The organism is Providencia sp. PROV255 (assembly GCF_028478065.1).
Classification (GTDB): domain Bacteria; phylum Pseudomonadota; class Gammaproteobacteria; order Enterobacterales; family Enterobacteriaceae; genus Providencia; species Providencia rettgeri.
Genome location: NZ_JAMPMI010000009.1, coordinates 115,343 through 173,013, shown reverse-complemented (window position 1 = coordinate 173,013; position 57,671 = coordinate 115,343). Strand labels below are relative to the sequence as shown.

The 57,671-nt window shown below is 41.4% G+C and carries 53 protein-coding genes and 1 other RNA gene (2 of these 54 running past the window's edge); 40 read left to right on the top strand and 14 right to left on the bottom strand.

Going from position 1 to position 57,671, the window contains the following annotated elements:
• From mraZ to lpxC, 16 genes are all read left to right on the top strand, one after another.
• Positions 1-169: the 3' portion of a division/cell wall cluster transcriptional repressor MraZ gene (mraZ, locus tag PR725_RS10085; RefSeq protein ID WP_004262043.1), read on the top strand. 290 nt of this gene lie to the left of the window's left edge; 169 of the gene's 459 nt are visible here — the last part of the coding sequence; its start codon lies beyond the left edge, outside the window; it ends in the stop codon at positions 167-169.
• Positions 170-171: 2 nt separating this feature from the next.
• Entirely contained in the window at positions 172-1,125 is a 954-nt protein-coding gene (gene rsmH / locus PR725_RS10080; protein WP_004913197.1) for a 16S rRNA (cytosine(1402)-N(4))-methyltransferase RsmH, read from the top strand.
• Complete coding sequence (gene ftsL / locus PR725_RS10075) at positions 1,125-1,445, top strand: cell division protein FtsL (protein ID WP_004913196.1); 321 nt, start codon at positions 1,125-1,127, stop codon at positions 1,443-1,445. Before rsmH ends, ftsL begins: the two co-directional genes overlap by 1 nt.
• An 11-nt stretch (positions 1,446-1,456) precedes the next feature.
• The gene (gene ftsI, locus PR725_RS10070; RefSeq protein ID WP_004913194.1) at positions 1,457-3,223 is read left to right on the top strand and encodes a peptidoglycan glycosyltransferase FtsI; all 1,767 of its coding nucleotides are present in this window, start codon (positions 1,457-1,459) and stop codon (positions 3,221-3,223) included.
• The gene (gene murE / locus PR725_RS10065; protein WP_004913192.1) at positions 3,210-4,697 is read left to right on the top strand and encodes a UDP-N-acetylmuramoyl-L-alanyl-D-glutamate--2,6-diaminopimelate ligase; all 1,488 of its coding nucleotides are present in this window, start codon (positions 3,210-3,212) and stop codon (positions 4,695-4,697) included. Before ftsI ends, murE begins: the two co-directional genes overlap by 14 nt.
• Complete coding sequence (gene murF, locus PR725_RS10060; protein ID WP_272568818.1) at positions 4,694-6,058, top strand: UDP-N-acetylmuramoyl-tripeptide--D-alanyl-D-alanine ligase; 1,365 nt, start codon at positions 4,694-4,696, stop codon at positions 6,056-6,058. Before murE ends, murF begins: the two co-directional genes overlap by 4 nt.
• Positions 6,052-7,134 carry a phospho-N-acetylmuramoyl-pentapeptide-transferase gene (mraY, locus tag PR725_RS10055; protein WP_004262035.1) on the top strand — a complete coding sequence of 361 codons (1,083 nt, stop codon included), beginning with the start codon at positions 6,052-6,054 and terminating at the stop codon, positions 7,132-7,134. The genes murF and mraY overlap by 7 nt, the downstream gene beginning before the upstream one ends.
• 1 nt (position 7,135) lies before the next feature.
• Positions 7,136-8,446 (top strand): UDP-N-acetylmuramoyl-L-alanine--D-glutamate ligase, encoded by a 1,311-nt coding sequence (gene murD, locus PR725_RS10050; RefSeq protein WP_004913186.1) that lies wholly within the window; start codon positions 7,136-7,138, stop codon positions 8,444-8,446.
• Positions 8,446-9,639, top strand: a complete 1,194-nt coding sequence (gene ftsW, locus PR725_RS10045) for a cell division protein FtsW (RefSeq protein ID WP_109912942.1) — start codon at positions 8,446-8,448, stop codon at positions 9,637-9,639. Before murD ends, ftsW begins: the two co-directional genes overlap by 1 nt.
• A complete protein-coding gene (gene murG / locus PR725_RS10040; RefSeq protein ID WP_272568814.1) occupies positions 9,636-10,709 on the top strand; it encodes an undecaprenyldiphospho-muramoylpentapeptide beta-N-acetylglucosaminyltransferase in 1,074 nt (357 codons plus the stop codon). The genes ftsW and murG overlap by 4 nt, the downstream gene beginning before the upstream one ends.
• Before the next feature lie 46 nt (positions 10,710-10,755).
• A complete protein-coding gene (murC, locus tag PR725_RS10035; RefSeq protein ID WP_004913175.1) occupies positions 10,756-12,219 on the top strand; it encodes a UDP-N-acetylmuramate--L-alanine ligase in 1,464 nt (487 codons plus the stop codon).
• Between the two features lie 2 nt (positions 12,220-12,221).
• Positions 12,222-13,142 carry a D-alanine--D-alanine ligase gene (locus PR725_RS10030; RefSeq protein WP_004913172.1) on the top strand — a complete coding sequence of 307 codons (921 nt, stop codon included), beginning with the start codon at positions 12,222-12,224 and terminating at the stop codon, positions 13,140-13,142.
• Between the two features lies 1 nt (position 13,143).
• Positions 13,144-13,950 (top strand): cell division protein FtsQ, encoded by an 807-nt coding sequence (gene ftsQ / locus PR725_RS10025; protein WP_004913170.1) that lies wholly within the window; start codon positions 13,144-13,146, stop codon positions 13,948-13,950.
• 35 nt (positions 13,951-13,985) lie between these two features.
• Positions 13,986-15,242 carry a cell division protein FtsA gene (gene ftsA, locus PR725_RS10020; protein WP_004262024.1) on the top strand — a complete coding sequence of 419 codons (1,257 nt, stop codon included), beginning with the start codon at positions 13,986-13,988 and terminating at the stop codon, positions 15,240-15,242.
• A 60-nt stretch (positions 15,243-15,302) separates the two neighbouring features.
• Positions 15,303-16,460 carry a cell division protein FtsZ gene (gene ftsZ, locus PR725_RS10015; protein ID WP_004262022.1) on the top strand — a complete coding sequence of 386 codons (1,158 nt, stop codon included), beginning with the start codon at positions 15,303-15,305 and terminating at the stop codon, positions 16,458-16,460.
• 99 nt (positions 16,461-16,559) lie between these two features.
• On the top strand, positions 16,560-17,477 hold the full coding sequence (gene lpxC / locus PR725_RS10010) for a UDP-3-O-acyl-N-acetylglucosamine deacetylase (RefSeq protein WP_004913165.1): 918 nt from the start codon (positions 16,560-16,562) through the stop codon (positions 17,475-17,477).
• Positions 17,478-17,515: 38 nt separating this feature from the next.
• Here the strand turns inward: lpxC and PR725_RS10005 are convergent, their stop codons facing one another.
• On the bottom strand, positions 17,516-18,037 hold the full coding sequence (locus tag PR725_RS10005; RefSeq protein WP_109912939.1) for a DUF721 domain-containing protein: 522 nt from the start codon (positions 18,035-18,037) through the stop codon (positions 17,516-17,518).
• A gap of 75 nt (positions 18,038-18,112) precedes the next feature.
• On the opposite strand from PR725_RS10005, the gene secM reads away from it, so the two are divergent.
• The 3 genes from secM (at position 18,113) to mutT (ending at position 21,910) form a co-directional block, all read left to right on the top strand.
• On the top strand, positions 18,113-18,643 hold the full coding sequence (gene secM, locus PR725_RS10000) for a secA translation cis-regulator SecM (protein ID WP_004913160.1): 531 nt from the start codon (positions 18,113-18,115) through the stop codon (positions 18,641-18,643).
• A gap of 86 nt (positions 18,644-18,729) precedes the next feature.
• Positions 18,730-21,441 (top strand): preprotein translocase subunit SecA, encoded by a 2,712-nt coding sequence (secA, locus tag PR725_RS09995; protein WP_109912938.1) that lies wholly within the window; start codon positions 18,730-18,732, stop codon positions 21,439-21,441.
• Positions 21,442-21,502: 61 nt separating this feature from the next.
• Positions 21,503-21,910 carry an 8-oxo-dGTP diphosphatase MutT gene (gene mutT, locus PR725_RS09990; protein ID WP_109912937.1) on the top strand — a complete coding sequence of 136 codons (408 nt, stop codon included), beginning with the start codon at positions 21,503-21,505 and terminating at the stop codon, positions 21,908-21,910.
• 77 nt (positions 21,911-21,987) lie between these two features.
• Here the strand turns inward: mutT and yacG are convergent, their stop codons facing one another.
• The 7 genes from yacG to ampD form a co-directional block, all read right to left on the bottom strand.
• Positions 21,988-22,185: a DNA gyrase inhibitor YacG gene (yacG, locus tag PR725_RS09985; RefSeq protein ID WP_004262008.1), complete on the bottom strand. Its 198-nt coding sequence runs from the start codon at positions 22,183-22,185 to the stop codon at positions 21,988-21,990.
• 16 nt (positions 22,186-22,201) lie between these two features.
• A complete protein-coding gene (zapD, locus tag PR725_RS09980) occupies positions 22,202-22,960 on the bottom strand; it encodes a cell division protein ZapD (RefSeq protein WP_109912936.1) in 759 nt (252 codons plus the stop codon).
• A gap of 8 nt (positions 22,961-22,968) precedes the next feature.
• Positions 22,969-23,574 carry a dephospho-CoA kinase gene (gene coaE / locus PR725_RS09975; RefSeq protein ID WP_004913145.1) on the bottom strand — a complete coding sequence of 202 codons (606 nt, stop codon included), beginning with the start codon at positions 23,572-23,574 and terminating at the stop codon, positions 22,969-22,971.
• A gap of 155 nt (positions 23,575-23,729) precedes the next feature.
• Positions 23,730-24,917, bottom strand: a complete 1,188-nt coding sequence (locus PR725_RS09970; RefSeq protein WP_110732101.1) for a type II secretion system F family protein — start codon at positions 24,915-24,917, stop codon at positions 23,730-23,732.
• A gap of 1 nt (position 24,918) precedes the next feature.
• A complete protein-coding gene (locus tag PR725_RS09965) occupies positions 24,919-26,319 on the bottom strand; it encodes an ATPase, T2SS/T4P/T4SS family (protein WP_109912935.1) in 1,401 nt (466 codons plus the stop codon).
• 12 nt (positions 26,320-26,331) lie between these two features.
• Positions 26,332-26,757: a prepilin peptidase-dependent pilin gene (gene ppdD, locus PR725_RS09960; RefSeq protein ID WP_109912934.1), complete on the bottom strand. Its 426-nt coding sequence runs from the start codon at positions 26,755-26,757 to the stop codon at positions 26,332-26,334.
• 260 nt (positions 26,758-27,017) lie between these two features.
• Positions 27,018-27,563 (bottom strand): 1,6-anhydro-N-acetylmuramyl-L-alanine amidase AmpD, encoded by a 546-nt coding sequence (gene ampD, locus PR725_RS09955; RefSeq protein ID WP_272568801.1) that lies wholly within the window; start codon positions 27,561-27,563, stop codon positions 27,018-27,020.
• A gap of 106 nt (positions 27,564-27,669) precedes the next feature.
• On the opposite strand from ampD, the gene nadC reads away from it, so the two are divergent.
• The 8 genes from nadC (at position 27,670) to acnB (ending at position 41,018) form a co-directional block, all read left to right on the top strand.
• Positions 27,670-28,572, top strand: a complete 903-nt coding sequence (nadC, locus tag PR725_RS09950) for a carboxylating nicotinate-nucleotide diphosphorylase (protein WP_109912933.1) — start codon at positions 27,670-27,672, stop codon at positions 28,570-28,572.
• Between the two features lie 725 nt (positions 28,573-29,297).
• Complete coding sequence (gene pdhR, locus PR725_RS09945; RefSeq protein WP_211889127.1) at positions 29,298-30,068, top strand: pyruvate dehydrogenase complex transcriptional repressor PdhR; 771 nt, start codon at positions 29,298-29,300, stop codon at positions 30,066-30,068.
• Between the two features lie 170 nt (positions 30,069-30,238).
• A complete protein-coding gene (gene aceE / locus PR725_RS09940; RefSeq protein ID WP_004913119.1) occupies positions 30,239-32,905 on the top strand; it encodes a pyruvate dehydrogenase (acetyl-transferring), homodimeric type in 2,667 nt (888 codons plus the stop codon).
• A gap of 13 nt (positions 32,906-32,918) precedes the next feature.
• Positions 32,919-34,784 (top strand): pyruvate dehydrogenase complex dihydrolipoyllysine-residue acetyltransferase, encoded by a 1,866-nt coding sequence (aceF, locus tag PR725_RS09935; RefSeq protein ID WP_123382315.1) that lies wholly within the window; start codon positions 32,919-32,921, stop codon positions 34,782-34,784.
• A gap of 204 nt (positions 34,785-34,988) precedes the next feature.
• On the top strand, positions 34,989-36,416 hold the full coding sequence (gene lpdA, locus PR725_RS09930; protein WP_004913111.1) for a dihydrolipoyl dehydrogenase: 1,428 nt from the start codon (positions 34,989-34,991) through the stop codon (positions 36,414-36,416).
• A 492-nt stretch (positions 36,417-36,908) separates the two neighbouring features.
• A complete protein-coding gene (locus PR725_RS09925; protein WP_042851637.1) occupies positions 36,909-37,232 on the top strand; it encodes a hypothetical protein in 324 nt (107 codons plus the stop codon).
• Between the two features lie 390 nt (positions 37,233-37,622).
• Positions 37,623-37,979 carry a VOC family protein gene (locus PR725_RS09920; RefSeq protein ID WP_226537878.1) on the top strand — a complete coding sequence of 119 codons (357 nt, stop codon included), beginning with the start codon at positions 37,623-37,625 and terminating at the stop codon, positions 37,977-37,979.
• Positions 37,980-38,420: 441 nt separating this feature from the next.
• Positions 38,421-41,018 carry a bifunctional aconitate hydratase 2/2-methylisocitrate dehydratase gene (gene acnB, locus PR725_RS09915; RefSeq protein ID WP_272568794.1) on the top strand — a complete coding sequence of 866 codons (2,598 nt, stop codon included), beginning with the start codon at positions 38,421-38,423 and terminating at the stop codon, positions 41,016-41,018.
• Between the two features lie 66 nt (positions 41,019-41,084).
• Here acnB and PR725_RS09910 read toward each other — a convergent pair whose 3' ends face one another.
• Positions 41,085-41,462, bottom strand: a complete 378-nt coding sequence (locus PR725_RS09910) for a VOC family protein (RefSeq protein WP_109912927.1) — start codon at positions 41,460-41,462, stop codon at positions 41,085-41,087.
• A gap of 188 nt (positions 41,463-41,650) precedes the next feature.
• On the opposite strand from PR725_RS09910, the gene PR725_RS09905 reads away from it, so the two are divergent.
• The 4 genes from PR725_RS09905 (at position 41,651) to PR725_RS09890 (ending at position 44,747) form a co-directional block, all read left to right on the top strand.
• Positions 41,651-42,016, top strand: coding sequence for a YacL family protein (locus PR725_RS09905; RefSeq protein WP_004913091.1), 366 nt, complete (start codon positions 41,651-41,653; stop codon positions 42,014-42,016).
• 140 nt (positions 42,017-42,156) lie between these two features.
• Positions 42,157-43,029 (top strand): small-conductance mechanosensitive channel MscS, encoded by an 873-nt coding sequence (gene mscS / locus PR725_RS09900; protein ID WP_004913087.1) that lies wholly within the window; start codon positions 42,157-42,159, stop codon positions 43,027-43,029.
• Between the two features lie 195 nt (positions 43,030-43,224).
• Positions 43,225-43,860 carry an arginine exporter ArgO gene (argO, locus tag PR725_RS09895; RefSeq protein WP_109912925.1) on the top strand — a complete coding sequence of 212 codons (636 nt, stop codon included), beginning with the start codon at positions 43,225-43,227 and terminating at the stop codon, positions 43,858-43,860.
• A gap of 152 nt (positions 43,861-44,012) precedes the next feature.
• Positions 44,013-44,747, top strand: coding sequence for an oxidative stress defense protein (locus PR725_RS09890; RefSeq protein ID WP_004913082.1), 735 nt, complete (start codon positions 44,013-44,015; stop codon positions 44,745-44,747).
• Here the strand turns inward: PR725_RS09890 and PR725_RS09885 are convergent.
• Entirely contained in the window at positions 44,744-45,658 is a 915-nt protein-coding gene (locus tag PR725_RS09885; RefSeq protein WP_004913077.1) for a LysR family transcriptional regulator ArgP, read from the bottom strand. The genes PR725_RS09890 and PR725_RS09885 overlap by 4 nt on opposite strands.
• A 203-nt stretch (positions 45,659-45,861) precedes the next feature.
• Here PR725_RS09885 and rpiA point away from each other — a divergent pair, with 203 nt between their 5' ends.
• Together rpiA and serA are read left to right on the top strand one after the other, a co-directional pair.
• Complete coding sequence (gene rpiA / locus PR725_RS09880; protein WP_102137421.1) at positions 45,862-46,524, top strand: ribose-5-phosphate isomerase RpiA; 663 nt, start codon at positions 45,862-45,864, stop codon at positions 46,522-46,524.
• A gap of 444 nt (positions 46,525-46,968) precedes the next feature.
• A complete protein-coding gene (serA, locus tag PR725_RS09875) occupies positions 46,969-48,219 on the top strand; it encodes a phosphoglycerate dehydrogenase (RefSeq protein ID WP_004913072.1) in 1,251 nt (416 codons plus the stop codon).
• Positions 48,220-48,257: 38 nt separating this feature from the next.
• On the opposite strand, the gene PR725_RS09870 is transcribed toward serA, so the two are convergent.
• The 3 genes from PR725_RS09870 to zapA all read right to left on the bottom strand — a co-directional run bounded on the left by PR725_RS09870 (position 48,258) and on the right by zapA (position 49,593).
• Complete coding sequence (locus PR725_RS09870) at positions 48,258-48,851, bottom strand: 5-formyltetrahydrofolate cyclo-ligase (protein WP_272568784.1); 594 nt, start codon at positions 48,849-48,851, stop codon at positions 48,258-48,260.
• Between the two features lie 119 nt (positions 48,852-48,970).
• Positions 48,971-49,152, bottom strand: a non-coding RNA gene (gene ssrS, locus PR725_RS09865) — 6S RNA.
• 111 nt (positions 49,153-49,263) lie between these two features.
• Positions 49,264-49,593 carry a cell division protein ZapA gene (zapA, locus tag PR725_RS09860; protein WP_004913067.1) on the bottom strand — a complete coding sequence of 110 codons (330 nt, stop codon included), beginning with the start codon at positions 49,591-49,593 and terminating at the stop codon, positions 49,264-49,266.
• A 139-nt stretch (positions 49,594-49,732) separates the two neighbouring features.
• On the opposite strand from zapA, the gene PR725_RS09855 reads away from it, so the two are divergent.
• From PR725_RS09855 to ubiI, 4 genes are all read left to right on the top strand, one after another.
• Entirely contained in the window at positions 49,733-50,311 is a 579-nt protein-coding gene (locus PR725_RS09855) for a YecA/YgfB family protein (protein WP_109912924.1), read from the top strand.
• A 191-nt stretch (positions 50,312-50,502) separates the two neighbouring features.
• Positions 50,503-51,825 (top strand): Xaa-Pro aminopeptidase, encoded by a 1,323-nt coding sequence (gene pepP / locus PR725_RS09850; protein WP_109912923.1) that lies wholly within the window; start codon positions 50,503-50,505, stop codon positions 51,823-51,825.
• 34 nt (positions 51,826-51,859) lie between these two features.
• Complete coding sequence (gene ubiH, locus PR725_RS09845; protein WP_211889130.1) at positions 51,860-53,038, top strand: 2-octaprenyl-6-methoxyphenyl hydroxylase; 1,179 nt, start codon at positions 51,860-51,862, stop codon at positions 53,036-53,038.
• A 26-nt stretch (positions 53,039-53,064) separates the two neighbouring features.
• Positions 53,065-54,297, top strand: a complete 1,233-nt coding sequence (gene ubiI, locus PR725_RS09840) for an FAD-dependent 2-octaprenylphenol hydroxylase (protein WP_109912921.1) — start codon at positions 53,065-53,067, stop codon at positions 54,295-54,297.
• 98 nt (positions 54,298-54,395) lie between these two features.
• Here the strand turns inward: ubiI and PR725_RS09835 are convergent, their stop codons facing one another.
• Positions 54,396-54,911 (bottom strand): NleF caspase inhibitor, encoded by a 516-nt coding sequence (locus PR725_RS09835; protein ID WP_272568776.1) that lies wholly within the window; start codon positions 54,909-54,911, stop codon positions 54,396-54,398.
• 601 nt (positions 54,912-55,512) lie between these two features.
• Here PR725_RS09835 and gcvT point away from each other — a divergent pair.
• From gcvT to gcvP, 3 genes are all read left to right on the top strand, one after another.
• On the top strand, positions 55,513-56,607 hold the full coding sequence (gene gcvT, locus PR725_RS09830) for a glycine cleavage system aminomethyltransferase GcvT (RefSeq protein ID WP_004913055.1): 1,095 nt from the start codon (positions 55,513-55,515) through the stop codon (positions 56,605-56,607).
• A gap of 45 nt (positions 56,608-56,652) precedes the next feature.
• Complete coding sequence (gene gcvH, locus PR725_RS09825; protein WP_123382449.1) at positions 56,653-57,045, top strand: glycine cleavage system protein GcvH; 393 nt, start codon at positions 56,653-56,655, stop codon at positions 57,043-57,045.
• A gap of 429 nt (positions 57,046-57,474) precedes the next feature.
• A protein-coding gene (gene gcvP, locus PR725_RS09820; RefSeq protein ID WP_004913047.1) for an aminomethyl-transferring glycine dehydrogenase crosses the window boundary here: on the top strand, positions 57,475-57,671 show its 5' end (the start). 2,680 nt of this gene lie beyond the right edge of the window; only the first 197 of its 2,877 coding nucleotides appear in the window; the start codon lies at positions 57,475-57,477; its stop codon lies beyond the right edge, outside the window.

The following is a 57,671-nucleotide window of genomic DNA, read 5'->3' as shown; positions in this document are numbered from 1 at the left end:
ATTGCGTCAACACGCAGGGCTAACCAAAGAGGTCATGTTGGTTGGCCAGATTAATAAATTTGAACTTTGGGATGAACAGACTTGGTATCAGCAAGTGGAAGATGATATTGCCGCTGAGCGCCTTACCAATGAACCACTTTCAGCCCGCTTACAGGATTTGTCACTTTAATAATGACGCAACAGCAATTTAAACACGTAACAGTATTACTGGATGAAGCCGTGAACGGTTTAAACATTAAACCTAACGGTATCTATATCGATGGCACCTTTGGTCGTGGTGGCCATTCAAGGTTGATATTAAGCCAGCTTGGCGCACAAGGAAGGTTAATCGCCATTGACCGTGATCCAGAAGCCATAAAAGCGGCACAGGCTATCGATGACCCGCGTTTTATGATTAAGCATGGCCCATTTTCTGCGATTGCAGAGTATGTGGAAGAAGAAGGGTTAACAGGGAAAATTGATGGCGTATTACTTGACTTAGGGGTTTCTTCACCGCAGTTAGATGACCCAGAGCGTGGTTTTTCCTTTATGCGTGACGGGCCGTTAGATATGCGAATGGACCCAACCAAAGGGCAATCCGCACAGCAATGGTTGATGGACGCAGAAGCGGATGACATTGCTTGGGTATTGAAAACCTTTGGAGAAGAGCGTTTTGCGAAACGAATTGCGAGAGCGATTGTTGAACGTAACCATAACCCAGAGGAAGAGCCATTAACACGTACACGGCATCTTGCAGAGTTAATTGCCAAAGTCAGTCCGATGAAAGACCGACATAAACACCCTGCAACACGTAGCTTCCAAGCGATTCGTATTTATATTAATAGCGAATTGGAAGAGATTGAAAAAGCGTTAGAAGGCGCTATGAACGTTTTAGCACCACAAGGGCGCTTATCGGTTATCAGCTTCCATTCTTTGGAAGATAGATTAGTAAAACGGTTTATTCGCAAAAATAGTAAAGGACCATCAGTGCCAGCCGGTATTCCACTGACTGAAGCGCAGATTAAAGAGTTAGGCGCAGCGCAGTTACGTGACCTAGGTAAGATGAAACCTTCGGAAAACGAAATTGACGAAAATCCTCGCGCACGGAGTTCTGTGTTGCGGTTTGCTGAAAAGGCGGCGGAATAATGGTTCCAGAAAGGCACAGCCTAGCTCGCGTCATTGGGCGTGATTTATTTCGTTATGGTATCGTTCCTTTGATTTTATTGGCTGCAATTATAATCAGTGCCGTTTTTGTTGTGACTACCGCACATGAAACGCGTTTGTTAACGGCAGCTAAAGATAAATTGTATGAAGAAAAAGACTTATTAGATATCGAATGGCGCAATTTGATCCTTGAAGAAAACGCCCTTGCGAGCCATAGCCGAATAGAACGTTTGTCGGTTGAAAAATTACAGATGGTACAAGTTGAACCATCACAAGAAAAAATTATTGTTTCTAAGCAATAAAAAGGTTCCTAATGAAAGCACCAAAAACAGCGAAAAATAAGAAACAAGAAGAAAGTACCAGCTTTGTCCGCTGGCGCTTTATTTTGCTGTGCGGATGCATTGTCTTGGCGTTAGCAGGGTTGCTGACGCGGGTGGCTTATCTGCAAATTATCGCACCAGAGAAACTGGTGAAAGAAGGCGATATGCGCTCTTTACGAGTGCAAGAAGTCGCAACTTCCCGAGGCATGATCAGCGACCGAGAAGGGCGGCAACTGGCGGTGAGTGTGCCAGTTAATGCAATTTGGGCTGACCCCAAAGAAGTGTTCGAAAAAGGGGGGATCAGCAATGACGAGCACTGGAAAGCATTAGCGGATGCCCTTGAGATCCCATTAGAACAAATTACCAGCAAAATATCGGCCAATCCAAGAGGCCGTTTTGTGTATTTAGCGCGTCAAGTTAACCCATCTATTGGCGATTACGTTAAAAAACTAAAAATACCTGGTATTTACTTACGCAAAGAGTCTCGTCGTTATTATCCATCAGGCCCAGTTACCGCTCACTTATTGGGGGTAACAAATATTGATGGCGAAGGCATTGAAGGTGTCGAGAAAAGCTTTGACCGTTGGTTAAAAGGTGCACCAGGTGAACGTACAGTTCGCAAAGACCGTAATGGGCGAGTGATTGAAACGATTTCCTCTGTTGACAGCCAAGCTGCGCATAATCTGACATTAAGTATTGATGAACGCATTCAATCCATTGTTTACCGTGAATTAACACGTGGTGTACAGGAAAATAAAGCTGAATCGGGCGTAGCAATTTTAGTGGATGTTCATACCGGTGAAATTTTAGCAATGGCAAATAGTCCATCCTATAACCCAAATAATTTAACGGGTACATCAATGGATGCGATGCGTAACCGTGCTATCACCGATATTTTCGAGCCGGGCTCAACAGTGAAACCCATGGTGGTAATGAGTGCGCTACACAACAAAATTATTAAAGAAAACTCAGTAATTAATACTTATCCATATCGTATTAGTGGTCATGAGATCAAAGACGTAGCACGGTATGCTGAACTAACAATTACTGGGATTTTACAGAAGTCGAGTAACGTAGGTGTTTCAAAACTTGCGTTAGCGATGCCTGCCACTGAGCTGGTGGATGTGTATAGCCGCTTTGGGTTTGGCAAGCCGACTAATCTGGGGTTAGTCGGGGAAAGTAGTGGCATCTTTCCAAGTAAAAAAACACGGTGGTCTGATTTAGAAAGGGCCACCTTTTCTTTTGGCTACGGGCAAATGGTAACACCGTTACAGTTAGCGCGAGCCTACGCAACTATCGGTAGTTTTGGTATTTATCGGCCATTATCTATCACGAAGGTTGACCCTCCTGTATCAGGAACACGTGTTTTTCCTGAGCCGATCATGCGAACAGTGGTTCATATGATGGAAAGTGTGGCTTTACCCGGAGGCGGGGGAGCACGAGCAGCAATTAAAGGCTATCGCATTGCTATTAAAACAGGGACTGCGAAGAAAGTGGGTCCTGAAGGGCGTTACGTTGAAAAATATTTAGCTTACGCCGCGGGTGTGGCTCCTGCGAGTAACCCACGCTATGCGTTAGTAGTGCTCATCAATGAGCCTAGTGCAGGTAAATACTACGGTGGTGCGGTATCTGCACCGATATTTGGTTCAATCATGGGAGGGGTTCTACGGTTGATGAACGTTGAACCCGATGCATTGCAACCAAATGAACAAAATGAAATTGTAAATAGTCAAAAAGAGGTTAAAAGTGGCAGATCGTAATCTTTGTGATCTACTCTCACCCTTTGGTGTGAGCACAACTCCAATCTCACTGCGTGAGATGACGCTAGACAGTCGAAAGGCTGCCGCGGGCGATCTGTTTATTGCAATAAAAGGCCATCAATCAGATGGGCGACACTATATTCCTCAAGCAATTGCTCAAGGGGTTTCTGCTGTGATAGCGGAAGCGGAAGGTGAAGCTGTTGAAGGTGAAATTCGTTTCGTTCATGGCGTCCCTGTCATTTATTTAAATGACCTGAATAATCGTTTATCAGCCCTTGCGGGGGAGTTTTATCAGCAGCCATCAGCTAATATGAAACTCGTTGGTGTGACGGGTACAAACGGTAAAACAACGACGACACAATTAATTGCTCAGTGGGCTCAAGGGCTAGGGGAAACTAGCGCTGTAATGGGAACAGTGGGTAATGGCCTATTAGGCCATGTGTCGCCAAGCGAAAATACTACCGGCTCTGCGGTAGATATCCAACTTGAATTGACCCAATTATTGAACCAAAAAGCGACATTAACAGCGATGGAAGTGTCTTCCCATGGCTTAGTGCAAGGCCGAGTTGCTGCCTTACAGTTTGATGCCGCGGTGTTTACCAATTTAAGTCGTGATCACCTTGATTATCATGGCGATATGGAAAGCTATGAAGCCGCAAAATGGCTGTTGTTTTCCACGCATAATACAAAATCGCAAATCATTAATGCGGATGATGCTATTGGCTTGAAATGGCTACAACGTTTACCACAGGCGTGCGCAGTGACCATGGAAAACCGCATTCCAAATGACTGGCAAGGCCCATGGCTAAAAGCCACTGAGGTTGAATATCACGATAAAGGTGCCAGCATCCATTTTGATTCCTCATGGGGAAATGGGCGCTTTGAAAGCCCATTAATGGGTGCATTTAATGTCAGCAATTTATTAGTGGCAATGGCAACTTTACTAATGATGGATTATCCGTTAGATAAACTGCTGGCTACTACCTCTTCATTATCACCAGTATGTGGGCGTATGGAAGTATTCAGTGCACCGAATAAACCGACAGTCGTCGTTGATTATGCGCATACTCCTGATGCCTTAGAAAAAGCTTTAGCGGCAGCACGCTTACATTGCAAAGGTCAATTATGGTGTGTATTTGGTTGCGGTGGTGACCGTGACAAAGGCAAGCGTCCACTAATGGGGGCTGCTGCAGAAGAGTATGCAGATAAAATCGTGATCACAGACGACAACCCGCGCAGTGAAGACCCTATCGATATTATTAATGATATTATGGCGGGCTTATTAGATTCCAGCCGTGCTTTGGCCATACCGGGTCGTCCAGAAGCCGTGACAAACACTATTTTGCAGGCATCTCCTGATGATGTGATTGTGATTGCAGGTAAGGGGCACGAAGATTATCAAATTATTGGTCAGCGCAAGTTAGATTACTCAGACCGTCTAACGGTAGCTCGTTTGTTGGGGGTAATCGCATGATCCCTTTAACACTCGCTCAATTGGCACAAATTACCCAAGGGCAGATTGAATCAGCTCCAGACACCAATGCAATGGTTAGCGCGGTTAGTACTGATAGCCGTAAAATTGCTGAAAATTGCCTATTCATTGCGTTAAAAGGTGAACGCTTCGACGCCCATAATTTTGCGCAGCAAGTCGTTATGGCGGGCGCTAAGGCGTTACTCGTTGAGCGCAAACTAGAAGTGAATTGCCCACAAATTATCGTGAAAGACACGCGTATCGCGATGGGCCAACTGGCTGCATGGGTTCGTCAGCAGAGTAGAGCCCGGGTCGTTGGCTTAACGGGGTCTTCAGGCAAAACATCGGTCAAAGAAATGACTGCGTCCATTTTATCTGAGCGCGGTAAAACCTTATATACTGCTGGTAATTTAAACAACGATATAGGTGTACCTTTGACCCTATTTCGTTTAACCCATGATGATGATTTCGCAGTGATAGAAATGGGCGCTAATCATCCAAATGAAATTGCCTACACAACCAATATTGTCAAACCAGAAGCCGCATTAGTTAACAATTTATTTGCTGCACACTTAGCGGGTTTTGGTTCACCGGAAGGGGTTGCTAAAGCGAAAGGTGAAATTTATCAAGGTATTCCAGAAGAAGGAACTGCAATTGTTAACCTTGATAGCTACAGTGAAAAGTGGCAGTTTCAGCCACGTCAAACCGTTTGGTATTACTCACTAACGCCACAAGCAAAAGTGGATTTCTATCCTTCTGATATCCAAGTGAACCAGCTGACAACGGATTTTGTGTTACACACTCCCGCTGGTAGTGTTGATATCACCTTGCCATTACCAGGGCTGCATAACATCGCTAATGTGTTAGCGGCGAGTGCATTAGCCATTTCAGTCGGTGCTAGCCTCGACAATATTAAAAATGGCTTAGCGAAAACGAAGTCGGTACCGGGGCGGTTATACCCTGTGCGCTTAGCGGAGCACAAGGTGGTTTTAGACGACACTTATAACGCAAATGATGGTTCGATGATCGCAGCAATCCATGTTCTCGAAAAAATGCCAGGTTACCGCATCTTAGTGGTGGGGGACATGGGTGAACTGGGCGATTATGCAGAAGATTGCCATCAGCGTGTTGGTGTCGCCGCTAAACAAGCAGGCTTAGACAAAGTATTCAGTGTTGGTCAATTAAGTGAGTTGATCAGCCAATTTAGTGAATGTGGTGAGCATTTCACAGTGAAATCCGATTTATTAACTCGACTAATTCCGCTAGCACAGCAGAAGGACGTTGTTTCTATTTTAGTTAAAGGTTCACGCAGTTCCGCGATGGAAGATGTTGTGAATGCATTGAAGGAGTGCTTCGAATGTTAGTCTGGCTTGCCGAAATGTTGGTCCACAAGTTTTCTGTTCTGAACGTCTTTTCTTATTTGACGTTCAGGGCCATTGTCGGTTTGCTGACGGCACTTGCCATTGCTTTGTGGATGGGGCCGCATTTAATTGCTTATTTACAAAAAATGCAAATAGGCCAAGTCGTTCGTAATGAAGGCCCTGAGTCTCACTTTAGTAAGCGCGGAACCCCAACTATGGGCGGGTTATTGATTTTATTTTCAATCACCGTTTCAACTTTGTTATGGGCTCGCTTAGACAACCCTTATGTTTGGTGTGTATTACTTGTGTTAGTTGGCTATGGCATTGTCGGTTTTGTTGATGACTACCGTAAAGTGGTACGTAAAGACACTCGTGGTCTAATCGCACGTTGGAAATATTTTTGGCAATCCGTGATTGCGTTAATTGTTGCCTTTTCCATGTACGCGATTGGTAAAGACACCCCAGCAACGCAGCTAGTGGTGCCATTTTTTAAAGATGTGATGCCACAACTGGGCATGCTGTATATTTTGCTGACTTACTTTGTGATTGTAGGAACCAGTAACGCAGTAAACCTAACAGATGGTTTGGATGGCTTGGCTATCATGCCAACGGTATTTGTCGCTGCAGGTTTTGCATTAGTGGCATGGGCAACAGGTAATGTTAATTTTGCCAGTTACTTACATATTCCATTTTTACCACATGCAGGTGAATTAGTGATTGTCTGTACTGCCATTGTGGGGGCAGGGTTAGGCTTCTTATGGTTTAACACATATCCAGCCCAAGTATTTATGGGTGATGTTGGCTCATTGGCTCTTGGTGGTGCACTAGGAACTATCGCTGTATTACTGCGCCAAGAGTTTTTATTAGTGATTATGGGTGGTGTGTTTGTGGTTGAGACATTATCCGTTATTTTACAAGTCGGTTCATTTAAATTGCGCGGGCAACGTATTTTCCGCATGGCACCAATTCATCACCATTATGAATTGAAGGGTTGGCCAGAACCTCGCGTTATCGTGCGCTTCTGGATTATCTCATTAATGTTAGTCCTCATTGGGCTGGCAACCTTGAAGGTGCGTTAAGATGGTCGATTATCAGGGTAAGAACGTCGTTATTATTGGGCTGGGGATCACTGGCCTATCTTGCGTTCATTTTTTCCTTGCGCGCGGCGTTGTGCCTCGTGTTATGGATACCCGTGCAGTGCCTCCGGGGGTAGATAAACTCCCTGCGAATGTGGAATGCCATAGTGGCAGCTTGAATAATAGCTGGTTACAGGCAGCCGATTTAATTGTCGCGAGTCCAGGGATTGCGTTGGCAACACCTCAGTTGCAGGAAGCGGCAGAAAACGGCATCGAAATTGTGGGTGATATCGAATTGTTTTGTCGTGAAGCCGATGCACCGATTGTCGCCATTACAGGTTCAAATGGTAAAAGTACCGTCACGTCATTGGTTGGTGAAATGGCTAAAGCTGCGGGTATTTCAGTTGGTGTTGGTGGCAATATTGGTACGCCAGCGCTTTCATTACTCAATGCAGGGCATCGTCTATACGTTTTAGAACTTTCCAGCTTCCAATTAGAAACCACTTCAAGTTTAGAAGCGACCGCCGCGACAGTCTTAAATATTAGTGAAGATCATATGGATAGATACCCATTAGGTCTAGCGCAGTATCGTGAAGCTAAATTAAAAATTTATAACGATGCTAAAAACTGCATTGTTAACGTACAAGATGCACTGACCTTACCTGTCAATCATACCTTGGAAGAATGTATTAGCTTTGGCTTAAATAGTGGTGATTATTTCTTTGATACCCAAAAACGGGTGTTAGTGGCTCAAGGAAAAGAGCTGCTCGCTGTCAATGAGATGCACTTAACTGGCCAACACAATTACCTCAATGCGTTGGCCGCGCTAGCACTGGCAGATGCGGTGAGTATTCCTCGCCCAGCTTGCCTTCAAGTATTGAAAGACTATGCGGGGTTAGCGCATCGTTTCGAATTAGTGTTATTCAATAACGGTGTTCGCTGGATTAATGACTCGAAAGCCACCAATGTTGGAAGTACTGAAGCGGCGTTAAATGGGTTACATGTGGACGGCAATATCTACTTATTATTAGGTGGTGATGGCAAGTCAGCTGATTTTTCACCATTAAAACAATATATTGCTGCGGATAACTACCGTTTATATTGCTTTGGCCGTGATGGCAAAGAGTTAGCGGATATGGCACCTGAAAAATCAGTTTTGACTGAGACGATGGAACAAAGCTTACGCCAAATTGCGCCTCAACTAAAAGCGGGGGACATGGTGCTGTTATCCCCAGCGTGCGCCAGTTTGGATCAGTTTAAAAGTTTTGAGCAGCGTGGAACTGTCTTTGCTCAATTAGCCCAGGAGCTAGGTTAATGACGATACCGGGTGCGATGCGTTTAAAAAATTGGGTCATTGGTGAAAAAAATGGCGTGATTTCAGGCTCAACGCTTTACGACCGTACATTGGTGTGGTTGGCATTCGGTTTAGCCGCGGTTGGCTTTATTATGGTCACCTCTGCGTCCATGCCAGTTGGCCAGCGCTTAACCGAAGACCCGTTTTATTTTGCTAAGCGTGATGTGGTGTATATCGTTATCGCATTTATTTTAGCTCTAGGTGTTATGCGTATTCCGATGGCGGTTTGGGAGAAGTACAACTTCATATTGTTGATGGCTTCTCTTGGCATGCTAGTCGTGGTGTTGGTTGCAGGAAGTTCCGTTAACGGGGCATCACGCTGGATAGACATCGGTTTGGTAAAAATTCAGCCGGCAGAAATTTCGAAATTTACGTTGTTTTGCTACGTATCCAGTTATTTAGTGCGTAAATCTGATGAAGTCAGAACCCGTTTTCTTGGCTTTATCAAACCGATGTGTATTTTGATTGTTATGGCGTCTTTGCTTTTATTACAGCCTGACTTAGGGACAGTTATCGTCTTAGTGGTTACCACTCTCGGGTTGTTGTTTTTAGCAGGAGCAAGGTTAGCCCCCTTTATTATCGGTATTGCCGCTTGTGCGGTGGGGGTATTGGCTTTGATTTGGTTCGAGCCGTACCGCTTACGTAGAGTCACGTCATTTTTGAATCCATGGGATGACCCGTTTGGAAGTGGTTATCAGCTAACTCAATCTTTAATGGCCTTTGGTCGTGGTGAAGTATTTGGGCAAGGGCTTGGAAATTCAGTACAAAAATTAGAATATTTGCCAGAAGCACACACAGACTTTATTTTCTCGGTTTTAGCTGAGGAGCTCGGGTACTTTGGCGTTGTATTGGTTCTGCTGATGGTCTTTATGTTGGCATTTAGAGCAATGATGATCGGCCGTCGTGCATTGATGTCAAACCAATTATTCGGTGGTTATTTGGCTTGTTCTATTGGTATTTGGTTTACCTTCCAAGCGTTAGTTAACGTTGGCGCCGCATCAGGTATGTTACCGACAAAAGGTTTAACACTACCGCTAATTAGTTATGGTGGTTCGAGTTTACTGGTGATGGCTGCTGCCATTGCGATATTACTGAGAATTGATTTTGAAACACGCCTTGAAAAAGCGCAGGCGTTTGTAAGGAGCACTAAATGAGTCAGGCAAAGAAATTACTCGTCATGGCAGGTGGAACCGGAGGGCATGTTTTTCCGGGGTTAGCCGTGGCTCATTATTTGCAGGCTCAAGGCTGGGAGATCCGTTGGTTAGGTACGGCTGACCGAATGGAAGCTACATTAGTGCCGAAACATGGTATCGATATTGAATTCATTCAAATTTCGGGTCTCAGGGGCAAAGGTATCGCAGCGCAACTGGGGTCGCCATGGCGTATTTATAAAGCGATTCGCCAAGCCAAAACAATTATTAAGCGTTATCAACCCGATGCTGTATTAGGTATGGGGGGCTATGTTTCGGGGCCCGGCGGTATTGCAGCATGGCAATGCGGTGTTCCTGTTGTACTTCATGAGCAAAATGGTATCGCGGGTTTAACGAACAAATGGTTATCTCGAATCGCAAAAAGAGTATTACAAGCCTTTCCGGGGGCATTTCCTAACGCACCAGTTGTCGGTAATCCAGTACGTGAAGATGTTTTAGCACTACCTGCGCCACAGGTTCGTTTAGCTGGTCGTGAAGGTGCTATACGTGTATTAGTTGTTGGTGGCAGCCAAGGGGCTCGAATTCTAAATCAAGTGATGCCGCGAGTTGCTGAAAAAGTAGGCAAACAGTTAAATATCTGGCATCAAGCGGGAAAAGCCAGTAAGGAATCGACAGAAGCATTGTATAATGAACATATGCAAGTTTCAGTCAATTCCGAGTATAAAGTTACTGAATTTATTGATGATATGGCGCAAGCTTACGCATGGGCAGATATTGTTGTCTGTCGGTCAGGTGCATTAACAGTGAGTGAAATTGCAGCCGCAGGTTTACCGGCTATTTTTGTGCCTTTTCAACATAAAGATCGTCAACAATATTGGAATGCATTACCGCTAGAAAAAGCGGGAGCGGCTAAAATTTTAGAACAATCACAATTTACCGCAGATGCTGTGGCGAGCTTATTAGAACAATGGGATAGAAACGAATTACTCTCAATGGCCGAAAAAGCGCATAGCTGTGCAATTACAGACGCAACTGAGCGAGTTGCTACCGTGATTTGCGAAGTGGCTAAATAATATTAGCCATAATTGATATCGAATTAATTAGAAGCGAAGAAATATAGTGAATACACAACAATTAGCGAAATTAAGAACATCAGTGCCAGAAATGAGAAGAGTTAGGCACATCCATTTTGTCGGCATCGGCGGTGCTGGCATGGGTGGTATCGCTGAAGTGTTGGCAAATGAAGGCTATGAAATTAGTGGTTCAGATTTAGCACCGAATGCAGTGACTCAACAATTAACCGCATTAGGGGCAACGATTTACTTTAATCACCGCCCAGAGAACGTTGAAGACGCGAGTGTTGTTGTCGTATCAACGGCTATCTCGAGTGAGAACCCTGAAATTCAAGCCGCCAAAGAATTGCGTATTCCTGTTATTCGTCGTGCGGAAATGTTGGCTGAATTAATGCGTTACCGTCATGGTATTGCCGTTGCAGGTACCCACGGGAAAACGACCACTACAGCAATGATTTCTGGGATTTATGCACAAGCAGGTCTTGACCCCACATTTGTGAATGGGGGGTTAGTTAAATCAGCAGGAACACACGCACGTTTAGGTAGTAGCCGTTACTTGATTGCAGAAGCCGATGAAAGCGATGCATCGTTTTTACATTTGCAACCGTTAGTTGCGGTCGTGACAAATATCGAAGCTGACCATATGGATACTTACCAAGGCGACTTCGATAATTTAACGAATACATTTATTAATTTCTTGCATAATCTGCCGTTCTACGGGCGTGCAGTAATGTGTATTGATGATCCTGTCATTCGTTCGTTGCTACCTAAAATTGGTCGCTACATTACTACTTATGGTTTTAGTGAAGATGCTGATGTGCGTATTACGCAATATGAGCAAAAAGGAAATCAAGGCTTTTTCACCATTGCTCGTGAAAATATGCCAGAGCTGACTGTGGTTCTAAATGCACCGGGACGTCACAATGCGCTCAATGCGACAGCCGCAGTAGCTGTTGCCACAGAAGAAGGTATTGACGATTTACATATTTTATCTGCACTAGTTGAGTTTCAAGGTACGGGGCGCCGCTTTGATTTCTTAGGGAATTTCCCTCTGCGTAATGTGAATGGCAAAGAGGGTGAAGTGATGCTAGTCGATGACTATGGCCACCACCCAACAGAAGTGGATGCAACGATTAAAGCCGCGAGAGCGGGTTGGCCAGATAAACGCATTGTTATGGTATTCCAACCACATCGTTATACCCGTACTCGTGACTTATACGATGATTTTGTGAATGTTTTAGGGCAGGTAGATGTACTGCTAATGCTAGATGTCTATTCAGCGGGTGAAAAGCATGTACCGGGTGCAGATAGCCGCTCATTGTGCAGAACAATTCGTGGTCGTGGTCAGATTGATCCTATTTATGTTGCCGATACTGAACAAATTCCGCATATATTAGCTCAAACTCTTGATGAAAATGATTTAATTTTAGTTCAAGGCGCAGGAAATATTGGTAAAATAGCTAAAAACCTAGCTGAAGCAAAATTACAGCCACCGATGGTTGAGGAATAAAAATGACAGAGAAAGTTGCGGTTCTATTAGGAGGCTCATCTGCTGAACGTGAAGTTTCACTTCAGTCAGGAAATGCTGTGCTGGCGGGGTTACGCCAAGCAGGTGTTGATGCTCATCCTATTGACCCCCAAGATTTCCCTGTAGAAACCTTGAAAGATGCAGGTTTTAATAAAGTTTTTATTGCGTTACATGGCCGAGGTGGTGAAGACGGTACATTACAAGGGTTGTTAGAAACACTAAACCTCCCTTATACCGGTAGTGGTGTTATGGCTTCAGCGCTGAGTATGGATAAGCTGAGAACAAAACAATTATGGCAAGGTGCAGGATTAAGTGTATCGCCATATGTTTACTTAACACAGCAGCAGTATAAGCAGGCATCTCATGAGCAAATTGTCGCTAAAGTGCAATTGTTAGGGCTACCTCTGATTGTGAAACCTAGTCTAGAAGGTTCTAGTGTTGGCATGAGTAAAGTTGATAGCCTAGAGTCATTGCCGGCTGCTTTGGACCTCGCGTTTCAATTTGATGAAACGTTGTTAATTGAAAAATGGCTGAGTGGCCCAGAGTTCACGGTTGCTGTGTTGGGAGATAACACGTTACCGTCAATTCGTATTCAACCACCGGGTATTTTTTATGACTACGAAGCAAAATATTTATCTGATGAAACTCAATATTTTTGCCCAAGTGGTTTAGGTGAACAGCTCGAATCTGAGCTCGCAGAATTAGCACTGAAAGCTTACCAAGCCGTTGGCTGCGAAGGCTGGGGACGAGTTGATGTAATGCAAGATAATGATGGTCAATTTTATCTGCTGGAAGTTAATACATCACCGGGTATGACAAGCCATAGTCTAGTACCGATGGCAGCTCGACAGGCTGGTATGAGTTTTTCACAGTTAGTTGTACAAATTTTAAAATTGGCTCGTTGATATGTCACAAGCAGCACTAAACGTTAGGCATCATAATCAAAATAATGACGAGGATCCACGTTCAGGACCGAGTAATGGTGCATTTTTAGGTGGGTTATTTTTCTTCCTATTTGTGCTTGGCACTATCCTCTGGAGTGGTTGGATGGTGATGACTTGGATGAAAGATGCTGACAGGTTGCCGATGTCTAAATTGGTGTTAACGGGGGAGCGCCATTACACCACAAATGATGATGTCAGAAAGGCCATTTTAGCTTTAGGGCAGCCGGGGACATTTATGACCGTTGATGTCAACGCTATCCAGAACCAAATAAGCATGATGCCATGGGTACGCCAAGTGACGGTGCGTAAACAATGGCCAGATGAATTGAAAATTCACATTGTTGAATACCGCCCATTCGCTAGGTGGAATGATCAAAACATGGTAGATGAACAAGGCAGAGTATTTAACTTGCCAGTTAGCGAAAATGGTAAAGGGGATTATGTGTTGCTGTATGGGCCACAAGGTAGCCAAAAAGATGTCCTTAAGGAATTTGCAGTTTTTAAGAACACGTTAGCAGCACATAACCTAAAGCTAAAATCATTATCGATGACAGCCAGAAATGCCTGGCAAATTATTTTAGACAACGATGTTAGAATCGAATTAGGTAAGAAAGATGTGTCAGAGCGGTTAAATCGGTTCCTTGAACTGTATCCGCTTTTGCAGCAAACAACGGATAAACGCGTTGACTATGTTGACTTACGTTATTCCAGTGGTGCTGCGGTGGGCTGGGCGCCACTATTGGTCGATGCTCCACCGGAGTTACAATAAAGACGATGACTAATAACAAAAATTAGGCAGAAAAAATGATTAAAGCAACGGACAGAAAATTAGTGGTAGGCCTTGAAATTGGAACTTCCAAGGTATCAGCCCTTGTTGGCGAAATTCTGCCCGATGGTATGGTTAATATTATTGGGGTGGGAAGTTGTCCATCTCGTGGAATGGACAAAGGTGGCGTAAACGACCTTGAATCAGTGGTAAAATGTGTACAAAGAGCCATTGATCAGGCCGAATTAATGGCTGACTGCCAAATTTCATCGGTTTACCTTGCACTATCGGGTAAGCACGTCAGTTGTCAAAATGAGATTGGTATGGTGCCAGTTTCAGAAGAAGAAGTGACGCAAGAAGATGTTGACAGTGTTGTGCATACAGCAAAATCGGTACGTGTACGTGATGAACACAGAATTTTGCACGTAATACCACAGGAATTTGCAATAGATTACCAAGAAGGGATTAAAAACCCAGTTGGTCTATCGGGTGTACGTATGCAAGCAAAAGTTCATTTGATCACCTGCCATAACGATATGGCGAAGAATATCGTCAAAGCCGTTGAACGTTGTGGGTTAAAAGTTGATCAGCTTATTTTTGCCGGTCTCGCTGCAAGTTATAGCGTTTTAACGGAAGATGAGCGTGAATTAGGTGTATGTGTCGTCGATATCGGTGGCGGCACAATGGACATGGCGGTTTATACTGGTGGGGCTTTACGCCATACGAAAGTGATTCCATATGCAGGCAATGTGGTGACAAGTGACATCGCATATGCGTTTGGAACGCCACCCAGTGATGCAGAAGCCATTAAAGTGCGCCATGGTTGTGCAGTCGGTTCTATCGTCAGTAAAGATGAAACCGTTGAAGTACCAAGTGTTGGTGGGCGACCACCAAGAAGTTTACAGCGTCAAACCTTAGCAGAAGTGATCGAGCCAAGGTATACTGAGCTGTTAAATTTAGTAAATGAAGAAATTTTAAATTTACAGGAACAGTTACGTCAACAAGGTGTCAAACACCATTTGGCAGCTGGTATCGTGTTGACTGGTGGAGCTGCGCAAATCGACGGTTTGGTCGAGTGCGCTCAAAAAGTGTTCCATACGCAAGTGCGTATTGGTACACCGCTCAACATCACAGGATTAACGGATTACGCGCAGGAGCCATATTATTCAACAGCGGTAGGGCTTCTGCATTACGGTAAAGAAAGCCATTTAGGTGATGATACCGAAGTAGAAAAACGTGCATCAGTTAGCGGGTGGTTTAGTAAAATAACCAGTTGGCTGAGAAAAGAATTTTAATTTTGATAAAGAAGCATATTATTAGCTTCAAAAGTAGTAAGCACAAAACGGAGAGACATTATGTTTGAACCAATGGAGCTAACCAACGATGCGGTGATTAAAGTCATCGGCGTTGGCGGCGGCGGCGGCAACGCCGTTGAACACATGGTGCGTGAACGTATTGAAGGCGTTGAGTTCTTCGCTGTCAATACAGACGCACAGGCGCTGCGTAAAACCGCAGTTGGACAAACTATCCAGATCGGTACAGGTATTACCAAAGGTCTGGGTGCGGGTGCAAACCCTGAAGTCGGCCGTAATGCCGCTGAAGAAGACCGTGAGGCGCTGCGTAATGCTTTAGATGGCGCAGATATGGTCTTTATCGCAGCGGGTATGGGCGGCGGTACAGGGACTGGTGCAGCTCCGGTTGTTGCCGAAGTTGCCAAAGAATTGGGTATTCTGACAGTTGCTGTTGTGACTAAGCCTTTCAATTTCGAAGGTAAAAAGCGCATGGCATTCGCAGAAGCGGGTATCACTGAGTTGTCAAAACATGTTGACTCATTGATCACTATCCCAAATGATAAATTATTAAAAGTACTTGGTCGTGGTATCTCATTACTGGATGCTTTCGGTGCGGCAAATGACGTACTAAAAGGTGCAGTACAAGGTATCGCTGAACTGATTACTCGCCCAGGTTTAATGAACGTAGACTTTGCTGACGTGCGTACTGTGATGTCAGAAATGGGCTACGCGATGATGGGGTCAGGTGTAGCTCGCGGTGAAGACCGTGCAGAAGAAGCCGCTGAAATGGCCATTTCTAGCCCATTATTGGAAGATATTGACCTGTCTGGCGCTCGTGGTGTGTTGGTTAACATTACAGCTGGTTTCGACCTGCGCTTGGATGAGTTTGAAACGGTGGGTAACACTATCCGTGCCTTCGCATCTGATAATGCAACTGTGGTAATCGGTACATCTCTTGACCCAGAAATGCACGAAGAACTGCGTGTCACTGTTGTTGCTACAGGTATTGGTATGGACAAACGTCCAGAAATTACTCTAGTTAGCAACAAGATGTCTCAGCAGGCGTCAATGGAACAGCGCTATCAGCAAATGCAAAATAGCATGTCTTCATTAACAGAAGAGAAGCCAGCGGCTAAAGCGGTCAATGACCAAAATACGCAAACAAATAAAGAACCAGATTATCTTGATATTCCTGCGTTCTTGCGTAAGCAGGCCGATTAATTTTATTTATATTGGTTTCTCCGCTTTTTGTGCTAAAATTTCCTACTGATTATCTTGTATGATGATCAGTAGGACTTATAACATTGCGAGAAAAATACGATGATCAAACAACGGACACTAAAACGTATTATTACAGCGACTGGTGTTGGTTTACATACCGGCAAGAAAGTTACGCTTACATTACGTCCAGCGCCGGCCAATACCGGGGTCATCTACCGTCGTACTGACCTTAATCCACCGGTTGATTTTCCGGCAGATGCGAAATCAGTTCGTGACACCATGTTATGTACTTGCTTAGTTAATGAAGATAACGTGCGTATTTCGACTGTTGAGCATTTGAATGCTGCCTTAGCAGGGTTAGGTATCGATAACATTGTTATTGAAGTCAATGCGCCTGAAATCCCTATTATGGATGGCAGTGCCGCACCATTTGTATTCTTACTGCTTGATGGCGGTATTGAAGAATTAAATTGTGCTAAGAAATTTTTACGTATAAAAGAAACAGTACGTGTTGAAGATGGTGATAAATGGGCTGAAATGCGACCTTATAATGGGTTTAGCCTTGATTTCACAATTGATTTTCAGCACCCAGCGATTGATAGTAGCACACAACGCTACTCACTTGATTTCTCAGCGGAATCATTTGTAAATCAAATTAGCCGTGCGCGTACTTTTGGCTTTATGCGTGATATTGAATATCTGCAATCAAAAGGCTTGTGCTTAGGCGGTAGTTTTGACTGCGCCATCGTTGTTGATGACTATAAAGTTCTTAACGAAGATGGTTTACGTTTTGAAGATGAATTCGTTCGTCACAAAATGTTGGATGCAATTGGTGATTTATTCATGTGTGGACATAACATTATTGGCGCTTTCACCGCGTTTAAATCAGGCCACGCACTGAATAACAAGCTGTTACAAGCAGTTTTAGCGAAAGAATCAGCTTGGGATCTCGTCACATTTGAAGACGAAGCTCAATTGCCTGTCGCATTCAAAGCACCTTCAGCGGTGTTTGCATAAGACGTGATTATGCAGCTATCTTCGAAAGCTAATCGAAGTTAGCCCTTTCTGTTGGTTGCACTAGTACTCTCTCCGGCTAGTGCAGCCAGCCGCTCAAATCTTTCTTTTAATCCCTTCGGGCTATTCTCTGCTAATTTCAAAAGTGCTTGTGCGGTTTGTGTGCTTATCTGGCGTTCGTTCATTTTTTGACTCATTGAGGCCGTTTGCTTAGTTACTGAGCTATTTTGCCTCGATTTTCGCATAAGATCGGGATTGATTCTGATGTCGATAGAAGATAAAGATGGTAGAATGGACGTTCTTAATGCAGAAAGAAGATTGAGTTTTTCGTAATTAAGTCGGGTCATCCAACTGGCATTTGCCACTTCAATGACCATAATACTATTACGGTAGTTTGCAACACGGCACATGGGTTTGATTTCAGCCGGCAGTAACCCTTTTACAGCACGATTCAGTTTGATAATCGCTTTTGCATTACGTTGAATAGTTTGTAAAGTGTTCGATGATGTTGCCAATGATCCTTCAAGAACATCAAAAAGTGCTTGTGGATGACTATCTCTCATTTTTAGCTCCGGCTGAGAATGAAACAACGAATTACAAATAATAATTTTGTCACTTATTCATTATATAAGAGTTTGATGGGCATTTTAAATTTTTGGCGACAACTCGGAAGAAAATACTTTTGGTCCCACCTACTATTAGGTGTGGTTGCCACAGGTGTCGGCTTGCCTACAATTTTAAATGCGTTATCAGAATCTCAACACACACAGGTTAACTCTTCCCCCGTTAATCGCCAGAGCCAAGCTGTTAATGCCTTTGACAATTTATTTTCTCAACAGAATTCTCAGCGCTCTTCATCATCATCGTCATCCTATTCAGTTAATTACTGGCAGCAACATGCGGTAAGGAATGTCATTCGGCAGCTTACTTTTGCTTTTTCGGCAACGGAAGACGATGATGTAAACACGGCAGCAGAAGAGACTGAAAAGCTTATTGTCCCACAGTTGATGCTAGATACGCTGTATGCCATGTTAGCACAGCGTTCACTTCAGTGGGATGAAAGTGTTATCCAATTTAGTCATTATAACTATCCCCATATTATTGCCTACCAACCTGCAATTTGGATTGCTCAAGTCCACGGCATTCGTGCCGGCCCGTTAACAGCTTAATCTTTACCCATAGCAAGCCAGCTTAGTGCTGTGCTGTCTTGCGCCATAAAATTTAAAACAATTAATTGATTATTAGAGATTAAAATATGTTAACAAAGATTTTGACCAAAGTTTTTGGTAGTCGTAATGACCGTACCTTGCGCCGTTTACGTAAAGAAGTTGAAAAAATTAATCGTCTTGAACCCGATTTCGAAAAGTTATCTGATGATGAATTAAAAGCAAAAACGGTAGAGTTTCGTGAGCGTTTAACGAAGGGCGAAAGTTTAGAAAGCATCATCCCTGAGGCATTTGCAACTGTTCGCGAAGCAAGTAAACGTGTATTTGGTATGCGTCACTTTGATGTACAGCTTATCGGTGGAATGGTACTGAATGAACGCTGTATCGCAGAAATGCGTACGGGGGAAGGTAAAACATTAACGGCAACACTACCAGCTTATATCAACGCATTAAGTGGCAAAGGGGTTCACGTAGTTACGGTGAATGACTACTTAGCCAAGCGTGATGCTGAAAATAACCGTCCATTATTTGAATTCTTAGGTTTAACTGTGGGTATCAACCTGCCAGGTATGGCTCCACCTGCAAAACGTGAAGCGTATGCGGCAGATATTACTTATGGTACTAACAATGAATTTGGTTTTGACTACTTACGTGACAACATGGCATTTAGCCCTGAAGAGCGTGTTCAGCGTAAATTGCATTATGCTTTGGTGGATGAGGTCGACTCAATTCTTATCGATGAAGCACGTACACCGCTGATTATCTCAGGTCCTGCGGAAGACAGCTCTGAACTGTACCAAAAAGTAGATAAACTTATTCCATATTTGCAACGTCAAGAGAAAGAAGATTCAGATACTTTCCAAGGGGAAGGCCATTTTTCGGTTGATGAAAAATCGCGTCAAGTAACCATAACAGAACGTGGGCTAGTATTAATCGAAGAACTTCTAGCAAAAGAAGGCTTAATGGATGAAGGAGAATCTTTATATTCACCTTCTAACATCATGTTAATGCACCATGTAATGGCAGGCTTACGTGCTCACGCATTGTTTACCTTAGACGTTGATTATATTGTAAAAGACGGCCAAATTGTCATTGTTGACGAACATACGGGCCGTACAATGGAAGGGCGCCGTTGGTCTGATGGCTTACACCAAGCGGTTGAAGCAAAAGAAGGGGTTGAAATTCAAAATGAAAACCAAACCTTGGCTTCAATTACTTTCCAGAACTATTTCCGTTTATATGAAAAACTTGCAGGTATGACGGGGACTGCGGATACCGAAGCATTTGAGTTTAGCTCAATTTATAAACTTGATACAATTGTTATCCCAACTAACCGTCCAATGGTTCGTAAAGATTTACCTGACCTCGTTTATATGAACGAAGCGGATAAGTTTGCGGCAATTATTGAAGATATTCGTGAGAGAACCGCCAATGGGCAACCTGTTCTTGTTGGTACGATTTCTATCGAAAAATCTGAATTAATTTCTAATGCATTGAAAAAAGCTAAAATTGCTCACAACGTACTGAATGCAAAATTCCATGCAATGGAAGCGGATATCATCGCAAATGCAGGTCAAGCAGGTGCAGTAACGATCGCAACTAACATGGCCGGTCGTGGTACTGACATTATGTTAGGCGGCAGCTGGCAAACTGAAGTTGCTGCATTAGAAGAACCAACTCAAGAGCAAATTGACGAAATCAAAGCAAACTGGAAAGTTCGCCATGATGCTGTTTTAGCCTCAGGTGGTTTACATATTATTGGTACTGAGCGTCATGAGTCACGTCGTATCGATAACCAGTTACGTGGTCGTGCAGGGCGTCAAGGGGATGCGGGTTCATCTCGTTTTTACCTATCAATGGAAGATGCGCTGATGCGTATTTTTGCCTCAGACCGCGTTACAGGAATGATGAAAAAGTTAGGTATGAAGCCAGGTGAAGCTATTGAGCACCCATGGGTGACCAAAGCTATTGCTAATGCACAACGTAAAGTTGAAAGCCGTAACTTTGATATCCGTAAACAACTACTTGAATATGATGATGTTGCAAGTGACCAACGTCGTGCAATTTATACTCAACGTAATGAATTACTGGATGGCGGCGACATTAAAGAAACGGTTGATAGCATCCGCCAAGACGTATTAACCACTACGATGGATGCCTATATTCCACCTCAATCACTTGAAGAAATGTGGGATATCGAAGGGTTACACCAACGTTTAGTCAATGATTTTGACCTCGACTTACCAATCAAAGAGTGGTTAGATAAAGAGCCAGAGTTACACGAAGAAACATTACGTGAACGTATTATGGCAAAAGCGATTGAAGTTTATGATCGTAAAGAAGAAATTGTTGGCGCAGAAGCGATGCGTAATTTCGAAAAAGGTGTCATGTTGCAAACATTAGACACATTATGGAAAGAGCACTTAGCGTCAATGGATTACTTACGCCAAGGCATTCATTTGCGTGGCTATGCGCAAAAAGATCCTAAACAAGAGTACAAGCGCGAATCTTTCAGTATGTTTGCTAACATGCTTGAAGCATTGAAATATGAAGTGATTAGCACCTTATCTAAGGTACAAGTTCGTTTACCTGAAGAGGTTGAAGCATTAGAGCAACAGCGTCGTGAAGAAGCTGAGCGTTTAGCGAAAAGGCAACAATTAAGCCATGAAGCGGGTGCTGAATCTTTAATGACTGAAACCGAGGCTAAAATAGCAACTCAAGGTCACAAAATTGGTCGTAATGATCCTTGTCCTTGCGGCTCAGGTAAAAAATATAAGCAATGTCACGGTCGCTTAAATTAATTTATTATTAACTCATTAATATAAAAAAGGCGGGGTAACCCGCCTTTTTGACGAAAAAATTATGGAAAAAAAACATTTGCATATCGCGGCTGGAATTATTCGTAATTCCCAGCAACAAATTTTTATTACTAAACGGCCTGAAGGCACGCATATGGCTGGCTTTTGGGAATTTCCAGGTGGAAAACTTGAGATTAATGAATCACCTGAAGCGGCATTAATTCGTGAGCTTGAAGAAGAAGTCGGAATTGTAGTGACTAAGAGCGAGTTATTTCATCGCGTTGATCATGAGTTTGATGACCGTTTCATTACGCTTTATTTTTTTATCGTTACTGCGTGGGAAAATGAACCGTACGGTAAAGAAGGGCAAGATTCGCGTTGGGTTTGTCAACATGACCTTATTGCTGATGAGTTCCCACCGGCAAACCGTATTATTGTCGATTTATTAACGCAGAGAAGTGAATCAGCTTAATAACTGATATTGATATTAAGTGGAAAATACACAATGATATATTTTCCACTTAATTTACTGTGTCGCGACTTAACGTCTTATTTATCTGGCTGTTCACTCCAGTCATCGCTGTCAGAGATATCCCCTTGACTCGCAATTCTTTTTTCCTCACTAGCCCACTCACCAAGGTCAATAAGTTGACAACGCTTACTGCAAAATGGCCGGAAAGGGCTATTTTCATTCCAAACAACTATCTTTTTGCATGTTGGGCAGTTTACTTCAATGATTTCGCTCATAAATATATATCTCTAGCTAGCAACAGGATAACTCAAAACTAATTACATCTGGAAGTATACCATTCTCACTGTCGATATGTAGAAAGCGCAATGCAAATCTTGTTTTATGGCCTGAAATTTGTGGGTAAATAAGGTGCTCAATTGATAATTTGATACGTAGTAACTCTTTACCCTCGACATTATCTTGATAAAAACCATTATGAGATTCTTTTGTTTCGAAATTACCACTTTGACGAATTAATGTAAGGACTAGTTTTAATGCATTATTAAGTGGGTCAAGGCTTTGCAGCCATCCATTGATGGTTTTATTTCTTTCAATTTGCGGGATATTTAACCAAAGCTGTAAAGTGGGGAGATCAAAGCTACAGCAGCCTCCTGGGATGCTTAGTCGTTGGCGTACCATACTGATAATTTTATCTGTTCGTAAATGGTGGCCAAAACGTGAGGCTGACATCAATTTGGCGGTTGTATCAGATAATTGTTCAAGTAATGTAGAAATTAATTGGTTATCGGCATTAGGGGCTTCAGCCCAACTAGCTAGCTGAATTCGTTGTTTTTCGAGCTCTTTCATGAGCTCAGAACGTACTTCGCCTCTATCAAGAATTTCAATTAATTCTGAAACAGAACGAAAAAAGGCAATACCAGTAGAGTAGGAAGTAATATTACTTAGCTCATAAATTTGAGATAAAAGTGTTTCAAGGCGCAACCACGAACGAATTTTTTCATTCATTGGGTATTCATAAGTAATAAAATTTGTTGCAATTAACTCGCCCATTTTAATTCCTATTTTTTTATTTTTGCTAGTGTTAAGTACTGGTTATGTAACGCGGCTACCTTGGTTGAGAGATCCCTATCATGAGAATGGTTTGTTATTATATCATTGGCATAATCAAGTCGTTTTTCACGGCTAACTTGTGCATTAAGTATATTAGTAACTTGTTCTAAACTGGTCTTATCTCTTTTTAGAGTACGTTGAATTTGCTCTTCAACAGTAACATCAACAACTAATACCCTATCTGCCAAATGATGAATATTATTTTCAATCAATAAAGGGACTACCCATAATAGATAAGGGTAATTTATTTGTTGAAATTGTTTTTGTGTTTCTTGTTGGATCAATGGATGAAGTAGAGCATTCAGCCATTTTTTTTCATCAGGTTTGGAAAAAATAATTTCTCTTAAGCGCTGCCTATTTAGAGCTCCGTTAGGAAGAATGACATCCTTACCGAAGTGGCGAGTAATGCTTTTTAGAGCTGGGCTGTTAGGCTCAACAACTTGTCGTGCAATCACATCCGCATCAACTAGGGGAACTCCAAGTTTTGCAAACTCGTTTGCAACAGTTGTTTTACCACTTCCAATACCACCTGTTAAAGCAACTATATAAGGCATATGATTATTCATTTACTCGTTGAAAAAAAACAGATTACACTGAAATAAATCATTTGTCTTCATCCAAAGTAATATTACTGTGAATAGATTAAAAAATAAATCGATATATTATATATTAAAGGGGAAACATAATATCTATATCTATCTGAAATTATTTATAACTCAGTTATAACATTACCTAAATTAAATATAGGTAGATACATTGCTAGCATGACGATACCCACGAGTATAGCAATTAAAACGAGTAAAATAGGTTCAAGATTTTTTAGGTTTTTTTCGGTAATGAAAATATATTGCTCTGAATAATATTTGAATAAATAATTGGAAAAATAGTGTATTTTCCCAGATTCTTCAGCAATAGACATTAGCTGTACAGCTAAATCAGGAAAAAACTTAGTTTGCCTCATAGCATAGGAGAGTAATTCTCCTTTATGTACCGACATATGTACGTGTTTGCAGTCTTTTTTATATTGATTATTATTAATGGTTTGAATAGTACACTTTAAACATTCAGATAATGATAACCCTACATTAATAGTTGAATGCATCGTTAAAAAATATAAACTTAAATTATGAAGTTGTAATGATTTTTTTAATATGGGTAAATGCATTATTGTTTTTTTTATTAAGTTCAGTGCCTTTTCCTTAAATTTAAATATGAAAGGTAATAAAAATAGAATAAGACTAAGTAAGTAGGGTAAATATTCCCTTAGGAAACTTGATATGAAAGTTATAGTTTTTGTAATGAGTGGTAGTTCGTGTCTAACATTTTGATAGATACTTTCAAATTGAGGAACAACATAGATCATCATAATGGCTAATAAAACTATAGAAAAAGATGATAGAATTATTGGGTATCGTGTCGATTTACTGATGAGTAAAGATACTTTATTGTTATGCTCTAAAATTGAATTGATTGTACTAAAGCTTTCCTCGTACTGCCCTGTTTTCTCGGCAACGGTAATAATACTGATTACTGTGTCATTAAAAATGGTGGGATGTTTTTTTAAATATTGTGAAAATTTCTCTCCTTTTTCAATATGGATTATTGAATTTTCGATAATATCAGTCCAAAATGGAAAGGGACAGTTGGTATGCAATATTTTTAAACATTGTATGAGGTTAATACCTGATGATGATAATAAAGATAATTGATGAAAAAAATGAATTCGATAATTAATGTTTTTTTTATCTAATGTAAATAGTGTTTTTAATTTTATTTGTATAGGAATTAAATTTCTTTCAGTTATGTTAATAAAAGCATGTTTTTTACTTTTTGCTATTAGTGTACTGTGTTTTAATTGGTTTTTAAAATCAATGGCAATATATGAATAAATAAACATGTTAATTTACTCCATTTCCGATAATAGAATAGATTTCTTGAAGTGTGGTTTCACCCATTTCAACGCATTCTATACCTGCATCAAAAAGGCTAACAAAATTATTTGGATTTTCTAATGTATTATTTTTAAAGATTTCATAGATATTGCTTTGATCTATATATTCATAAATTGCAATTCTTCCCATAAAACCAGAAAAACAAAGCTCACAGCCTTTTGAAGACCATTCATTGATTATATGGTTATTATGCAATTCAGTTTTTTTAGGTATTGTTTCTTTGCAGTGAGGACAAAGTTTTCGTACTAGCCTCTGTGCAATAACCATTTTTAAGCAAGATTTAAGTTGACTATTTTCTATCCCCAATTGATTCATTCGCTCTATAGCACTAATTGTACAATTTGTGTGCAGTGTTGACAAAACTAGATGACCAGTTTGAGCCGCTCGGGTCGCAATCTTAGCGGTTTCTTCATCACGGATTTCACCAATCATAATGACATCAGGGTCTTGCCGTAGAAGCGCCCTCAAAATAAAAGAAAAATTAAGTTTGTATTTTTCATTAACTTGGGTTTGGTTGATCCCTTGTAGGGGGATTTCAATAGGGTCCTCAATGGTTGTTATATTTCTTGAGGATTGATTTAAATATTCTAGATAACTATAAAGTGTTACTGTTTTACCACTTCCTGTTGGCCCTGTGACTAAAATTAATCCTTGTGGCCGATTTAAATATTCTTTTAACCGTTCAAGAAGGGAAGAGCACATCCCTATGTGCTCTAAAGAATATTTTAATTGCGTATTCAAAATACGTAAGACTAACTTTTCACCATGAATGGTCGGAATGCTAGAAAGACGAATACTATAATTTTGCCCGTCAAAATACCAACTCATTTGACCATCTTGTGGAAGCCTTTTTTCCGCTATATTCATTTTTGCTAGTATTTTTATACGAGCAATAATTTCGCTATTAATTTCATAAGGAGGAGAGGGAATAAAATATAGCTTCCCATCTACACGTAATCTAATTTTTAACCCTTGTTTGGTTGGTTCAAGGTGTATATCAGATGAGCGTTTATGAACTGCTGTTTTTAATAATTCCTCAACAAAATTAATTGCAGGGGATGATGTGTTTAATAGTTCGGTTTCTTGAGGATGATAATTTGTTTCCTCCTCTTTTATTTCATGTACTGTGTTATTAAAATAATGGTCTATTTTTTCTTTTGGCCAAATATCATAACAGACAGGGACGCTAGCAATAAATTTTAATGTGGCTATTAAGTTATCATCCGGTTTTTTAGCAGCGGCGATAGATAATCTTTTTTGATTATAATCTATGATTATAATGTAATTTTTATCACATAAGCTCTTAAGTTCTTTATAAATAAATTGGTCATTATTAGATATATTCATAAATATTCCCAATTAAAAGATAAATGTTTTTTCACATAGTGATTTTAAGTTAGCATTAGTTTTATTTTCGCAAACAACTGCCCAGTTGAAGGGTTTATCTAAGGTTGGAAGGGTTGGTGTTAATGTGACTTTTAAGTCTGATAATGATTTACCAGTAGAGAACGTAATAACTCCAGATTTAACGTCTATCTTATTAATGTATTTCCCTGTTATATTTGTAGGAATATCATCACTACCTCCATTGCAATGCGATAAACTCCCTCGATTAAAACTGCATATTTCTATGCTGTTCTTATAAGGAATAACGGTCTGGAGTACATCGGTAATTGCTGCTTTTTGCATATAGCTTTGATAGCCAGGGATCGCAATAGCACTTAGAATTGATATAATTGCAATTACTACCATAATTTCAATAAGTGAAAATCCTTGTTGATTCATAAATAAAAACCTCCGTTGTTAAGTGAGGTTTTATCATAATTAGATTTTTTAGTTAAAGTTAGAGGTTAAAAAAAGCAGTGCGAAGCATTTTGTAAATATTTATTGGAAAATAGGTAAGATTGCATTTTTCTTCGAGCAGCTTCGCAATAAATAATAAAGATAAAATATAAGGTGGAGTTTTTTAATAAATTGAGTGAAGATAAATGTACCTGTTTTGTATTACGGGTAAGATCAAGATAGATATTACCCGGAGCAATAACTCAATTATTATTTAATTTATTCTTATAATATACCCAATCAAAAAATGGGCCAGGAGCTGTTTTGCGACCAGGGGCAATATTACTGTGGCCGGTAATATTATTTTTAATTAGTGGATACTCAATTATAAGTAAATTAGTTAAATAAGTAAGGGATTGATATTGTACTTCGGTAAATGGTTCGAAATCAGTGCCTTCTAGTTCAATACCAATAGAAAAATCGTTACATTTTTCTTGGCCTTGGTAGGAAGACTGCCCTGCATGCCAAGCTCGTAAATGAAAGGGGACATATTGAATGATGGTGCCGTCACGGCGTATTAAGCAATGAGCTGAAACGCGAAGATGTTTGATTTCATTAAAAAATGGGTGTTCATCAGGGTTTAAAGTTCCTGTAAATAATTGATTTATATAAGGGCCACCAAATTGGCCAGGTGGAAGGCTGATATTATGAATGACTAACAGAGAAGGTATGGTATTCGTGGGGCGCTCATCATGATGTGGAGAAGGGATATGAGTCACATTATTTAGCCAACCATTGTGTATTTTCATATCGTTATCCATAGTATTCTCTTTTCTTTTTTGTTAACACTCGTTATCTGCAAACGAAAAGATTAGCATAGATGAAACAAAGCGAGTGCACATTTTGGAGTTAAAAATGACGATACGGCGATATGATGAACAGCAAAGACGTGAAATGCTTTTTGAGCGGTTACAAATTGATATTCCTTTTATGGTCAGTGTGGCTTTGAAAGAAGATTTAGGTCAGTCTATTGATTATAAAAAAGATATCACTGGCCAGCTGTTAAATATAGATGCGCAAGCGAGTGCTCGAATTATTACCCGCGAACATGGCGTTTTTTGTGGGAAGCAATGGTTAGATGAGGTTTTTCTTCAACTTGGCGGGCAAGTCAAAATTGATTGGAAAGTTCAAGACGGTGAAACTGTTACTCCTAACCAAGTTCTCTGTGAGATGCAGGGCCCATCCCAAATTCTATTAACAGGTGAGCGCACCTCTTTGAATTTCATTCAAACGCTTTCTTCTGTTTCAAGTATAACTGCTGAATATGTAAAACAAATCACTGGTACAAGGGCGAAGTTACTTGATACACGTAAAACTATCCCGGGCTTAAGGACGGCTTTAAAATATGCAGTGTTGATGGGGGGAGGGTTTAACCATCGCTTAGGTTTATCCGATGCTTATTTAATAAAAGAAAACCATATTATATCAGCTGGTTCAGTCGAACGAGCTGTTGAATTAGCGCGTAGCGCGCATCCAGATGTCCCTATAGAAATTGAAGTTGAAAGTTTAGATGAGTTATTACGAGCCTTAAAAGCGCAAGCGGATATCATCATGTTAGATAACTTTACTCCAGTCATGATGAAAGAAGCTGTGGTGTTAACGGCAGGTAAAGCTGCACTTGAAGTTTCTGGCGATGTCACATTAGATACGATAAAAGAGTTCGCAGAAACAGGGGTTGACTTTATTTCTGTTGGTGCGCTAACCAAACATATTAAAGCCATGGATTTGTCTATGCGTTTTATTGATAAAAATCAGTAAGTAATTTGGTTAATACACGAAGCTGCCTCAGCTGAGATCCTAAGTTATAGTATTGTTGATGTAGTTTCATCTTGAGTGGCTATTTACGTTAAGTAGGCTTTAGGAATCTAGATCATTCGTTGATTAACAGTATCTAAGTGTTGATTTAAATCTTTATGGGGTTACAACAAAATATTTTGTAGCCCCTAGTCAATTGACCCATTGTGCATTTCTTTTATCCACCTATCAATTGAAACATTACAACGCTATTTTATTTTCTACATCAACTTTATTCTAAGATGATAAGGAATCGGTTTGAGTGTAATTTAACCAAGCGAATTTAAGTTAAGTTTAAAATCGGTTGTGAATTTAACGATTTATTAACATCATTATGGTTTTGATGAGTAAAAAGTACGGCCAATAGAATAATATGGTTAATTAATTATTATTAATGAATTTGAATTCAGTCTATTGGTTGGTTTAACGATTCAGTTTTCATTTATTAGCATAATAAATCGGTTTTAATGTTAAAATATGTCATGTCAAATTGCATATTTAGTTATCAATTCATGCTAAATTTTAAAAAAAATTGTTAAGATTTGCAGGATTTTATGATTTAGCGCAAGGTCTTTATGGACAGATAGTGAATACTTTGTTACTTTATTAACCCATAAATAAATTGGTATTACCAATTAACACTGGGTAATACGTAATCAATAATTACTCACTCATAAATATGGCAGATTATGACTTACGGTAAAATTCGCCAACCAAAGTTATCAGATGTAATAGAGCAGCGTCTCGAACATCTTATTTTCGAAGGGACACTACGCCCTGGCGAAAAGCTGCCTCCTGAGCGCGAACTTGCAAAACAGTTTGACGTATCTCGACCATCAGTGCGTGAAGCAATTCAAACATTAGAGGCGAAAGGCCTTTTATCTCGCCGCCAAGGTGGCGGAACATTCGTGCAAAAGAAAATGTGGCAAAGCTTTAGTGACCCTCTAGCTCTGCTACTTGAAGGCAATCCTGAATCTCAATTCGATCTTCTTGAAACTCGTCATGCCCTTGAAGGTATTGCTGCGTATTATGCGGCACTTCGTGGTACCGATGAGGATCTTGAGCGGATTCGCCAAAGCTATGAATTAATTAAGACAGCACAAGAAAATGGTGGATTAGAAGCAGAGTCAGATGCGGTATTGCAATATCAATTAATTGTAACTGAAGCTGCTCATAATGTCGTTTTGCTGCACCTATTGCGCTGTATGATCCCGATGTTAGAACAAAATATTCGTCAGAATTTTGAGTTCTTATATACCCGTAAAGAAATGTATAAAGCAGTTAGTGAACATCGAGCACAGATTTTTGCCGCTATAATGGCAAGAGAGCCCGAAAAGGCACGTGAAGCTTCTCATCGTCACTTAGCCTTTATCGAAGATTTACTGTTGGATATTAGCCGAGAGCAAACTCGCAGAGAACGTTCTTTACGTCGGTTACAGCAACATCCTGATTTGAATTAATAATATAGATCCTGACTGCTGCGTCTATATTATTGTGAATACTCTAATTGAGAGTTAAAGCGGCAACTACATCAGGGCCTATCTTCCCGCTGTTTTACGGCAACTGAAAAATAGCAGGAAGATAGGCTCCACATAAACATATAAAATAGATAACAGATAAGGAATACACCATGTCAGATATGTTAAAAAATGACGTGGATCCGATTGAAACTCGCGACTGGCTACAGGCGATTGAATCGGTCATCCGTGAAGAAGGTGTTGATCGTGCTCAGTTTATTATCGAACAGGTATTAAGCGAAGCACGTAAAGGCGGTGTTAATATTGCCGCTGGTGCATCTGGTCATTCTGATTACATCAACACAATAGCTGTTGAAGATGAGCCGGCATACCCTGGTAACATGGATTTAGAGCGCCGTATTCGCTCTGCAATTCGTTGGAACGCTGTAATGACTGTTTTACGCGCTTCCAAAAAAGACTTAGAGCTGGGTGGCCACATGGCTTCTTTCCAGTCATCAGCAACGTTGTATGAAGTGTGCTTTAACCACTTCTTCCGCGCGCACAATAACAATGACGGCGGGGACTTAGTCTTCTTCCAAGGCCACATTTCTCCAGGAATTTACGCACGTGCGTTCTTGGAAGGCCGTTTAACTGAAGAGCAAATGAATAACTTCCGTCAAGAAATTGGTGGAAATGGTCTGTCTTCTTATCCACACCCTAAATTAATGCCTGACTTCTGGCAGTTCCCGACCGTATCAATGGGTCTGGGTCCAATTAATGCTATCTATCAAGCTAAATTCCTGAAATACCTTGATAATCGTGGACTGAAAGATACATCAGCTCAGCGCGTATATGCATTCCTTGGTGATGGTGAGATGGATGAGCCAGAGTCTAAAGGTGCAATTACTATCGCCACTCGCGATAAATTAGATAACTTAGTATTTGTTATCAACTGTAACCTGCAACGTTTAGATGGCCCAGTTACAGGTAACGGTAAAATTGTTAATGAACTAGAAGGTATCTTTAATGGTGCTGGCTGGCAAGTTATCAAAGTTATGTGGGGCGACCGTTGGGATGAATTACTGCGTAAAGACACGAGCGGTAAACTTGTTCAATTAATGAACGAAACCTTAGATGGCGACTACCAAACCTTTAAATCACGTGACGGTGCATACGTACGTGAGCATTTCTTTAATCGTTACCCAGAAACTGCAGCATTAGTTAAAGATATGACTGATGATGAAATTTGGGCTCTGAACCGTGGTGGTCACGATCCGAAGAAAGTATATGCTGCATTCAAAAAAGCACAAGAAACTAAAGGCAAACCAACTGTTATTTTAGCGCAAACCATTAAAGGTTATGGTATGGGTGAAACAGCAGAAGGTAAAAATATTGCTCACCAAGTGAAGAAAATGAACATGGATGGCGTTCGTCATTTCCGTGATCAATTCAATGTACCAGTCGCTGATGAGCAAATTGAAAAACTGCCATACATTACGTTTGAAAAAGATTCCGAAGAGTACAAATATCTGCATGAGCGCCGTCAAGCGTTAGGTGGTTATTTACCCGCTCGTCGCTCAACCTTTGACGAAAAACTAGATATCCCTGCACTGGCAGATTTCAGCCAATTATTGGAAGAACAATCTAAAGAAATTTCAACAACTATCGCGTTCGTTCGTGCACTGAACGTCATGTTGAAAAACCAATCGATCAAAGAGCGTTTAGTACCAATTATCGCGGATGAAGCGCGTACATTTGGTATGGAAGGTCTGTTCCGTCAAATCGGTATCTATAGTCCTAAAGGTCAGCAATATACTCCGCAAGACCGTGAGCAAGTTGCTTACTATAAAGAAGACTCGAAAGGTCAAATCCTGCAAGAAGGTATCAATGAGCTGGGTGCGGGTTCTTCTTGGTTAGCGGCTGCGACATCATACAGCACTAACAACCTGCCAATGATCCCATTCTATATCTACTACTCAATGTTTGGTTTCCAACGCATTGGTGACTTGATGTGGGCAGCGGGTGACCAACAAGCACGCGGTTTCTTAATCGGTGGTACTTCAGGCCGTACAACACTGAATGGTGAAGGCCTACAGCATGAAGATGGCCATAGCCATATTCAATCACTGACTATTCCTAACTGTATTTCTTATGACCCAGCTTTCGCTTACGAAGTTGCGGTGATCATGCAAAACGGTTTAGAGCGTATGTACGGTGAGAAACAAGAAAACGTTTACTACTACATCACAACGCTGAATGAAAACTATCACATGCCAGCAATGCCAGAAGGTGCAGAAGAAGGTATCCGTAAAGGTATCTATAAACTGGCTTCTGTTGAAGGTAGCAAAGGTAAAGTTCAGCTGTTAGGTTCAGGTTCTATGATGCGCCACGTGCGTGAAGCCGCTGACATTCTGTCTGCAGAATATGGAATTGGTTCTGATGTCTATAGCGTGACTTCTTTCACTGAACTGGCTCGTGATGGCCAAGACTGTGAGCGTTGGAACATGCTGCATCCATCTGAAGCACCACGTGTTCCATACATTGCACAAGTGATGAATGATGCACCAGCAGTTGCATCAACTGACTACATGAAACTGTTCGCAGAACAAGTTCGTACATATGTTCCTGCAAGTGATTACCGTGTTCTGGGTACAGATGGTTTCGGTCGTTCAGACAGTCGTGAAAACCTGCGTCACCACTTTGAAGTGGATACATCCTATGTGATCGTTGCAGCGTTAGGTGAATTAGCTAAACGTGGTGAGATTGATGTAAAAGTCGTTGAAGAAGCGATTAAAAAATACAACATCAACCCAGATAAAGTTAACCCACGTTTGGCATAAGAGGTAAAAATCAATGTCTATTGAAATCCAAGTGCCTGATATCGGTGCTGATGAAGTTGAAGTCACCGAAGTGATGGTTAAAGTTGGCGACAAAGTAGAAGCTGAGCAATCGCTTATTACCGTTGAAGGTGATAAGGCTTCTATGGAAGTCCCATCGCCACAAGCGGGTGTGGTAAAAGAAATTAAAATTGCTGTTGGCGATAAAGTGACAACAGGCAAATTAATCATGGTATTCGAAGCGGAGGCGGGTGCAGCAGCGCCTGCTCCTGCAGAAGCCCCAGCGGCTCCAGCGGCAGCACCAAGCGCAGCAGCATCTAAAGATGTCGCTGTACCAGATATCGGTGGCGATGAAGTTGAAGTTACTGAAATCATGGTTAAAGTCGGTGACAAAGTCGAAGCTGAGCAATCTTTAATTACTGTTGAAGGTGATAAAGCCTCAATGGAAGTTCCTGCGCCATTTGCTGGAACGGTTAAAGAAATCAAAATTGCGACTGGCGATAAAGTGAAAACTGGCTCGCTGATCATGGTATTTGAAGTTGCAGGCGCGGCACCTGCTGCGGCTCCAGTTGCACAAGCAGCGGCACCAGCGGCTCCAACAGCTTCAGCAATTAAAGATGTTAACGTTCCAGATATCGGTGGCGATGAAGTTGAAGTTACCGAAGTGATGGTCAAAGTGGGTGATACTGTTTCCGCTGAGCAATCAATCATTACGGTTGAAGGCGACAAAGCTTCAATGGAAGTCCCAGCACCATTTGCGGGAACAGTTAAAGAAATCAAGATTGCGACTGGCGATAAAGTGAAAACTGGCTCGCTGATCATGACCTTTGAAGTGGCAGGTGCAGCACCAGCACCAGCAGCGGCTCCAGCTGCCCAACCGTCTGCTCCGGCTCCTGCGGCAGCTCCTGCACAAGCTGCACCAGCGAAAGCAACTGACAACAAAACTGAATTTGTTGAAAACGATGCATACATCCATGCAACTCCAGTCATTCGCCGCTTAGCGCGTGAATTTGGTGTTAACTTAGCGAAAGTGAAAGGTACAGGCCGTAAGGGCCGTATCCTGCGTGAAGACGTTCAAGCTTACGTGAAAGATGCAGTAAAACGTGCGGAAGCGCCAGCAGCTGCAGGTGGCGGTTTACCAGGTATGCTGCCATGGCCGAAAGTGGATTACAGCAAATTCGGTGAAGTCGAAGAGGTTGAACTGGGTCGTATCCAAAAGATTTCTGGCGCTAACTTAAGCCGTAACTGGGTAATGATCCCACATGTTACGCTGATGGAAGAAGTGGATACCACTGAAGTTGAAGAGTTCCGTAAGCAACAAAACAAAGAAGCTGAGAAGAAAAAACTGGATGTGAAAATCACTCCATTAGTTTTTGTCATGAAAGCGGTTGCTCGTGCTCTGGAAGAAATGCCACGCTTCAATAGCTCCATTTCTGAAGATGCGCAACGTCTGTTCCTGAAAAAATATATCAACATCGGTATTGCAGTTGATACTCCAAATGGCCTCGTTGTTCCTGTCTTCAAAGACGTTAACAAAAAAGGTATTTTAGAGTTATCTCGCGAACTGATGGAAGTTTCTAAGAAAGCGCGTGCAGGTAAACTGACTGCGTCTGATATGCAAGGTGGCTGCTTCACGATTTCAAGCCTTGGTGGTATCGGAACTACCGGTTTTGCACCAATCGTGAACGCACCTGAAGTTGCTATTATGGGTCTGTCACGTTCTTCAATGAAACCTGTTTGGAATGGTAGCGAGTTCGTTCCTCGCCTGATCCTGCCAATGTCACTGTCCTTTGACCACCGTGTCATCGATGGGGCTGATGGAGCGCGCTTCATCACCCTGGTAGGGCAATTAATGAGCGATATTCGCCGTTTAGTGATGTAAATAATAAGACCGGCGAATGAGCCGGTCTGTTTTATTTAGGCTGAGGCAGAGTTTTTTGCTGCTGCTACGAAAGGTTGGGAGTTACATCACGAAATGAGCCTTTTCAGGGTGTTAACAATTCTGTAAACTGCTCTCGGTGTGTACTTTTCCAGTGGAAGATCGTTTATTCAGCAGTACCGCTGGACAAAACAAAAAGAGGTCATGATGAGTACTGAAATTAAAGCCCAAGTCGTTGTGCTTGGTGCAGGCCCTGCAGGCTATTCTGCGGCTTTCCGTTGCGCTGACTTAGGTTTAGAAACTGTTTTAGTAGAACGTTATTCAACCCTTGGTGGTGTTTGCTTAAACGTTGGTTGTATCCCTTCTAAAGCTTTACTTCATGTTGCAAAAGTGATCGAAGAAGCAAAAGCTTTAGCAGAACACGGTATCGTTTTTGGTGAGCCAAAAACTGACATTTCCAAAGTTCGCTTATGGAAAGAAAAAGTAATTAATCAGCTGACGGGTGGTCTGGCTGGTATGGCTAAAGGCCGTAAAGTTAACGTGGTTAACGGCTTAGGTAAATTTACTGGTGCCAATACACTGGTTGTTGAAGGCGAAAACGGTAGCACGACTATCAATTTCGATAACGCAATCATTGCTGCGGGTTCCCGTCCAATTCAATTACCATTCATTCCACATGAAGACCCACGTATTTGGGATTCAACCGATGCATTAGAACTGAAAGAAGTTCCTGAGCGTCTACTGGTTATGGGTGGAGGTATCATCGGTTTAGAAATGGGAACTGTGTATCATGCACTGGGTTCTCAAATCGATGTGGTTGAAATGTTTGACCAAGTCATCCCAGCGGCTGACAAAGATGTGGTTAAAGTATTCACCAAACAAATCAGTAAAAAATTCAACCTACTGTTAGAAACTAAAGTCACAGCTGTTGAAGCGAAAGAAGACGGTATCTACGTTTCTATGGAAGGTAAAAAAGCTTCCGCAGAACCACAACGTTATGATGCTGTATTAGTGGCTATCGGCCGTGTTCCTAACGGTAAAAACTTAGATGCAGGCAAAGCAGGCGTTGAAGTTGACGATCGTGGCTTTATCCATGTCGATAAACAAATGCGTACTAACGTTCCGCACATTTTCGCTATCGGTGATATCGTTGGTCAACCAATGTTGGCTCACAAAGGTGTTCACGAAGGTCACGTTGCTGCAGAGGTTATCTCTGGTCTGAAACATTACTTTGACCCGAAAGTTATCCCATCTATCGCTTATACTGAACCAGAAGTTGCTTGGGTTGGTTTAACTGAGAAAGAAGCGAAAGAACAAAACATCAGCTATGAAGTTGCGACTTTCCCATGGGCAGCATCAGGCCGTGCAATCGCATCTGACTGCTCTGAAGGTATGACTAAACTGATTTTCGACAAGCAATCTAACCGTGTTATCGGTGGTGCGGTTGTCGGTGTGAACGGTGGTGAATTACTGGGTGAAATCGGCCTAGCAATTGAAATGGGCTGTGATGCTGAAGATTTAGCATTGACTATCCATGCTCACCCAACACTGTACGAATCAATCGGTATGGCTGCTGAAATTTACGAAGGTAGCATTACTGATTTACCAAACGCAAAAGCGAAAAAGAAAAAATAATTTTCTTTAATCGCACAGATAAACAGTATCTCTAGTATGCTGCTTATCGCCAAAGCGAATTGAAGCCAATGTGGAAACACATTGGCTTTTTTTGTTTTTTTGAATATAAACAATCAGTCACATGGCTCTGTTCTGTTATTTATTAAAATCAATATTAATTGTTTTATAAGTAATACGTGTTTAATTTTAAATGACCGAATCTTTATTAATAATAACGTATAGATGCAGTTAATAAAGGTAGTTTTAATTCACCTGAAGAATCGTTACAGAAACATTATGAAAAGCATGGAAAAGAAGTTGGTGCAAGTGATATTGAACAATATCAACGAAAAGCTGAAGAGTTTTCAAGAAGTTTAAAAGGCGCTAAAGCCTCTAAGATAAGAGGGGCTACAGACAACGTAACTCGTTATTATAAGAACGGGAAATATTTAGATAAAACAATCGAAGGAAAGATAATATCGTTTGGAAAACAATAATAGAGAGGAATACGTTATGTGGCATGATTTAAACATTAAAAATGTGGGCCGTATAGAGAAAACAGTTGCTGAATTCACAATTACAATGATCCCTATTTTGCCTTATTCAAAAATGAAAGTGAAAATTTATGAAAGTCAATCCGGAAATTTTACTGGAATGACTGACTTGGCAATAAAAAGAAAATTTGATGGTTCTCCCGAATGTGCTATTGGGTATGGAGATACTATTGAGAAGGCACTAGAAGACACGATCCTTTATTTTAATAAAATGCTAAGTCAAGACGGATTCACTGAATTAACCGAAGATGATATTAGCTACGCAGAGTGGTCTGATTTTTAAAAGTTAAAAGACCCCAGCAAGTGCTGGGATCTCTGTTAACGGTTTTACTCATCCTCAGCTAGCTGGATGAACAGTTGCTCAGCTTGGCATGTAAGGATATAGCGACTACCTATTTTAAATCCGGGCTCGCTCAGTTACTTACAGCTTGAGGTGAGCAGTGGGCTGGGGGGATCGCGGTTGGGCACCTATAAATAATTTTTGTGTATTTACAAGGGCTGTTCATCTGCCATTCTTCGTTATTTATCAGAAAAACACGCAATATGATCTGACTTGATGATGCTAATGGTGTAGGCAAATGCTGGTTTGGCTATTGTTTACACCTTATCTACATCTACTAACTTTCAATCATTCGTGTAGCTAAAACAAAATAATACATATCAATAAGAGAGCATGATGGAGCTAAAACCCACTGCAATTTTAATTCATGTACCTGATGTTCAAGCGGGTTTGGCTTGGTATCAGCAAGCTTTTCCACAAGCAAAGGCACAATATCTGCCTGATTTTGATTTCACCTTACTGCATGTCGGAGACTTCACGATAGAAGTGGTGCAAGCGGATAAAAAAGTCAGTGAAGGTAAAAAAGGGACAGTATTGTACTGGCAAGTCGATAATTTTGATTTGGCTTTTGAGCATTTTACTCAACTAGGGGCAAAACTGTACCGCGGGCCAATGTTAATAGATAGTAACAATCGAATGTGCCAACTGGAAGATCCATTTGGTAATTTAATTGGCCTAAAAGGACAATAAAACCAATTAAAATATTTAAAAAAATTAAAACCAATCGCAATGATTTACCTTATCAATTAGTAATATAAATAAAATTGCGATAAAAAATATAATTTGTGATAGCTGATGAAAAAAGGCACTAATTAGGGTGCTTTAAATTTTAAAATGCATTATAAAAAGTATGGTTTTTTCGGCATTTTACGATGGTTAATAGTATCTTAAGCTGAAAACTAACCAGTAATGAAGTGTTAAGGCGTAAAGTTAGTAGTTAAATGTTGCTTTCTTGTGAATGAATTAACATTACGTTTAAATTCTGCTATGCTGATCGCCCGAAGCTGGGCATAATTTTACCGCCATTGAGATTATGCGAGCAAATTCCTCTGACCTGGCACCGGATGATAATTTTGTCAGTATGGTGCAGACAGCCGGGTATATAAATAACAAAGAAGCGAGGAGAACGTCGTGCTAGAAGAATACCGTAAGCACGTAGCCGAGCGTGCCGCTCAAGGGATTGTCCCTAAGCCATTAGATGCGTCACAAGTAGCTGCACTGGTAGAGTTACTCAAAAACCCACCCAAAGGTGAAGAAGATTTCCTGTTAGATCTGCTGACCAACCGCGTCCCCCCTGGTGTTGACGAAGCAGCGTACGTAAAAGCTGGATTTTTAGCCGCGATAGCTAAAGGCGAAACTTCCTCCCCTCTTATCTCCCCTGAAAAAGCCATTGAACTGTTAGGTACCATGCAGGGCGGATATAACATCCACGCACTGATTGAAGCGCTGGATGACGAAAAACTAGCACCAATCGCCGCTAAAGCACTTTCCCACACCTTACTGATGTTTGATAACTTCTACGACGTAGAAGAAAAAGCGAAAGCGGGAAATGTTCACGCGAAACAAGTTATTGAATCATGGGCAAATGCCGAGTGGTTCAAAGAGCGCCCTGCGCTAGCAGAAAAAATGACAGTTACTGTGTTCAAAGTGACTGGTGAAACTAACACAGATGACTTATCGCCAGCTCCTGATGCATGGTCACGTCCAGATATCCCATTACACGCATTAGCGATGCTGAAAAACGCACGCGATGGTATTGAACCAGACGATGCGGGCAATGTTGGCCCAATCAAGCAAATCGATGCGCTGAATAAAAAAGGCTTCCCATTAGCTTACGTGGGTGATGTCGTCGGTACCGGTTCTTCTCGTAAATCAGCGACTAACTCCGTGCTGTGGTTTATGGGTGACGATATCCCATTTGTACCAAATAAACGTGGCGGTGGGGTGGTATTAGGCGGCAAAATTGCACCAATCTTCTTTAATACAATGGAAGATGCAGGAGCGTTACCGATTGAAGTGGACGTTTCTAAACTGAATATGGGTGATGTGATAGACATCTATCCATTTAAAGGTGAAGTTCGTAACCACGAAACGGGTGAACTGCTAGAAACATTTGAATTAAAAACAGATGTACTGATTGACGAAGTTCGTGCAGGTGGTCGTATTCCACTGATTATCGGCCGTGGTTTAACCAGCAAAGCACGTGAATCTCTGGGCTTAGAAGCGACAGATGTATTCCGTCACGCGAAATCCGTTGCACAAAGCAATCGTGGTTTCTCATTAGCTCAAAAAATGGTTGGTCGTGCTTGCGGTCGTCCAGGTATTCGCCCTGGCGAATATTGTGAGCCAAAAATGACCTCTGTAGGTTCACAAGATACAACTGGCCCAATGACCCGCGATGAACTCAAAGACTTGGCTTGCTTAGGGTTCTCTGCAGATTTAGTCATGCAGTCATTCTGCCATACCGCAGCGTATCCTAAACCTGTTGATGTGACAACACACCACACCTTACCTGATTTCATCATGAACCGTGGCGGTGTTTCTCTGCGTCCAGGCGATGGTATTATCCACTCATGGTTAAACCGTATGTTACTGCCAGATACTGTAGGTACAGGTGGTGACTCTCATACGCGTTTTCCAATTGGTATTTCGTTCCCAGCGGGTTCAGGTTTAGTCGCATTTGCTGCGGCAACAGGGGTGATGCCACTGGATATGCCTGAGTCAGTATTGGTTCGCTTTAAAGGTGAAATGCAGCCGGGTATCACTTTACGTGACCTCGTTCATGCAATTCCACTGTATGCAATTAAAGACGGCCTTCTGACCGTAGAGAAAAAAGGTAAGAAAAACATTTTCTCTGGCCGTATCTTAGAAATTGAAGGCTTACCTGAGCTGAAAGTTGAACAAGCGTTTGAATTAGCAGATGCATCAGCTGAGCGTTCAGCGGCGGGTTGTACTATCAAATTGGATAAAGCGCCAATTATCGAATACCTGCAATCGAATATCGTTCTATTAAAATGGATGATAGCGGAAGGTTATGGCGATCGTCGTACTATCGAACGCCGTATCAAAGGAATGGAAAGCTGGATAGCGGACCCACAACTGCTAGAAGGTGATGCAGATGCGGAATACGCAGCAGTGATTGAAATTGACCTCAATGATATCAAAGAGCCAATTCTGTGTGCACCAAATGACCCAGATGACGCACGTTTATTATCTGATGTTCAAAACGAGAAAATTGATGAAGTTTTCATCGGTTCCTGTATGACAAACATCGGTCACTTCCGTGCAGCAGGTAAGTTATTGGATTCCCACAAAGGCCAATTACCAACACGTTTATGGGTTGCGCCTCCAACTAAGATGGACGCAGCACAGTTAACCGAAGAAGGTTATTACAGCGTCTTTGGCAAGAGTGGTGCACGCATTGAAGTCCCAGGTTGTTCTCTGTGTATGGGTAACCAAGCACGTGTGGCAGATGGTGCAACGGTTGTTTCCACTTCGACACGTAACTTCCCGAACCGTTTAGGGACAGGTGCGAATGTTTACCTCGCATCAGCAGAACTGGCTGCGGTCGCTTCCTTATTAGGTCGTTTACCAACGCCGGCAGAATATCTGCAATTTATGGATAAGGTCGATGAAACAGCAGCGGATACCTACCGTTATCTGAACTTTGATCAATTATCACAATATACCGAAAAAGCGGATGGCGTGATTTTCCAAACAGCCGTGTAATCAGGTAATATTAGTCATGAAGGCTCCTGATTTAGGAGCCTTTTTTGCTTCAACTTAATAAGTTAGTTAAATATATTCAGAAATTTCGATTAAATTTAAATCGATATCACGTATGTAAATTGATCTGATCGCCCCAGTTGCCCCAGTACGATTTACTGGTCCTTCGATAATTTTTACACCTTGTTGTTCAATCTGTTTTTGTACGTCACACAGCGGTATATCACTAATAAAGCATAAATCGAGTGAGCCTGGCACAGGCAAGTGCGCTTTGGGTTCGAATTCTTTTCCATATTGGTGAATATTGATTTTTTGTTGCCCGAAACTTAGCGCGTGGCGCTGTTCACCAAAGGTAACAACTTCCATTTTTAATACGCGTTGGTAGAAGTCAATGCAGGCATCAAGGTTGGTTGTGGTTAGCACTATATGGTCTAAGCGATTGATCATTATGGCTCCTATGCTTGAACTATGACTATTTTAGTTATTTGCCTATTTAATAGTAAATGAATCATATGATTTATGTGCTGAAACCGATGCTTTACTCCGTTTTATTTTTTCTGGTGGTAATACCTCTCAACAAAGCGGTTTGACTCGCGTTATACTAGGTTCAATAACGCAAGAGTGAGGGACTGCATATGGACTACCAATTTTTCCAAGATATCACCGGAGCTATCTCCGCTAAATTCTCGATGGATCATGAGGCTATTGGATATTGGCTTAATGAAGAGGTTAAAAATAACCTTAGTCTGTTAGATGCTATTGAAGAAAATTATGAAAAAATTAAAGGTAGTGAAAAACAATGGGAGCTTATTGGTCACGAATATACATTATTGCTTGATGATGAAGAAGTGATGATCCGTGCCAACCAACTATCATTTGAAACAGAAGGGTTGGAAGAAGGAATGAGTTATTATGATAATGAAAGTGTTGCATTTTGCGGTATTGATGACTTCTTATTAATGTTAAAAGATTATCGTATTTTTGTTATAGAAAATAGATAAAATAATTTTATTTAGTGATTTGTTTTGTGTTTCAATAAATCACCGCTATTATTTGCAGTGTGCGGCCAGCCATTAAACGCTTTGTTAAAGATTAATTGGCTGGGATTAATATTGATAATTGGATCCTAAAGGGCATATATATGAATACTGATGATGTTACAGGCGCGTTGAATGATGCAACGAATTGGTTTGTGGCAAACCAAGATCTGTTAGTTCAGTATGTTGTGAATATCGTGTCTGCTATCGTTATCTTGATTGTCGGGATGATGATTGCAAAATGGGTCGGACGTGGTTTACATCGCGTGATGACCATGAAGGGCATTGATTCAACAGTCAGTGACTTTTTATCGGCGATTGCACGCTATACCATTGTTGCGTTCACCTTAATTGCTGTATTAGGGAAAATTGGCGTACAAACTGCCTCTGTGATTGCGGTAATGGGTGCGGCCGGTTTAGCGGTTGGCTTAGCGTTACAGAACTCACTGGGTAACTTTGCAGCAGGTGTTTTGCTGGTGGTATTTAGACCACTAAAAGCGGGAGAATATGTCTCGATTGGTGCAGTTGAAGGCACAGTGCAAAATGTACAAATATTTTCAACGACGCTAAGAACGGCAGATGACCGTATTATTGTTATTCCTAATGGAAAGATAATTGCCGATAACATTATTAATACCAGTCGTGAGCCTAATCGCCGCCAAGATATTATTGTTGGTGTTGCTTACGATTCTGATATTGATGTGGTGAAAAAAGTTTTAGGGGATATCGTCGCTGCGGATAGTCGTATTCAGCATGCTAAAGGCGTGACTATCCGTTTACATGATATGGCGCCATCCTCATTAAATTATTTAGTACGTTTTTGGACCACCAATGGTGATGCATGGCCGGTGTATTGGGATTTGCTTGAGGAGTTTAAGCGAGCATTGGATAAACATAATATTGGCATTCCATTCCCACAAATGGATGTTCATGTTCATAAACAAAATACGTCTATCAAACAAGATCCTGCAGAGTAATATTTAGCAGTATCATTAAAAATAAGAGCCTGTCTTTGATGGGCTCTTTTCATTTCTCACACCTCTATTCTTCTTACTGAATTGTTTTTAGTTATAAGTGATGCTTATGACCTATTAGACTTAATCATTTCCACTAATGATTTTTTCTCATTAATATTCATGCATATTAATTGAATAAAAAACCGGAATTAATGCATGTTTTCAATCTATTTACAGGGTGCACTGTTAGGTGCCGCAATGATATTACCTTTAGGTCCACAGAATGCTTTTGTCTTGCAGCAAGGCAGCCGAAAGCAGTTTCATTTAATGAGCGCATTATTATGTGCATTAAGTGATACCGCTTTAATTGTCGCGGGTGTTTTTGGTGGGAGTGCTTTATTAAGCCAGTCTGAAATATTAATGCAGTTGATTACATGGGCTGGTGTAGCATTTCTTATGTGGTATGGCTATGGTGCGTTTCGTACTGCCCTTAGCCCTGATGAGGTAATACTTCAAACGGAAAACCGAGCTATCACGAGATGGAAAGTGATTGTCACATTGTTTGCTGTCACTTGGTTGAACCCTCATGTTTATTTAGACACCTTCGTTGTCTTGGGCAGTGTGGGAGGCCAATTAGAAAGCCAGCTGAGACCTTGGTTTACGGCGGGTGCTTTAACAGCTTCCTTTGTGTGGTTTTTTGCGTTAGCAATACTTGCTGCTTGGTTTTCACCCGTGTTAAATAAACCGCGTTCACAGCGCATTATTAATGTTTTTGTCGGTAGCGTGATGTGGTTTATTGCATTTCAACTCGCTATACAGGGGCTTAAAGGGCTCGGTTTTCTTTCTCAATAACAATATATCTTCAACAGACAAGCAATAACGTTCAATTTCTCATTATTCTGACTGTACTTTTTGTTCCATGTGTTACTGTTAAATTGAGCTCAGGGATAGTTTATTACTAATTATCCCTTTTTTAGCGATAAATAATTGTCTTGGGAGGTTCTGTGAAATTAAAATCTTTAGTTTTAGCTGCGATGGTAGCAGGTGCTACGGTTCCGACCATATCATTGGCTGACCCGTTACCGAATGGTCCACACATTACTACTTCGGGTAACGCAATCGTGAAGGCGGCTCCAGACATGGCGACGCTGAATATTTTGGTGGAAGTTACTGCAAAAGATGCGGCAGCGGCAAAAGCTGGGGTCGATAAGCGAGTTGCGGAGTATTTTGAATTTCTTAAGAAAAATGGTATTGAAAAACAAGATATTAACGCAGCAAATGTCCGAACTCAGCCTAAATATGATTATAGCAGTGTGAAACAAAAATCAACTATCGAAGGCTACACGGCAACACGTTCTGTTGAAGTGAAAGTGAAGAAATTAGACCAACTTAATGTCTTGTTAGACGGCGCTTTAGCTGCGGGTCTCAATGAAATAAATTCAGTACAGTTTGGTGTGGCTAACCCGCAGCAGTATCGTGATGAAGCACGGTCTCAAGCGATTAAAAATGCGACGGAACAAGCCAATATCTTAGCGAAAGGCTTTAATGTTCAGTTAGGCCCAGTGTATAGCATTAACTATAATGCGCCAGCGGCGGTGCCATATCCAATCGCTGCAAGAAATTACGGCGGGGCAATGAAAGCCTCTGTTGCTCAAGACCTCAAGATTGATGAAACCTATGAACAACAGAGTATTGATTTTAATGACCAAGTCGATGTGGTATTTGAATTAAAACGCTAGCTTTTTGCTGCTGGTTCATCTTCTTGTTTTAACATCTGGCGCCCAGTTTTTAATAGGGCGTCAGTCACATTTTTCATTGTGCGGCTTTCAGGTGCGAAGCGGTGCCAGTAAAGCATGCGTCGTTGGCATAACCCTGGAGTTAAATCAACCAATTCACCATTCGCCAATTCACTGGCTATCTGCAAATGTGGGATCATACAGCAGGTCGAACCTTGTTTCGCTAACTGCACAAAGGCCTCCGAGGAGTTCACGATATGGCATGGGACACTACCCGGCGACAAGCCAAAGTTTTGTTGAACAAAGGCTTGGTGCATATCATCTAAATGGTCGAAAGCAACCGCAGGTGCTTTTAATAACGAAGAGCGAGTAACGCCATCGGGAAAATATTTTGCCGCAAAGCCGGGTGATGCGACAAAAATATAGTCCAGTGCGCCAAGTTTATCGACTAAGCAACCAGGTAAGGCTTGAGGTTGAATACTGATAGCGCCTACCACTTCACCGCGTCTTAAACGTTCTTGGGTTCGTGTTTCATCTTCAACCTGAATATTTAACCGAATAGGGCTATTGCCTAATACAGGGTTTAGGGCTGGAAGAAACCAAGTTGCCAAGCTGTCGGCGTTGACGGCAAGTGAAAGTAACAACGGGGTGGAGCCACTATTTTCATCACCTAACCATTGCTCTTCTAATAATTCGACTTGATGAAGCAGTGCTAGTAATTTTTGCCCTTGTTCAGTTGGGTGTGGCGGAACGGTACGCACAAGTAATGGCTGCCCAAACAGATTTTCTAACTGCTTTATGCGTTGTGAAACAGCAGATTGCGTGATGCAGAGCTTTTGAGCTGCGCGCTCAAAGCCGCGTTCACGGATAACGGCATCCAGTGCTTGTAATGCGCGATAGTCAGGGCGCTTCATCAAAAAGATCTCCTTGTTGTTATTCTACCAAGCACTATGCCATATTTTTACACGCAACACTTAAAAATATTATTGTTGTGGCGTAAATCCCAATAACCATGACACAAATACAACGAACAAGGCTGCAACTTATTGGGTGTCCGGTATATACTAGTTATTAATAACCTTAATCACGACTCAATTAAATCTTAAAAGGCATGAGCATGACTCAGGACGAATTAAAAAAAGCGGTAGGTTGGGCAGCACTTGATTACGTAAAACCGGGCACTATCGTTGGTGTTGGAACGGGTTCAACGGCTTCACACTTCATTGATGCATTAGCAACAATGAAAGGTCAAATAGAAGGCGCAGTATCAAGTTCAGAAGCATCAACTCAAAAATTAAAATCATTGGGTATTACGGTATTTGATTGTAATGAAGTAGATTCATTAGATGTTTATGTTGATGGTGCTGATGAGGTTGACCACCACATGAATATGATCAAAGGAGGTGGTGCCGCATTAACACGTGAAAAAATTGTTTCTGCAATTGCAAAAACCTTTGTCTGTATCGTTGACCAATCTAAGCTAGTTGATGTGTTGGGTAAATTCCCACTGCCTGTCGAAGTGATCCCAATGGCACGTAGCTATGTGGCACGTGAATTGGTTAAACTGGGTGGTACACCAGAGTACCGTCAAAATGTAATTACAGATAACGGCAATGTCATTTTAGATGTCCATAATTTAAATATTGTTGACCCTGTGGCACTCGAAAATACCATCAACGGAATTGCGGGTGTCGTGACTGTTGGGTTGTTCGCGAATCGTGGCGCAGACGTCGTTTTGATGGGAACTGCAAACGAAGGCGTTAAAACCATCAAGTTATAATCTATATCGTATTCAATTATTCTAATAAGCCAGTGACATTATACCCACTGGCTTTTTTGTTTTACTAATATTTTGCAATTAGTTTATGAGCTGATAAACGCTAAATTAATTAACCAGTTTTATAAATATCATCAATTTGAAATTTATTTTATTTTTTTTTATATCGAGCTATTTTGGTGATATATCTCACACAAATAGGCATTGTGCAGGAAAAATCCTTATTTTGTGTTACCGCCCCTGATTTTCTACCATTTAACTTCTTTTTCTTCGCGCTTTTTAGTACCCATTAAGCAAACGGTTGTATTGCTACTGCGCTATTTTTTGCTATGTTGGTATACGCTCATAGCTCAAGGTAGATAGATGTCATCTCTCTTGAGCTATGTTAGGCAAACACATATGTTCATCTGTTATAAATCTTAAGTACGTTCACGATAGGGTAGGGAAATGGTTAAGGTATCTTTGCAAAAAGACAAAATTAAATTTTTACTGCTAGAAGGTGTGCACCAAAGTGCGGTTGATAACTTAAAAGCCGCGGGCTACACCAATATTGAATATCACAAAAGTGCGTTATCCGACGAAGAATTAAAAGAAGCGATTAAAGATGCACGTTTTGTAGGTATCCGTTCCCGTACTCATCTTACTGAAGAAATTTTCGCTGCAGCAGAAAAACTCGTTGCAGTAGGTTGCTTTTGTATCGGCACCAATCAAGTTGATTTAGATGCCGCTGCAAAGCGCGGTATTCCTGTTTTTAACGCACCATTTTCGAATACACGTTCTGTTGCAGAAATGGTATTAGGCCAGTTATTACTTTTACTGCGTCGCATTCCTGAAGCCAATATGCAAGCACACCGCGGTATTTGGGAAAAACAAGCTAAAGGCTGTTTTGAAGCGCGTGGTAAGCGCCTTGGTATTGTTGGATATGGTCACATTGGTACTCAGTTAGGGATCTTAGCTGAAGGTATCGGTATGAATGTTTTCTTTTATGATATTGAAAACAAACTACCTTTAGGTAACGCAACACAAGTTCGTTCTTTAACTGAACTGCTGAATATGAGCGATGTTGTGAGCTTACATGTACCTGAAACACCAAGTACGAAAAATATGTTTGCTAAAGAACAATTTGATCGTATGAAACCTGGTTCTATTTTCATTAACGCATCACGCGGAACGGTGGTTGATATTCCTTCACTGGCTGAAGCGTTAGAAAGCAAGCATTTATCCGGTGCAGCGGTGGATGTCTTCCCAAGCGAGCCTGCTGCAAATAATGACCCTAATGACCCATTTATCTCTGAATTGATTAAGTTCGACAATGTGATTTTAACGCCGCACATTGGGGGGTCTACAGAAGAAGCTCAAGAAAATATTGGACTAGAAGTGGCAAGTAAGTTGGCGAAATACTCAGATAATGGTTCAACCTTATCTGCGGTTAATTTCCCTGAAGTTTCTCTGCCAGTGCATACTGAAGATACAAACCGTTTCTTGCATATTCATGAAAACCGTCCAGGTATTTTGAATAGCATTAACCAAGTATTCACGGAAAATAATATTAACGTTGTCGGCCAGTATTTACGTACATCAGGTAATGTAGGTTATGTGGTTATTGACGTATTAATGCAAACGCCAAACCAAACAGATGAAGCGCTTCAGAAATTAAAAGACTTGCCAGGCACCATTCGTGCGCGTTTATTATTCTAAACTACGCTAAAAATTGAGTGAAATAATGGCGCGGGTATTTATGACCAGCGCCATATTTTTTGCGGCGTAATAATTTCGGGTAAGGGAATATCCCAGTGTGCGATAGGGAGCTTTTCGACTTGCTGGCAATTATGGGCAAGGCCAATTGGATAAAAACCGGTTTGTTGCCAATTTGCTAGAGTTCTATCATAGAACCCACCTCCCATACCTAACCGTTGCCCTTGAGTATCAAATGCCACTAATGGGATAAGCATGATATCCAGTTTTTCGAGTGGTAGCGCATCTCTGACATCAAGTGGTGGCTCATCAATATGAAATCGGTTTTTAACAAGTTGGCTATCTGGACGATAGTGAAGAAACAGCAAATGGTGACGACTAAAAGGATGTAAAACAGGAAGGTACACTTGCTTACCTTGAGCCCAAAGTGCATGAATAAGCGGCTTTGTGTTAATTTCCCCATCAAAAGAAAGAAACAGAGCAATATTATTGGCTTGTACAATTTTCGGGTGGTGTAATGCGTTATGCATGACTTGCTCAGCGGCACTTTGTTGTTGTTCAAGGCTTAGTTGGCGGCGTGCCTGACGGATAGTTTGACGTACCAGCTGGCGTTGTGTCGAGAGAGAATCTTGCATGTGATAACCTGTTATAAATACGATAAAAACAGTTAATCCAGTAATTATATTACTTAGAGTATATCGTAAGATGAACGGTTATGTAGAAAACAAATGAAAAATAAGCAGAAACTTAATTGAGGGTCTCCAAGATGCCGTTGTAGGCTGTAACCCTTGAACCCTTGGTTCAAGGTGAACGCAGTTTAGCAACCTTTAGGCTTCCTGAGCGAATCAGGCATGCTCACCAGCGCCATAACCACATTCTATTTAGTTGAAATATCGGCTCAGGGGACTCGCCCACTCACGCGCATCTCAGAGAAATTTGGTTTGAGAACTTATCGTTACTCAGTGATTTCATTGTACGAAACTAGATTTAAAATGCAACCTTAATTTTGTATATTTTTTTCTACTAGTGTCTGATTAATAAGCAGATTTACTCTAGGGGCAATACCTGCCTCTCAGTAATTTTCACCTGATCGTGCAACGCTTGTTCGATTGTGTGCTGCAACATTTTTATTTTCTCTTCCATATTATAAGCATAATCACGCGTTTTTGTCTTTTCTTGTGCTAATTCGTGACAGACGTTCAATGCTACGATAAAAATAAGCTGTTCCATATTGGTGACACCGCTTCTATCTTTCAGATTTTGCAAGCGCTGTTCTAATTCTTTAGCCGACTCAAGAAGGGCTTCTTTTTGTTCTGATGGGCAGTTGACTCGCATTGAGCGCCCGAAAATCTGGATGTCGACAGGTTGTGCGGACATGATACCTCCATACTGAATAATACTCGCCGTAAATACATCATATTTGGCGCAATTAATAGATAAGACAAAAGCATACTGGTCTAGCGGCTATCCTTGATGGTAGCATATCACGAATCATAAGCTAACATGACGAATTCAGATGTCTATACAAAAATCTTTACCAAACTATGAATCACTGGACAAACTCCTGCAACAGCACTCAATCGCACTTACTGCTGCGGAAATCCATGGTCTAATAACCGGGTTGATCTGTGGTGGGGGCCGTGACCATAGCTGGCAAACGTTAGTCCATGACCTTGCTAACGATGGTTTAGCTTTCCCTCAAACTGTTGCACAGCCACTGCGAGAACTTTTTGATACCACATTTGAAGCACTTGATGACAGCGAGTTTGCATTTGCCATGCTATTCCCTGACGAAGACGCTTCTGTTTTTGACCATGCTGATGCACTGGCTGGTTGGGTTAATCACTTTTTATTAGGGCTTGGAGTTACACAACCGAAATTGGCTGATAAAAAAGAGATAAGCGAAGTTATCACCGATTTACGCAATATTGGTATGCTTGGTTATGATGAAGACGAAGACCAAGAAGAACTTGAGCAAGCGCTAGAAGAAGTGATTGAGTATGTCAGGGTGGCGGTACAATTATGTTACATTGCATTGATTGAGCCAACTAAAGGCCCAACGACAGTGGAAAATGATAAGCCCGTTCTTCATTAATTTCTATTAATGTGCGTTTTCAAAGCCACTTAACTTTGTCGATGAATAATTTATTACTGATAAAATTAAGTGCTTGAAAACGGGATGTATCCAGTTTTAAGTCATTTCGCCAGTGTATGTTGTATGTGATTGGTTAAACACAAGCAATATATTCAGCAATCTAATTATTCTGATAATAAGGCAAAAACGGTATGAATAAACAGGAATTTATTTCTCGTCGCAATGCATTATTGGCTCAAATGCAATCAGGCAGTGCAGCAATTATTTTTTCAGCGCCTCCTGCGCAGCGTAATGCGGATTGCGAATACCCGTACCGTCAACACAGTGATTTCCTTTATTTGACGGGGTTTAGTGAGCCTGAAGCTGTATTAGTCCTGATTAAGAGCGATGAAAAACATAGCCATACTGTTCTTTTTAACCGTGTTCGTGATTTAACTGCTGAGATTTGGTTTGGTCGCCGCCTTGGGCAAGATGCTGCTCCTGAGAAGTTAGGTATTGATAAAGCGTTACCTTTCAATGAAATAGAAGAGCAGCTTTATCAATTATTAAATGGCCTCGACGTGGTTTATCATGCTCAGGGTGAGTTTGCCTATGCCGATAAATTGCTATTTGATGCCTTAGATATTTTACGTAAAGGCAGCCGTCGTAACTTACGAGCACCACAAACATTGGTAGATTGGCGGCCGATTGTCCATGAAATGCGCTTATTTAAGTCGGAAGAAGAAATTAACACCCTGCGTATGGCTGGGCGAATTTCTGCTCTAGCACACGTCAGAGCCATGGAAACTTGCCGACCTAATATGTATGAATATCAACTTTGTGGTGAGTTAGAGCACGAATTTACTCGCCATGGTGCACGTTTTCCTTCGTACAACTCTATTGTGGGCAGTGGTGAAAATGCCTGTATTTTGCATTACACTGAAAATGAGAGCCTAATGAAGGATGGCGAATTAGTCTTAATTGATGCGGGTGCAGAGTTTGAAGGTTATGCAGGGGATATCACACGTACTTTCCCAGTTAATGGTAAATTTAGCCAAGCACAACGTGAAATTTACGATATCGTCCTCAAAGCATTAAATACCGCGTTAGAGCTATATCGTCCGGGAACCAGCATCCATGAGGTGACTCGTGAAATTGTTCGTATCAAAACTGAAGGCCTCGTTGCACTTGGAATTTTACAAGGCGATGTGGATCAATTGATCGAAAACAAAGCATATCAGCCATTCTTTATGCATGGTTTAAGTCATTGGTTAGGGTTAGATGTACATGACGTAGGTTTTTACGGTACAGACCGGGATCGTGTGCTTGAAGTTGGAATGGTATTAACTGTCGAGCCTGGTTTGTATATTGCTCCAGATGCCGATGTGCCACCGCAATATCGCGGAATTGGTGTACGTATCGAAGATGATATTGTGATCACCGAAAACGGAAATGAAAACTTAACAGACTTAGTCGTGAAAGACCCTGATGAAATTGAAGCCCTAATGGCAGCAGCAACGCACAATTTAGGGTAGATGTCAGTCATCATAGAAAGGTAATAAACAACGCATGAATGTGATCATCGTGGGGGGCGGTATGGCGGGTGCAACATTAGCACTGGCGATATCATCCCTTAGCCAAGGAAAATTATCGGTTTCATTAATCGAGGCAGCTTTGCCAGATGGTAAACATCCCGGGTTCGACGCACGTGCGATTGCGTTAGCCCACGGTACTTGCCAATCGTTAGCAAAAATAGGTGTCTGGCCTGCTTTAGCAGATTGTGTGACTCCCATTAATCACGTTCATGTGTCTGATAGAGGCCATGCTGGTTTTGTAAACATTGCTGCCGATGATTATCATATCGACGCTCTAGGCAATGTCATTGAATTGCACGAAGCTGGCGCCCGCCTGTTTTCGTTGTTACGTAAAGCCCCTGGAGTTACCCTTTATTGCCCTGCAAAAGTAGAAAATGTTCATCGTGAACAAGATATCGTTACGGTCACCTTGGATAATGGCGATAAGGTAACCGGGGAATTACTGATTGCTGCTGATGGTAGCCATTCCGCGATAGGTAAAGCCTGCCATATGCAATGGCAACAGGATGACTATGGGCAAGTGGCTATTATCGCGAATGTGAAAACCGCCATTGACCCGCAGGGCCAAGCTTTTGAACGTTTTACTGAATTTGGCCCATTAGCACTATTGCCGATGTCACAAGGCCGTAGTTCATTGGTTTGGTGTCATCAACAAGAGCAAGCAGACACCATCAGGGCTTGGGATGATGCGACATTTATGGATAAATTACAGCAAGCGTTTGGCTGGCGGTTAGGTGAAATCGTCATGGCAGGTAAGCGCCATTGCTATCCACTGGTATTGCGTAAAGCACTTAACCCAGTCAGTCATCGAGTTGTGTTAGTTGGAAATGCCGCTCAGACTTTGCATCCTATTGCGGGGCAAGGTTTTAATTTAGGTATCCGTGATGTGATGCAATTGGCTCACATGGTGGTAAATGCAGACGCGAAGAGGCAAGATATTGGACGTTATTCACTCCTAAGCCAATACCAGCAAGCTCGGGCGTTAGATAGAGACAAAACGGTTACGATAACCGACGGTTTGGTTCGTTTATTTGCGAATCGCTGTTTACCGCTTATTGTCGGGCGTAACTTAGGTTTAATGGCAATGGAAATGTTACCGCCAGCTCGTGATGTTTTGGCTCGCCAAACATTGGGTTGGGTTGCACACCAATAACCACGAAATAAAGAGGAATAAAGAATATGCAATCATTTGATGTGGTTATCGCCGGTGGTGGTATGGTTGGGTTAGCACTCGCTTGTGGGCTTGAGGGGAGTGGGCTACGTGTTGCAGTAATTGAGAATCATCCACCTAAGGTACCATTTAGTGCAGCAGAACCGCACGCATTAAGGGTATCAGCTATTAATGCGGCAAGTGAAAAGTTACTGTCCTATTTAGGTGTTTGGTCAACGATTAAAGGAATGCGAGCTTCTGCATATAATGGCATGGAAGTTTGGGATAACGATAGTTTTGGGCGTATTACTTTTACCGCTCAAGAGCGCAACTTAACGCATTTAGGGCATATTGTTGAAAATAATGTCGTACGTGATGCACTATGGCAAAAGGCGTCGCAGCTTCGCGATGTGACATTATTAGCACCCGCAACGATTAAAAAAGTAGTGTGGGGAGAAAATGATGTTTTTATTACGTTAGATGATGAAAACATGTTAACAGCACGGTTAATTGTGGGGGCTGACGGGGCAAACTCGTGGTTGCGTAGTCATGCGGATATCCCATTAACCTTTTGGGATTATGAACATACCGCGTTAGTTGCTACGGTCCGAACTGAAAAACCTCACGAAGGTGTTGCTCGCCAAGCTTTTGATGGTAAAGGTATTTTGGCGTTTTTACCATTAAGTGACCCGCATCTTTGCTCGATTGTCTGGTCTCAGCCAGCCACCGAAGCAGCAAGGCGCCAGTCTTTAGAACCTACTGATTTTAATAAAGAATTGGCAGTTGCATTTGATATTCGTCTTGGTCTTTGCCAAGTGGAAAGTGATCGATTAACTATTCCATTAACTGGACGCTATGCAAGGCAATTTGCGGCGCAACGTTTAGCGTTGTTAGGGGATGCGGCTCATACCATCCATCCATTAGCGGGCCAAGGGGTTAACCTTGGTTTTATGGATGTCGCTATGCTGATTGGTGAAATTAAACGTTTGCACCGTGAAGGCAAAGACTTTGGTCAATATTTATACTTGCGTGACTATGAGCGTAGCCGTAAGCACAGTGCAGCGTTGATGTTAGCTGGTATGCAAGGCTTCCGTGAATTATTCGATGGTAATAACCCTGCGAAGAAGTTGCTGCGTGATATTGGGTTAGTATTAGCGGATAGCTTACCGGGGGTTAAACCTCAATTATTGAACCATGCGATGGGGCTGTTTGATATGCCTAAGTGGCTGGAACAGCTCCAACAAGTAGAATCAAACGATTGAGCCATGTATGTTTAATTATCTAAGGGCTATAATGAGCCCTTAGCTTAGTGATGAACAAGGATATTGCTTGCCCTTTCAGTACATTTGCCCTAACTAAGTTAACCGAACTGGGTGTCACCGCGATTATAGGTTAAGTTAGGTAAGCTTACTGAGCCTTTATTTTGCAGTTTATTAAGCGCTTCCCAATCACCGTATACTTGCACACTATGATGAGGCGCTAGTATTTCCTTAATTGATAATTTATGTGGGAGATCTAGCAAGTTCAATTGATTATCTGCATTTTTGTAGTGAACCAGTGCCCGGATGTATTTATCACGGTCCACATCGGTGTACCCATCTACCAGTCGGCCATAAACCTCATCGGTACCCTCATTCTCTACAGTAAAGTAAGTGTCCCGCATGTCTTGAATATCGTCAGCTAATTCCTTTGCTTTTGATTTAATTTGTTGAATTAACTCTTTTGATCCTTTAATGGAATCTGAGTTTTTTAATTTATTAATTAATAAAAATAAAGGCTTTTCTTGTATTTCTGTTGGTAAGTGATTTGCGTTAAGCGCTGTCACAAATGAGTCTTGATGAGATTGCAGATGTTCTTTCGGGATCTCAGATTCCATATATCGGATGTTCTTGAAATTTATTGTATTAAAATTTGAGTATTCATTGGTAATTGGCATATTAATCCTTTTGATATTCACACTATTTTCGTTATTTCATGAGTAATTATGCTGATTTTTTTATTATCAAATATCATTTTTCGATAAAACAAACCATATTTTTTATTTCTTCTTAGTGACTCAATTTAGTGAGTATGAATACCTAAAAACACGCAGCTATTTTTAACTATGACTGAAAAAAACTAATTACATTCATTTTTCGCATTAGTTTTATTTATATTGCTATGGTGGGTTTTATTTATCAAGGTATCATTCAAATTCTAGTTTTGGTGATATTTTGCACCATTAGACTCTAAATGTAAGGGTTTTGAGTGATCATTCTCAATTATTTAACAAAAATCGCTGGCAAAATCAGAGCGCAATCAGTAATACAGAGGAATGGTAGCCCTATTTTTTTTTATAGAATAGAACCGCAAACAGTGGTAGGTTTTTAAAAAGTTATCGTTTGCGTCGGGTTAAAATTATCACGTGATTTTGTTGCAGATGGGTAATTTTCACCACGCAATCACCCTGTCATATTAATAATGTAAAGAGGGTATTCATGGTAAAGCAAACAACACTATATGATGAACATATAGCCTGCGGTGCAAAAATGGTCGATTTTCATGGTTGGATGATGCCGTTGCATTATGGTTCACAGATCAATGAACATAATTTTGTCAGAACCGAAGCAGGGATGTTTGATGTTTCCCATATGACTATTGTTGATTTACACGGCGAAGGCTGTCGTGATTTTCTGCGTTATCTTCTCGCCAACGATATCAATAAACTTACAGAGCAAGGTAAAGCCTTATATACAGGCATGCTGAATGCTTCTGGTGGTGTTATTGATGACCTGATTGTGTATTACCTCGCTGATGACTTTTATCGTCTCGTCGTCAACTCAGCAACACGTGATAAAGACCTCGCTTGGATTGAGCAGCATGCTAAAGGCTATGCTGTTGAAATTCGTGTTCGCGATGATTTAGCACTATTGGCTGTTCAAGGGCCACAAGCGCCAGAAAAAGTTCATTCATTACTCAGTGCGGAACAAAACAGTGCTATTGAAGGAATGAAACCATTTTATGGTGTTCAAGCAGGGGATTTGTTCATCGCAACCACTGGGTATACTGGTGAAAAAGGTTATGAAATTGCCCTGCCTAAAGAGCAGGTCGTTGAATTTTGGCATAAACTGCTTAAGTCTGGAGTTCACCCTGCGGGCTTAGGGGCACGTGATACCTTACGCCTTGAAGCCGGTATGAACCTATATGGGCAAGATATGGATGAAAGCATTTCTCCCCTTGCCGCGAATATGGGCTGGACGATCGCTTGGAAACCTGAAGATCGTCAATTTATTGGCCGTGAAGCATTGGAAAAATTACGCGAACAAGGTACTGAAAAACTTGTCGGTATTGTGATGCGTGAAAAAGGTATACTGCGTGCGGGGCAAGTTGTCCGCTTTACTGATGAACTTGGGAAACTACAAGAAGGGGTGATAACCAGTGGCTCTTTTTCGCCAACCCTTGGCTTTAGTATTGCGTTAGCGCGTGTCCCGAACGGAATTCAAGGCAAAGCAATTGTTGAAATCAGACAAAGAGAGATGCCAGTTGAAGTCGTTAAACCGGGCTTTGTCCGTGAAGGAAAATGCTTAGTGTAATTTGGGCGAATCTAATTAATAAATTTAAAAATTGAGAGGCTAATGATGAGCAATACACCTAAAGAATTAATGTACACCCGTGAACATGAGTGGCTGCGCGATGAAGGTAATGGTGAGTTTACGGTTGGTATCACCGAACATGCGCAAGAAACGTTAGGTGACATGGTGTTTGTTGATTTACCCGAAGTAGGTACTGCAGTAAGTGCAGGTGATGACGTTGCAGTCGTCGAGTCAGTTAAAGCGGCATCCGATATTTACGCTCCTCTGAGTGGCGAAATTGTGGCGGTTAATGGCGAACTGAATGATGCGCCAGAACTTGTGAACGAACAGCCATACCAAGAAGGCTGGATTTTCCGTATTAAAGCATCCGATACCGCAGAGCTGGCGGATTTAATTGATGCGGCGGGTTATACCTCTATGATCGAAGCCGAAGAATAAAATCCTAGTCATATTTCTTCTTGTGGCGGCGTTGGCTTCGCTCATTCGCCCTAGTCACATACTGATGTATGCTCCTAGGGTCTTATTCGTTTGCCGCCTAGCCACAAGATGAACTATTTATAGGATTTATTAATACGCTTGTTTTATGGGTGGATGCACTCAACAACTCGGGTCACATACTTGTGTATGTCCCCCAAGATTGTCTACGTTTGCCGCCTAGCCACAACGCAACCTATTTAGAATAAACACTTTTTAGTGATAGCCATAAGATGAGCTATTTAGAGGATTGATAAAATATAATTAGTAAGAAACAAGAAACAAGAAACAAGAAACAAGCAGCAATATCATTGATTTTAAGCGTTATCTCGCAAGTTCCGTAATAACCGCCCTACAACTTATGCATAGCAGACAAAGGATGGGAACACAGATATGTCGATGTCACTGAGTCAATTAGAAAACCGTTCAGAATTCATTTCGCGCCACATTGGTTCATCAGAACAACAATTAAAAACCATGTTAGACACCGTGGGTGCAACGTCATTAGATACTTTGATGGACAAAATTGTCCCTAAAGCCATTTTGCTTGCAGAGCCACCAAGAGTGGGTGGGGGAGCAACTGAGCAAGA

What these genes read in the sequence shown, in the direction of transcription:
- rsmH (WP_004913197.1), top strand. Translation starts at nt 172, where the DNA reads ATGACGCAACAGCAATTTAAACACGTAACAGTATTACTGGATGAAGCC.
- ftsL (WP_004913196.1), top strand. Translation starts at nt 1,125, where the DNA reads ATGGTTCCAGAAAGGCACAGCCTAGCTCGCGTCATTGGGCGTGATTTA.
- ftsI (WP_004913194.1), top strand. Translation starts at nt 1,457, where the DNA reads ATGAAAGCACCAAAAACAGCGAAAAATAAGAAACAAGAAGAAAGTACC.
- murF (WP_272568818.1), top strand. Translation starts at nt 4,694, where the DNA reads ATGATCCCTTTAACACTCGCTCAATTGGCACAAATTACCCAAGGGCAG.
- mraY (WP_004262035.1), top strand. Translation starts at nt 6,052, where the DNA reads ATGTTAGTCTGGCTTGCCGAAATGTTGGTCCACAAGTTTTCTGTTCTG.
- murD (WP_004913186.1), top strand. Translation starts at nt 7,136, where the DNA reads ATGGTCGATTATCAGGGTAAGAACGTCGTTATTATTGGGCTGGGGATC.
- ftsW (WP_109912942.1), top strand. Translation starts at nt 8,446, where the DNA reads ATGACGATACCGGGTGCGATGCGTTTAAAAAATTGGGTCATTGGTGAA.
- murG (WP_272568814.1), top strand. Translation starts at nt 9,636, where the DNA reads ATGAGTCAGGCAAAGAAATTACTCGTCATGGCAGGTGGAACCGGAGGG.
- PR725_RS10030 (WP_004913172.1), top strand. Translation starts at nt 12,222, where the DNA reads ATGACAGAGAAAGTTGCGGTTCTATTAGGAGGCTCATCTGCTGAACGT.
- ftsQ (WP_004913170.1), top strand. Translation starts at nt 13,144, where the DNA reads ATGTCACAAGCAGCACTAAACGTTAGGCATCATAATCAAAATAATGAC.
- ftsA (WP_004262024.1), top strand. Translation starts at nt 13,986, where the DNA reads ATGATTAAAGCAACGGACAGAAAATTAGTGGTAGGCCTTGAAATTGGA.
- ftsZ (WP_004262022.1), top strand. Translation starts at nt 15,303, where the DNA reads ATGTTTGAACCAATGGAGCTAACCAACGATGCGGTGATTAAAGTCATC.
- lpxC (WP_004913165.1), top strand. Translation starts at nt 16,560, where the DNA reads ATGATCAAACAACGGACACTAAAACGTATTATTACAGCGACTGGTGTT.
- PR725_RS10005 (WP_109912939.1), bottom strand. Translation starts at nt 18,037, where the DNA reads ATGAGAGATAGTCATCCACAAGCACTTTTTGATGTTCTTGAAGGATCA.
- secM (WP_004913160.1), top strand. Translation starts at nt 18,113, where the DNA reads ATGGGCATTTTAAATTTTTGGCGACAACTCGGAAGAAAATACTTTTGG.
- secA (WP_109912938.1), top strand. Translation starts at nt 18,730, where the DNA reads ATGTTAACAAAGATTTTGACCAAAGTTTTTGGTAGTCGTAATGACCGT.
- mutT (WP_109912937.1), top strand. Translation starts at nt 21,503, where the DNA reads ATGGAAAAAAAACATTTGCATATCGCGGCTGGAATTATTCGTAATTCC.
- yacG (WP_004262008.1), bottom strand. Translation starts at nt 22,185, where the DNA reads ATGAGCGAAATCATTGAAGTAAACTGCCCAACATGCAAAAAGATAGTT.
- zapD (WP_109912936.1), bottom strand. Translation starts at nt 22,960, where the DNA reads ATGGGCGAGTTAATTGCAACAAATTTTATTACTTATGAATACCCAATG.
- coaE (WP_004913145.1), bottom strand. Translation starts at nt 23,574, where the DNA reads ATGCCTTATATAGTTGCTTTAACAGGTGGTATTGGAAGTGGTAAAACA.
- PR725_RS09970 (WP_110732101.1), bottom strand. Translation starts at nt 24,917, where the DNA reads ATGTTTATTTATTCATATATTGCCATTGATTTTAAAAACCAATTAAAA.
- PR725_RS09965 (WP_109912935.1), bottom strand. Translation starts at nt 26,319, where the DNA reads ATGAATATATCTAATAATGACCAATTTATTTATAAAGAACTTAAGAGC.
- ppdD (WP_109912934.1), bottom strand. Translation starts at nt 26,757, where the DNA reads ATGAATCAACAAGGATTTTCACTTATTGAAATTATGGTAGTAATTGCA.
- ampD (WP_272568801.1), bottom strand. Translation starts at nt 27,563, where the DNA reads ATGAAAATACACAATGGTTGGCTAAATAATGTGACTCATATCCCTTCT.
- nadC (WP_109912933.1), top strand. Translation starts at nt 27,670, where the DNA reads ATGACGATACGGCGATATGATGAACAGCAAAGACGTGAAATGCTTTTT.
- pdhR (WP_211889127.1), top strand. Translation starts at nt 29,298, where the DNA reads ATGACTTACGGTAAAATTCGCCAACCAAAGTTATCAGATGTAATAGAG.
- aceE (WP_004913119.1), top strand. Translation starts at nt 30,239, where the DNA reads ATGTCAGATATGTTAAAAAATGACGTGGATCCGATTGAAACTCGCGAC.
- aceF (WP_123382315.1), top strand. Translation starts at nt 32,919, where the DNA reads ATGTCTATTGAAATCCAAGTGCCTGATATCGGTGCTGATGAAGTTGAA.
- lpdA (WP_004913111.1), top strand. Translation starts at nt 34,989, where the DNA reads ATGAGTACTGAAATTAAAGCCCAAGTCGTTGTGCTTGGTGCAGGCCCT.
- PR725_RS09925 (WP_042851637.1), top strand. Translation starts at nt 36,909, where the DNA reads ATGTGGCATGATTTAAACATTAAAAATGTGGGCCGTATAGAGAAAACA.
- PR725_RS09920 (WP_226537878.1), top strand. Translation starts at nt 37,623, where the DNA reads ATGATGGAGCTAAAACCCACTGCAATTTTAATTCATGTACCTGATGTT.
- PR725_RS09910 (WP_109912927.1), bottom strand. Translation starts at nt 41,462, where the DNA reads ATGATCAATCGCTTAGACCATATAGTGCTAACCACAACCAACCTTGAT.
- PR725_RS09905 (WP_004913091.1), top strand. Translation starts at nt 41,651, where the DNA reads ATGGACTACCAATTTTTCCAAGATATCACCGGAGCTATCTCCGCTAAA.
- mscS (WP_004913087.1), top strand. Translation starts at nt 42,157, where the DNA reads ATGAATACTGATGATGTTACAGGCGCGTTGAATGATGCAACGAATTGG.
- argO (WP_109912925.1), top strand. Translation starts at nt 43,225, where the DNA reads ATGTTTTCAATCTATTTACAGGGTGCACTGTTAGGTGCCGCAATGATA.
- PR725_RS09885 (WP_004913077.1), bottom strand. Translation starts at nt 45,658, where the DNA reads ATGAAGCGCCCTGACTATCGCGCATTACAAGCACTGGATGCCGTTATC.
- rpiA (WP_102137421.1), top strand. Translation starts at nt 45,862, where the DNA reads ATGACTCAGGACGAATTAAAAAAAGCGGTAGGTTGGGCAGCACTTGAT.
- serA (WP_004913072.1), top strand. Translation starts at nt 46,969, where the DNA reads ATGGTTAAGGTATCTTTGCAAAAAGACAAAATTAAATTTTTACTGCTA.
- PR725_RS09870 (WP_272568784.1), bottom strand. Translation starts at nt 48,851, where the DNA reads ATGCAAGATTCTCTCTCGACACAACGCCAGCTGGTACGTCAAACTATC.
- zapA (WP_004913067.1), bottom strand. Translation starts at nt 49,593, where the DNA reads ATGTCCGCACAACCTGTCGACATCCAGATTTTCGGGCGCTCAATGCGA.
- PR725_RS09855 (WP_109912924.1), top strand. Translation starts at nt 49,733, where the DNA reads ATGTCTATACAAAAATCTTTACCAAACTATGAATCACTGGACAAACTC.
- pepP (WP_109912923.1), top strand. Translation starts at nt 50,503, where the DNA reads ATGAATAAACAGGAATTTATTTCTCGTCGCAATGCATTATTGGCTCAA.
- ubiH (WP_211889130.1), top strand. Translation starts at nt 51,860, where the DNA reads ATGAATGTGATCATCGTGGGGGGCGGTATGGCGGGTGCAACATTAGCA.
- ubiI (WP_109912921.1), top strand. Translation starts at nt 53,065, where the DNA reads ATGCAATCATTTGATGTGGTTATCGCCGGTGGTGGTATGGTTGGGTTA.
- PR725_RS09835 (WP_272568776.1), bottom strand. Translation starts at nt 54,911, where the DNA reads ATGGAATCTGAGATCCCGAAAGAACATCTGCAATCTCATCAAGACTCA.
- gcvT (WP_004913055.1), top strand. Translation starts at nt 55,513, where the DNA reads ATGGTAAAGCAAACAACACTATATGATGAACATATAGCCTGCGGTGCA.
- gcvH (WP_123382449.1), top strand. Translation starts at nt 56,653, where the DNA reads ATGAGCAATACACCTAAAGAATTAATGTACACCCGTGAACATGAGTGG.